This is a genomic window from Streptomyces sp. NPDC029526 (assembly GCF_040637405.1).
In the GTDB taxonomy this organism is placed as follows: Bacteria; Actinomycetota; Actinomycetes; order Streptomycetales; family Streptomycetaceae; genus Streptomyces.
This window is the reverse complement of record NZ_JBEZWE010000005.1, coordinates 210,960-268,630: the sequence shown is the minus strand read 5'-3', so window position 1 is coordinate 268,630 and position 57,671 is coordinate 210,960. Positions and strand designations below refer to the sequence as shown.

The 57,671-nt window shown below is 73.7% G+C and carries 46 protein-coding genes; 27 read left to right on the top strand and 19 right to left on the bottom strand.

The annotated features are described in order from the left end of the window. Window positions 1–399: 399 nt before the first annotated feature. From AB0F01_RS15755 to AB0F01_RS15740, 4 genes are all read left to right on the top strand, one after another. On the top strand, window positions 400–1,548 hold the full coding sequence (locus tag AB0F01_RS15755) for an ROK family glucokinase (RefSeq protein ID WP_362095006.1): 1,149 nt from the start codon (window positions 400–402) through the stop codon (window positions 1,546–1,548). After that, window positions 1,545–2,123: a sugar kinase gene (locus AB0F01_RS15750; RefSeq protein ID WP_362095003.1), complete on the top strand. Its 579-nt coding sequence runs from the start codon at window positions 1,545–1,547 to the stop codon at window positions 2,121–2,123. The genes AB0F01_RS15755 and AB0F01_RS15750 overlap by 4 nt, the downstream gene beginning before the upstream one ends. A gap of 255 nt (window positions 2,124–2,378) precedes the next feature. After that, complete coding sequence (locus tag AB0F01_RS15745) at window positions 2,379–5,396, top strand: DEAD/DEAH box helicase (RefSeq protein WP_362095000.1); 3,018 nt, start codon at window positions 2,379–2,381, stop codon at window positions 5,394–5,396. Between the two features lie 401 nt (window positions 5,397–5,797). Beyond that, complete coding sequence (locus tag AB0F01_RS15740) at window positions 5,798–8,185, top strand: SWIM zinc finger family protein (RefSeq protein WP_362095251.1); 2,388 nt, start codon at window positions 5,798–5,800, stop codon at window positions 8,183–8,185. Window positions 8,186–8,376: 191 nt separating this feature from the next. On the opposite strand, the gene icmF is transcribed toward AB0F01_RS15740, so the two are convergent. Further along, on the bottom strand, window positions 8,377–11,604 hold the full coding sequence (gene icmF, locus AB0F01_RS15735) for a fused isobutyryl-CoA mutase/GTPase IcmF (RefSeq protein ID WP_362094997.1): 3,228 nt from the start codon (window positions 11,602–11,604) through the stop codon (window positions 8,377–8,379). Between the two features lie 295 nt (window positions 11,605–11,899). Between icmF and AB0F01_RS15730 the strand changes: the two genes are divergently transcribed. Together AB0F01_RS15730 and AB0F01_RS15725 are read left to right on the top strand one after the other, a co-directional pair. After that, window positions 11,900–13,825 carry an ABC transporter ATP-binding protein gene (locus AB0F01_RS15730; RefSeq protein ID WP_362094994.1) on the top strand — a complete coding sequence of 642 codons (1,926 nt, stop codon included), beginning with the start codon at window positions 11,900–11,902 and terminating at the stop codon, window positions 13,823–13,825. A gap of 159 nt (window positions 13,826–13,984) precedes the next feature. Continuing rightward, complete coding sequence (locus tag AB0F01_RS15725; protein ID WP_362094991.1) at window positions 13,985–14,590, top strand: response regulator transcription factor; 606 nt, start codon at window positions 13,985–13,987, stop codon at window positions 14,588–14,590. Window positions 14,591–14,597: 7 nt separating this feature from the next. On the opposite strand, the gene AB0F01_RS15720 is transcribed toward AB0F01_RS15725, so the two are convergent. From AB0F01_RS15720 to AB0F01_RS15705, 4 genes are all read right to left on the bottom strand, one after another. Further along, a complete protein-coding gene (locus AB0F01_RS15720) occupies window positions 14,598–15,830 on the bottom strand; it encodes a histidine kinase (RefSeq protein WP_362094989.1) in 1,233 nt (410 codons plus the stop codon). Between the two features lie 92 nt (window positions 15,831–15,922). Beyond that, window positions 15,923–17,566, bottom strand: coding sequence for a SagB family peptide dehydrogenase (locus tag AB0F01_RS15715; protein ID WP_362094987.1), 1,644 nt, complete (start codon window positions 17,564–17,566; stop codon window positions 15,923–15,925). A gap of 23 nt (window positions 17,567–17,589) precedes the next feature. Continuing rightward, a complete protein-coding gene (locus AB0F01_RS15710) occupies window positions 17,590–19,896 on the bottom strand; it encodes a TOMM precursor leader peptide-binding protein (RefSeq protein WP_362094984.1) in 2,307 nt (768 codons plus the stop codon). 134 nt (window positions 19,897–20,030) lie between these two features. Then, the gene (locus AB0F01_RS15705) at window positions 20,031–20,180 is read right to left on the bottom strand and encodes a hypothetical protein (RefSeq protein WP_362094981.1); all 150 of its coding nucleotides are present in this window, start codon (window positions 20,178–20,180) and stop codon (window positions 20,031–20,033) included. Between the two features lie 211 nt (window positions 20,181–20,391). Between AB0F01_RS15705 and AB0F01_RS15700 the strand changes: the two genes are divergently transcribed. Both AB0F01_RS15700 and AB0F01_RS15695 read left to right on the top strand, forming a co-directional pair. After that, window positions 20,392–21,213, top strand: coding sequence for an AfsR/SARP family transcriptional regulator (locus tag AB0F01_RS15700; protein WP_362094978.1), 822 nt, complete (start codon window positions 20,392–20,394; stop codon window positions 21,211–21,213). Window positions 21,214–21,217: 4 nt separating this feature from the next. Continuing rightward, window positions 21,218–21,862, top strand: a complete 645-nt coding sequence (locus AB0F01_RS15695; protein WP_362094975.1) for a ScbR family autoregulator-binding transcription factor — start codon at window positions 21,218–21,220, stop codon at window positions 21,860–21,862. Between the two features lie 140 nt (window positions 21,863–22,002). On the opposite strand, the gene AB0F01_RS15690 is transcribed toward AB0F01_RS15695, so the two are convergent. The 4 genes from AB0F01_RS15690 to AB0F01_RS15675 all read right to left on the bottom strand — a co-directional run bounded on the left by AB0F01_RS15690 (window position 22,003) and on the right by AB0F01_RS15675 (window position 26,418). Then, window positions 22,003–23,538: an ATP-dependent DNA ligase gene (locus AB0F01_RS15690; protein ID WP_362094972.1), complete on the bottom strand. Its 1,536-nt coding sequence runs from the start codon at window positions 23,536–23,538 to the stop codon at window positions 22,003–22,005. Between the two features lie 13 nt (window positions 23,539–23,551). Further along, window positions 23,552–24,001 (bottom strand): hypothetical protein, encoded by a 450-nt coding sequence (locus AB0F01_RS15685; protein WP_362094970.1) that lies wholly within the window; start codon window positions 23,999–24,001, stop codon window positions 23,552–23,554. Between the two features lie 87 nt (window positions 24,002–24,088). Next, entirely contained in the window at window positions 24,089–25,330 is a 1,242-nt protein-coding gene (locus AB0F01_RS15680) for an MFS transporter (RefSeq protein ID WP_362094968.1), read from the bottom strand. Further along, the gene (locus AB0F01_RS15675; RefSeq protein ID WP_362094965.1) at window positions 25,327–26,418 is read right to left on the bottom strand and encodes an LLM class flavin-dependent oxidoreductase; all 1,092 of its coding nucleotides are present in this window, start codon (window positions 26,416–26,418) and stop codon (window positions 25,327–25,329) included. The genes AB0F01_RS15680 and AB0F01_RS15675 overlap by 4 nt, the downstream gene beginning before the upstream one ends. Before the next feature lie 241 nt (window positions 26,419–26,659). Here AB0F01_RS15675 and AB0F01_RS15670 point away from each other — a divergent pair, with 241 nt between their 5' ends. The 6 genes from AB0F01_RS15670 to AB0F01_RS15645 all read left to right on the top strand — a co-directional run bounded on the left by AB0F01_RS15670 (window position 26,660) and on the right by AB0F01_RS15645 (window position 32,044). Then, window positions 26,660–27,418, top strand: coding sequence for an SDR family oxidoreductase (locus AB0F01_RS15670; RefSeq protein ID WP_362094963.1), 759 nt, complete (start codon window positions 26,660–26,662; stop codon window positions 27,416–27,418). Between the two features lie 30 nt (window positions 27,419–27,448). Continuing rightward, the gene (locus AB0F01_RS15665; protein ID WP_362094961.1) at window positions 27,449–28,201 is read left to right on the top strand and encodes an SDR family NAD(P)-dependent oxidoreductase; all 753 of its coding nucleotides are present in this window, start codon (window positions 27,449–27,451) and stop codon (window positions 28,199–28,201) included. Window positions 28,202–28,271: 70 nt separating this feature from the next. Then, window positions 28,272–29,195 carry a zinc-binding dehydrogenase gene (locus AB0F01_RS15660; RefSeq protein WP_362094958.1) on the top strand — a complete coding sequence of 308 codons (924 nt, stop codon included), beginning with the start codon at window positions 28,272–28,274 and terminating at the stop codon, window positions 29,193–29,195. A gap of 73 nt (window positions 29,196–29,268) precedes the next feature. Further along, window positions 29,269–29,850: an adenylyl-sulfate kinase gene (gene cysC / locus AB0F01_RS15655; RefSeq protein WP_362094955.1), complete on the top strand. Its 582-nt coding sequence runs from the start codon at window positions 29,269–29,271 to the stop codon at window positions 29,848–29,850. Further along, window positions 29,847–30,803: a sulfate adenylyltransferase subunit CysD gene (gene cysD / locus AB0F01_RS15650; RefSeq protein ID WP_362094952.1), complete on the top strand. Its 957-nt coding sequence runs from the start codon at window positions 29,847–29,849 to the stop codon at window positions 30,801–30,803. Before cysC ends, cysD begins: the two co-directional genes overlap by 4 nt. Next, complete coding sequence (locus AB0F01_RS15645) at window positions 30,803–32,044, top strand: GTP-binding protein (protein WP_362094949.1); 1,242 nt, start codon at window positions 30,803–30,805, stop codon at window positions 32,042–32,044. The genes cysD and AB0F01_RS15645 overlap by 1 nt, the downstream gene beginning before the upstream one ends. A 14-nt stretch (window positions 32,045–32,058) precedes the next feature. Here AB0F01_RS15645 and AB0F01_RS15640 read toward each other — a convergent pair whose 3' ends face one another. From AB0F01_RS15640 to AB0F01_RS15625, 4 genes are all read right to left on the bottom strand, one after another. Further along, window positions 32,059–33,201 carry an LLM class flavin-dependent oxidoreductase gene (locus tag AB0F01_RS15640; protein WP_362094947.1) on the bottom strand — a complete coding sequence of 381 codons (1,143 nt, stop codon included), beginning with the start codon at window positions 33,199–33,201 and terminating at the stop codon, window positions 32,059–32,061. A gap of 15 nt (window positions 33,202–33,216) precedes the next feature. Continuing rightward, window positions 33,217–33,723: a flavin reductase family protein gene (locus tag AB0F01_RS15635; RefSeq protein WP_362094944.1), complete on the bottom strand. Its 507-nt coding sequence runs from the start codon at window positions 33,721–33,723 to the stop codon at window positions 33,217–33,219. A 61-nt stretch (window positions 33,724–33,784) separates the two neighbouring features. Beyond that, window positions 33,785–34,867, bottom strand: a complete 1,083-nt coding sequence (locus tag AB0F01_RS15630; protein WP_362094942.1) for a phosphotransferase family protein — start codon at window positions 34,865–34,867, stop codon at window positions 33,785–33,787. Between the two features lie 23 nt (window positions 34,868–34,890). Further along, a complete protein-coding gene (locus AB0F01_RS15625) occupies window positions 34,891–35,748 on the bottom strand; it encodes an AfsR/SARP family transcriptional regulator (RefSeq protein ID WP_362094940.1) in 858 nt (285 codons plus the stop codon). A 309-nt stretch (window positions 35,749–36,057) separates the two neighbouring features. On the opposite strand from AB0F01_RS15625, the gene AB0F01_RS15620 reads away from it, so the two are divergent. Both AB0F01_RS15620 and AB0F01_RS15615 read left to right on the top strand, forming a co-directional pair. Then, window positions 36,058–36,348: an antibiotic biosynthesis monooxygenase family protein gene (locus AB0F01_RS15620; protein WP_234352229.1), complete on the top strand. Its 291-nt coding sequence runs from the start codon at window positions 36,058–36,060 to the stop codon at window positions 36,346–36,348. Next, window positions 36,341–37,249, top strand: a complete 909-nt coding sequence (locus tag AB0F01_RS15615) for an MBL fold metallo-hydrolase (protein ID WP_362094937.1) — start codon at window positions 36,341–36,343, stop codon at window positions 37,247–37,249. The genes AB0F01_RS15620 and AB0F01_RS15615 overlap by 8 nt, the downstream gene beginning before the upstream one ends. Window positions 37,250–37,328: 79 nt before the next feature. On the opposite strand, the gene AB0F01_RS15610 is transcribed toward AB0F01_RS15615, so the two are convergent. The 4 genes from AB0F01_RS15610 to AB0F01_RS15595 are packed head-to-tail and all read right to left on the bottom strand — an operon-like array spanning window position 37,329 to window position 40,612. Then, window positions 37,329–37,805 carry a nuclear transport factor 2 family protein gene (locus tag AB0F01_RS15610; protein WP_362094935.1) on the bottom strand — a complete coding sequence of 159 codons (477 nt, stop codon included), beginning with the start codon at window positions 37,803–37,805 and terminating at the stop codon, window positions 37,329–37,331. Continuing rightward, complete coding sequence (locus AB0F01_RS15605) at window positions 37,802–38,782, bottom strand: aromatase/cyclase (RefSeq protein ID WP_362094932.1); 981 nt, start codon at window positions 38,780–38,782, stop codon at window positions 37,802–37,804. Before AB0F01_RS15605 ends, AB0F01_RS15610 begins: the two co-directional genes overlap by 4 nt. Before the next feature lie 31 nt (window positions 38,783–38,813). Continuing rightward, window positions 38,814–39,599 carry an SDR family NAD(P)-dependent oxidoreductase gene (locus AB0F01_RS15600; protein WP_362094929.1) on the bottom strand — a complete coding sequence of 262 codons (786 nt, stop codon included), beginning with the start codon at window positions 39,597–39,599 and terminating at the stop codon, window positions 38,814–38,816. A gap of 41 nt (window positions 39,600–39,640) precedes the next feature. Beyond that, window positions 39,641–40,612: a zinc-binding dehydrogenase gene (locus tag AB0F01_RS15595; protein WP_362094926.1), complete on the bottom strand. Its 972-nt coding sequence runs from the start codon at window positions 40,610–40,612 to the stop codon at window positions 39,641–39,643. A gap of 180 nt (window positions 40,613–40,792) precedes the next feature. Between AB0F01_RS15595 and AB0F01_RS15590 the strand changes: the two genes are divergently transcribed. From AB0F01_RS15590 to AB0F01_RS15580, 3 genes are read left to right on the top strand one after another with little or no spacing between them, the layout of a single operon-like run. After that, on the top strand, window positions 40,793–42,073 hold the full coding sequence (locus AB0F01_RS15590) for a beta-ketoacyl-[acyl-carrier-protein] synthase family protein (RefSeq protein WP_362094924.1): 1,281 nt from the start codon (window positions 40,793–40,795) through the stop codon (window positions 42,071–42,073). Then, window positions 42,070–43,317, top strand: coding sequence for a ketosynthase chain-length factor (locus AB0F01_RS15585; protein ID WP_362094921.1), 1,248 nt, complete (start codon window positions 42,070–42,072; stop codon window positions 43,315–43,317). Before AB0F01_RS15590 ends, AB0F01_RS15585 begins: the two co-directional genes overlap by 4 nt. Window positions 43,318–43,370: 53 nt before the next feature. After that, complete coding sequence (locus tag AB0F01_RS15580) at window positions 43,371–43,649, top strand: acyl carrier protein (RefSeq protein WP_362094918.1); 279 nt, start codon at window positions 43,371–43,373, stop codon at window positions 43,647–43,649. Between the two features lie 209 nt (window positions 43,650–43,858). Here the strand turns inward: AB0F01_RS15580 and AB0F01_RS15575 are convergent, their stop codons facing one another. Further along, window positions 43,859–45,070: a cytochrome P450 gene (locus AB0F01_RS15575; protein ID WP_362094915.1), complete on the bottom strand. Its 1,212-nt coding sequence runs from the start codon at window positions 45,068–45,070 to the stop codon at window positions 43,859–43,861. A 204-nt stretch (window positions 45,071–45,274) separates the two neighbouring features. Between AB0F01_RS15575 and AB0F01_RS15570 the strand changes: the two genes are divergently transcribed. From AB0F01_RS15570 to AB0F01_RS15540, 7 genes are all read left to right on the top strand, one after another. Continuing rightward, the gene (locus AB0F01_RS15570; RefSeq protein ID WP_362094912.1) at window positions 45,275–46,546 is read left to right on the top strand and encodes a DegT/DnrJ/EryC1/StrS family aminotransferase; all 1,272 of its coding nucleotides are present in this window, start codon (window positions 45,275–45,277) and stop codon (window positions 46,544–46,546) included. Next, the gene (locus AB0F01_RS15565) at window positions 46,543–47,715 is read left to right on the top strand and encodes an FAD-dependent oxidoreductase (protein WP_362094909.1); all 1,173 of its coding nucleotides are present in this window, start codon (window positions 46,543–46,545) and stop codon (window positions 47,713–47,715) included. Before AB0F01_RS15570 ends, AB0F01_RS15565 begins: the two co-directional genes overlap by 4 nt. Before the next feature lie 41 nt (window positions 47,716–47,756). Continuing rightward, entirely contained in the window at window positions 47,757–48,761 is a 1,005-nt protein-coding gene (locus AB0F01_RS15560; protein ID WP_362094906.1) for an ornithine cyclodeaminase family protein, read from the top strand. Window positions 48,762–48,808: 47 nt separating this feature from the next. After that, the gene (locus AB0F01_RS15555; protein ID WP_362094903.1) at window positions 48,809–49,021 is read left to right on the top strand and encodes an MbtH family NRPS accessory protein; all 213 of its coding nucleotides are present in this window, start codon (window positions 48,809–48,811) and stop codon (window positions 49,019–49,021) included. A gap of 241 nt (window positions 49,022–49,262) precedes the next feature. Further along, window positions 49,263–50,555, top strand: a complete 1,293-nt coding sequence (locus AB0F01_RS15550; RefSeq protein WP_362094900.1) for an MFS transporter — start codon at window positions 49,263–49,265, stop codon at window positions 50,553–50,555. 142 nt (window positions 50,556–50,697) lie between these two features. Continuing rightward, entirely contained in the window at window positions 50,698–54,075 is a 3,378-nt protein-coding gene (locus tag AB0F01_RS15545; protein ID WP_362094897.1) for a condensation domain-containing protein, read from the top strand. Next, the gene (locus AB0F01_RS15540; RefSeq protein WP_362094894.1) at window positions 54,072–55,691 is read left to right on the top strand and encodes an amino acid adenylation domain-containing protein; all 1,620 of its coding nucleotides are present in this window, start codon (window positions 54,072–54,074) and stop codon (window positions 55,689–55,691) included. Before AB0F01_RS15545 ends, AB0F01_RS15540 begins: the two co-directional genes overlap by 4 nt. A gap of 391 nt (window positions 55,692–56,082) precedes the next feature. Here AB0F01_RS15540 and AB0F01_RS15535 read toward each other — a convergent pair whose 3' ends face one another. After that, on the bottom strand, window positions 56,083–56,733 hold the full coding sequence (locus AB0F01_RS15535; protein ID WP_362094891.1) for a 4'-phosphopantetheinyl transferase superfamily protein: 651 nt from the start codon (window positions 56,731–56,733) through the stop codon (window positions 56,083–56,085). 77 nt (window positions 56,734–56,810) lie between these two features. Here AB0F01_RS15535 and AB0F01_RS15530 point away from each other — a divergent pair, with 77 nt between their 5' ends. Continuing rightward, window positions 56,811–57,566 (top strand): thioesterase domain-containing protein, encoded by a 756-nt coding sequence (locus tag AB0F01_RS15530; protein ID WP_362094888.1) that lies wholly within the window; start codon window positions 56,811–56,813, stop codon window positions 57,564–57,566. Window positions 57,567–57,671: the final 105 nt, after the last annotated feature.

The following is a 57,671-nucleotide window of genomic DNA, read 5'->3' as shown; positions in this document are numbered from 1 at the left end:
GTCCGTGAGTTCGAGGGCTGGTGGCTCGGGGACCTGCGGTCCTGCGGTCCTGCCGTCGTCGAACCCCTTGGGTACGCCGTCGTCGGCTCCCCGGGTCCGCCGTCGTCGGAGTCCCCGGATCCGCCGTCGTCGGGTCCCCGGGGCCGCCGTCGTGAGGTCCGGGAGCGCGGGCCCGGGACTCCGCGCCGTGCCGTTCCCGGAGGGCGGCCGTGCGGTGGTCACATTGTCCGGACAAGTGGACGTTCGAACCCGTGGCACCCAGTGGAGCGCCCTCCGGCGGCCTCTCGTGACGCTCCGTACCGCACCGGCCAACCGACGGTCCGCGGCGGAAAATGATCCACACCACCCTGACCTTGCGCGTACCGCAATCGGGCCACGCGTGCGGCAGAATCGCACCCGATGAGCACCTACCGCGACTTCACCGCCCCCATCGGCTCCCGCCGTGCCCCGGTCCTGCGAACCGTCGGCACCCGGGAGCGACGCTCACACCTGTCGGCCCCCCGGGTGCCGACCGTGGGCATCGACATCGGCGGTACGAAGGTCATGGCGGGTGTCGTCGACGCCGACGGCAACATCCTGGAGAAGCTGCGCACGGAGACGCCGGACAAGTCCAAGAGTCCCAAAGTGGTCGAGGACACCATCGTCGAACTGGTGCTGGACCTGTCCGACCGGCACGACGTGCACGCCGTCGGGATCGGCGCGGCCGGCTGGGTCGACGCCGACCGCAACCGCGTGCTGTTCGCCCCCCACCTGTCCTGGCGCAACGAGCCCCTGCGGGACCGTCTGGCGGGGCGCCTCGCCGTCCCGGTCCTGGTCGACAACGACGCGAACTCCGCCGCCTGGGCCGAGTGGCGCTTCGGGGCCGGCCGCGGTGAGGACCACCTCGTGATGATCACGCTGGGCACCGGCATCGGCGGCGCGATCCTGGAGGACGGCCAGGTCAAGCGGGGGAAGTACGGCGTCGCGGGCGAGTTCGGACACATGCAGGTCGTGCCCGGCGGCCACCGCTGCCCCTGCGGCAACCGCGGCTGCTGGGAGCAGTACAGCTCCGGCAACGCCCTGGTCCGCGAGGCACGGGAGCTGGCCGCCGCCGACTCGCCCGTCGCGTACGGGATCATCGAGCACGTCAAAGGGAACATCGCCGAGATCAGCGGCCCGATGATCACCGAGCTTGCCCGGGACGGCGACGCGATGTGCATCGAGCTGCTCCAGGACATCGGCCAGTGGCTCGGGGTGGGCATCGCCAACCTGGCCGCCGCCCTCGACCCCTCGTGCTTCGTCGTCGGCGGCGGTGTCTCGGCCGCCGACGACCTGCTCATCGGCCCGGCGCGCGACGCCTTCAAACGCCACCTCACCGGTCGCGGCTACCGTCCCGAGGCGCACATCGTCCGCGCCCAGCTCGGCCCCGAGGCCGGCATGGTCGGGGCCGCCGACCTCGCGCGCCTGGTCGCCCGCCGCTTCCGGCGCGCCAAGCGCCGCCGCGTGGAGCGGTACGAGCGCTACGAGCGGTACGTGGAGTCGCGCCGCACCGCGAAGGAGGCCATGTGACCGGCGACCTGTCCCAGCACAGCGGGCTGCCCGGGAGGCCCCGGCCGCCCGAGGACCGGCGGCACATGATCCGCCGCCGGGCCCTCACGCTGCTCATCATCGTGCTGCTGATCGGCATCCCCGCCGGCTACCTGGTGGTCTCCGGGGCCCAGAGCCGCGCCAGCGGCAAGGACAAGGCGGCCAAGTACGCGGCCACCGGCCTGACCGAGGGCTGGCCGTCGAAGGTGCAGCGGCGCATCTACCAGGTGCCCATCCCGCACCCGGCGTCGTGGGTGGCGTACTACGAGACCAACAACTGGAAGACCAGCCGCCTCTACGTCGAGTTCGAGACCACCGACGCGGGCCTGAACACCTTCCTCACCAGCCTCGGCACCACCGTGGACGACCTCGACGAGGGCAAGATCCCCATCAACGAGCGGGACCGCGGGATCACCGGCTGGCGGTTCGACGGCCCCGGCGCCTGGTCGGGCCTCACCCGCGAGCGGAAGAACCCGGCGCCCTCGCACGACATCGTGGTCAACCGGTCCAAGCCCGGCCTGCCCCGGGTGTACGTCGTCGCCGAGACGGTGCCCTGATCCGCCGCCGTTGACGCCGTCGCCGACGTCGGCGACGCCTGCGTCGTGGGGTGCGGAAGGGAGTCCGGACCGCGCGCCCGTTGCCCGGCGGTCGCGGGCGCTCGGCGTCGGAGCCTGTCAACGGGTTCCCGTTGCCGATCGCGTTGTCAGACCTCGCCCGTAGAGTCGAAGACAGGTGAAGGGGCGCGTCGGCCATCCGGTCGGCGTGGCCATGTCGAGGAGCGGGCACGCGCGGGCGGGAGGTGACCAGGAGCGATGAACGGCGACAGCGCACGGGTGGGCACCGGCGCGAGGACGGTGGCCGGGGCGACGGGCGGCCCGGGGGGCGGGACCCCGGTCCCGGTACGGCTCGCGGCCGTCTTCCTGCCCGCGCCGGTGCCGCGCGAGGGCCGCGTCGCCTTCTGGGACCCGCACGACACGGACGGGACAGACGGGTCGAACGGGACAGACGAGACAGACGGGACAGGCAGGTCGGACGGGTCGGACGACAGGGACCGGACGGACGGCCCGGAGCGCACCGACGGAACCGGCAGCACCCACGTCGCCGACGTCCCGGACCTCACCGACCTCACCGTGGTCCGCCCGCACGGCTCCGGTGTACGGCGTCGCACCGCACCCGCCCGCACCCTGCCCCTGGAGGAGGCCCTGCCGCTGCTGGTCGCCGCGCGCCACGACCTCGCCGTCCACCCCGCCACCGCCTGCTGGGGCGCCGCCGGACTGCTCGCACTGCGGCTCACGGCACGCGGGCGGCTCCTGCCCGGCCTCACCGCCGACGGCCACGACGCCTGGCGCGCGGGCCCCCTCGACCCGGACGAAGTGGCCCACCTGCGCGCGGTGGCCGCCGCCCTGCCCCCCGAGGGGCACGCCGTCCCGCTGCCCGGCCCCGGCCCGATCCGGCTGCCCACCCCGGAGGCCCTCGTCCGCGCCTTCCTGGACGCCGTGGCCGACCTCCTGCCGCGCACTCCGGCGGCGGCCCACGCCTGCGGACCGGCGTTCGCCGGACGTGCACCCCGGCGACTGCCCGGCGCCCGTGACTGGGCCGCCGAGGTCGCCGCCGGGATGGACGCGGGCGTCCGCATCTCGCTGCGGCTGGACCTGTCGGCGTACGACCTGTTCGACGGCTCCGGTGACACGGCGGGGGAGCAGCGGGAGCGCCGCCGTGCCTCCCGGCACGCGGGCGCGGCGGTCGTGCAGGTGCACAGCCTGGCCGACCCGACCCTGGTGGCGGACGCGGCGGCCCTGTGGGCGGGAGAGGCGGACAGCGCCTTCGGACCGCGGGCCCGGGTGGACGCCGCCCTCGCCGTCCGCCGCGCGGCCCGCGTCTGGCCGCCCCTGGACCGGTTGTCCGACCAGGAGGCGCCCGACGTACTGGCCCTGTCCGAGGACGAGTTGACCGACCTGCTCGGGGTCGCGGCGACCCGGCTCGCCGCGGCCGGAGTCGCCGTGCACTGGCCCCGGGACCTCGCACAGGACCTCAGCGCCACCGCCGTCGTCCGCCCGGCCCCCGGCTCCGCGACCGACGGGAGCGGCTTCCTGGAGAGCGAGCAGCTGCTGACCTTCGGCTGGCAGGTCGCGCTGCGCGGTGACCCGCTCACCGAGGCCGAGATGGACGTCCTGGCCGAGGCCCACCGCCCGGTGGTGCGGCTGCGCGACCAGTGGGTGCTCGTCGACCCCGCCCTCGTCCGCAAGGCCCGCAAACGGGATCTGGGCCTGCTCGACCCGGTCGACGCGCTGTCCGTCGCCCTCACCGGCAGCGCCGAGGTCGACGGCGAGACCGTCGAGGCCGTCCCGGCCGGCGCGCTCGCCGTCCTCCGCGACCGCCTGACCGCGGGCGTCCGCCCCGCCGCACCCCCGCCCGGCCTCGCCGCCACCCTGCGGGACTACCAACTGCGCGGCCTGGCCTGGCTGGAGCTCATGACCTCCCTCGGCCTCGGCGGCTGCCTCGCCGACGACATGGGCCTGGGCAAGACCGTCACCCTCATCGCCCTCCACCTGAAGCGGGCCCGCCCCGAGCCGACGCTGGTCGTCTGCCCGGCCTCCCTGCTCGGCAACTGGCAGCGGGAGATCACCCGCTTCGCGCCGGGCGTCCCCGTACGCCGTTTCCACGGCCCCGACCGCAGCCTGGACGGCCTGGCCGGCGGCTTCGTCCTCACCACCTACGGCACCATGCGCTCGGCCGCCCCCGTCCTGGCCGAGCGGAGCTGGGGCATGGTCGTCGCCGACGAGGCCCAGCACGTCAAGAACCCGCACTCGGCCACCGCCAAGGCCCTGCGCACCATCCCGGCACCCGCCCGCGTCGCCCTGACCGGCACCCCCGTCGAGAACAACCTCTCCGAACTGTGGGCCCTGCTCGACTGGACGACCCCCGGCCTCCTCGGCCCCCTGAAGTCCTTCCGCGCCCGGCACGCGCGCGCCGTGGAGAGCGGCGAGGACGACGAGGCCGCCCAGCGGCTGGCCCGCCTGGTGCGCCCCTTCCTGCTGCGGCGCAAGAAGTCCGACCCGGGCATCGTGCCCGAACTCCCGCCCAAGACCGAGACCGACCACCCCGTGCCCCTCACCCGCGAACAGGCCGCGCTGTACGAGGCGGTGGTGCGCGAGTCGATGCTCGCCATCGAGACCGCCCGGGGCATGGGGCGCCGCGGCCTGGTGCTGAAGCTGCTGACCTCGCTCAAGCAGATCTGCGACCACCCGGCCCTGTACCTCAAGGAGGACCACGCGGCGGCGGACGACGGCCGGCTCGCCCAGCGCTCGGGCAAACTGGCCCTGCTGGACGAGCTGTTGGACACCGTCCTCGCCGAGGACGGCTCGGCCCTGGTGTTCACCCAGTACGTCGGGATGGCCCGTCTGATCACCACGCACCTCACCGGGCGCGCGGTGCCCGTCGAACTCCTCCACGGCGGTACGCCGGTGGCCGAGCGCGAGCGGATGGTGGACCGCTTCCAGAGCGGAGCCACCCCCGTCCTCGTCCTCTCGCTGAAGGCGGCCGGCACCGGCCTGAACCTCACCCGCGCGGGCCACGTCGTCCACGTCGACCGCTGGTGGAACCCCGCGGTCGAGGAACAGGCCACCGACCGCGCCTACCGCATCGGCCAGACCCAGCCCGTCCAGGTGCACCGCCTGGTCACGGAGGGCACGGTGGAGGACCGCATCGCCGAGATGCTGGAGGCCAAGCGCGCCCTCGCCGACGCGATCCTCGGCTCCGGGGAGTCCGCGCTGACCGAACTGACCGACCGTGAGCTGACCGATCTGGTCTCCCTGAGGAGGCCGTCATGACCCCGCCCTCCGCAGCCGATGCCCCCCGCCCGTCGGACCGGGCCCGCGAGGCCCTCCGGGCGGCCCGCGCGGCGATGCGCGCACGCGAGGAGGCGGGCTCGGGCCCCGGCGCGGACGCCCCGGCCGGCGCGGCGGACGCGGCGGCGGAGACCGGCGCCGTGGACGTGCCCTCCCCGGAGCCGGCCGACCCCGCTCACCGGGCTGCGGAGACCGCCGACTCGGGAGCTTCGGCCTCGGCCGCGGACGCGGACGCCGGAACGCCGGGCGCGGGAGCACCGCGCGGGCGGGACGAGGACCGTCGGGAGCCCGGTCGTGCCACGGCCGCGCACCCTGCCGCGAGCGCCGCCGCGCCGGAGCCCGCCCGCGGGGACAGCCGGCCCGCGGACGTCGCCCGCGAGGCACTGCGGCGCGCCAGGAGCGCCCGGCGGACGGCCGGGTCGGACACGGGTCCCGAGCCGCTCCCCGAGGTCGCGGAACACGGCGCCACCGCCGCGTCGGCGGCCTCCAGCACCCGTGAGGCGACGGCGGACCGAACCGGCGCGGTGTCGTCCCGTCCGGGCACCGCGTCCGGCCCCGCCGACGGAACGCCCGGCACCGCCGGCACGGCATCCCGGGCTGCCGCCGAGACGCCCGGTGCTGCCGCCGAGGCGTCCGGGGCTGCCCCCCGGGCCTCCGGAGGCGGCCCCGCGTCCGAAGCCCCGCCGACGGCGCGGACCGGGGCCGGGCACCGGGCGGAGGGGGAGCAGCGGCCCCCCACACCCGCCCCCGGTCCCACCGCCCCCGGTACCGCCGACGCCCCTGCGCCCGGTACCGCCGACGCCCCTGCCCCCGGCGCCCCCGCGTCCCACGGCGCGCACCCCGGCCGGACCGCGTCAGGGCCCACCGCATCGGACGGCCCGGCAACTCCGCCTCCGTCCGTCCCCGACGCCGCCGAGGACGTGACCCCGGCCGGCCGCGCCGGCGAGGGCGCCCCGGAGCGCCGCCCCGGCGACATCGCGCGCGAGGCGTTGCGTTCGGCCCGTCAGGAGGCGCTGCACGCCCGCGCGGAGGCCGGGCGCCGAGGTGACCGCCCGGCGCCCCGTCGCACGGGAGCCGCACCCGCCCCGGCCCCCCGGCTGCCCCGCACCTCGCGCGGTGACCGTGTGGCCGACGCGCGGGCCCGCGCGGTGCGGGAGGCGCTCGCGGACGCCTTCCGCATGCCGTCGGATCCGGACGAAGCCCCGGTTCCGGACCAGCTCTCGGCCCCGGACGAAGCCCCGGCCCCGGACCAGCCCTCGGCCCCGGACGAAGCCCCGGCCCCGGACCAGCCCTCGGCTCCGGACGGGCCCTCGGTTCCGTACGAACCCTCGGCTGCGTACGAACCCCCGGCTCCCGAACCGCGCCCGGGGGACACGGACGCCGGAGCCGCCCGCGTCCCGCCGCCGGACGAGGGCGCCCACGACACGCGGGAGCCCACCGGGCGGCAGCCGTCCACCGGAGCGGCGGCCCCGATCGGTGCGTCCGCCCCGGGCCCGGAGCCCCGCACGCCCCGTTCCATGGCCGCCCCCGACCGCGACGGCGACCACCGCCGCACGTTCCCGGCGTTCCCGCCCCGTGAGGGCGGCGCGGACGGCATCGCCGACACCTGGTGGGGCAATGCCTGGGTGACCGCGCTGGAGGAGGGCGCGCTGGACGCCGCGCGGCTGGCGCGGGGACGGGCGTACGCACAGCGCGGACACGTCGACGCGATCACCGTGACGCCGGGCCTGGTCCTCGCGTACGTCCGGGGCAGCCGCCCGCGGCCGTACCGCGTGCAGGTGCGGCTGCGGACGTTCTCGGACACCGAGTGGGACAGGTTCCTGGACGCGGCGGCCGACCGGCCCGGTCATATCGCCGCCCTGCTGGACAAGGTGATGCCCCAGTCCCTCGCCGACTGCGGCGTCCCGCTGCTGCCGGGCCCAGGAGACCTCGCCCCGCGGTGCAGCTGCCCGGACTCCGGCCACCCCTGCAAGCACGCCGCCGCGCTCTGCTACGCCACCGCACGCCTCCTCGACGCCGACCCGTTCGTCCTGCTGCTGCTGCGCGGCAGGGGTGAACGCGAGGTGCTCGACGACCTGTCCCGGCGCAGCGCCGCACGGGCGGCCCGGGACACCCGGCCGGAACCCCTGCCCGGGATCCGCGCCACCGAGGTCCTCGCCCAGCGTGTCCGGCCGCCCCTCCCCGCGCCGCTGCCGCCGCCTCCGCACCCGGAGCAGCCGCCGGTGTACCCGGGGGTGCCGGGCGGGCCGGACGCGTTCGCGCTGGACCAGCTGGCCACCGACGCCGCCGCGCGCGCCCACGCCCTGCTGACCACCGGCCGCGACCCGGTCGGCGGTCTCACGCTGTGGCAGGACGCGGTGCGGCTCGCCGCGGCCCGCCCCGGATCGGGGCTCACGGCCGCCACCCGTTCCCTCTACGCCTCCCTCGCCACCGCCGCCGGGCGCACCCCCGCCGATCTGGCCCGCGCGGTCGCCGCCTGGCGCCAGGGCGGTCCGGCGGGACTCGACGCGCTGGAGGAGCCCTGGGACCCGCCGGCCGGACGCTTCGACCGGGCCCGCCCGCTGCTCCTGGCCGCCGACCTGCCCGCGTTCCGCCCGTGGCGCAACCGCCTCACCCACCCGCGCGGCCACGTCCAGCTCCGCCTCGGACGCGACCACCTCTGGTACGCCTACGAGTCCGAGCCCGGCCGCGACGACTGGTGGCCGCGCGGCACCCCCGACCCCGACCCGGTGGGAGCCCTGACGGGGATGGACACCCCGGGCCCGTTGTAGGCACCCCCGGCGGCGGCGAGCGGGAGCGGCGAGCCACCGGCCCGCGGCGGGACACGGCGAGCCACCCGGCCCGCGGCGGGACGCCGAGGACCCCCGGCCTGCCCGAGCTCCCCGGCGGCGGGTGCCGGGCCGGCACGGGGACGGCGTCCCCTGCGCCCGGCCCCCGCCCCCGCGTCCGCCCGGCCGTGCCGTCAGACGTTGCGCCGGTACTGCCCCCCGACCTCGAAGAACGCCTCGGTCACCTGCTGCAGCGAGCAGACCCGGGCGGCGTCCATGAGCACCTCGAAGACGTTGTCGCCGTTGATCGCGGCCTCCTTCAGCCGGGCGATCGCCCGCTCCGCCTCCGCGCCGTGCGTGGTCCGGAACTCGTGAACCCGCTTGAGCTGGGACTCCTTCTCCCGCTCGGTGGCGCGGGCCAGTTCGAGCTCCTGGGGTTCGGCGTCGCCGCCGGGCCGGCGGAAGGTGTTGACGCCGATGATGGGCAGCGAGCCGTCGTGCTTGCGCTGCTCGTAGAGCATCGACTCGTCCTGGATGCGGCCGCGCTGGTAGCCGGTCTCCATGGCGCCGAGCACACCGCCGCGCTCGTTGATCCGGTCGAACTCGGCGAGCACCGCGTCCTCGACCAGATCGGTGAGCTGGTCGATGATGAAGGAACCCTGCAGCGGGTTCTCGTTCATCGCCAGGCCCCACTCGCGGTTGATGATCAGCTGGATCGCCAGCGCACGGCGCACCGATTCCGCCGACGGGGTCGTGACGGCCTCGTCGTAGGCGTTGGTGTGCAGCGAGTTGGCGTTGTCGTAGATCGCGATCAGCGCCTGCAGCGTCGTACGGATGTCGTTGAAGTCCATCTCCTGGGCGTGCAGGGACCGTCCGGAGGTCTGGACGTGGTACTTCAGCTTCTGGCTGCGCTCGTTGGCGCCGTACTTCTCCTTCATCGCGACGGCCCAGATGCGGCGGGCGACCCGGCCGAGGACCGAGTACTCGGGGTCCATGCCGTTGGAGAAGAAGAACGACAGGTTCGGGGCGAAGTCGTCGATGTGCATGCCGCGCGCCAGGTACGCCTCGACGTAGGTGAACCCGTTGGCGAGGGTGAACGCGAGCTGGCTGATGGGGTTCGCGCCGGCCTCGGCGATGTGGTAGCCGGAGATCGACACCGAGTAGAAGTTGCGGACGCGCTGCCGGATGAACCACTCCTGGATGTCGGCCATCATCCGCAGGGAGAACTCGGTGGAGAACAGGCAGGTGTTCTGCCCCTGGTCCTCCTTGAGGATGTCGGCCTGCACGGTGCCGCGCACGGTGGCCAGGGCGTGCGCGCGCAGTTCCTCCGCCTCCGACGGGGAGGGGTCGCGGCCCTCGGCGGCGCGGAACCGCTCGATCTGCTGGTCGACGACCGCGTTGAGGAAGAAGGCCAGCACCGTCGGCGCCGGGCCGTTGATCGTCATCGACACCGAGGTGGTGGGCGCGACCAGGTCGAAGCCGTCGTACAGCGCCTTCATGTCGTCCAGCGTCGCGACGGAGACCCCGGAGGTGCCGACCTTGCCGTAGATGTCCGGGCGCGGGTCGGGGTCCCGCCCGTACAGCGTCACCGAGTCGAAGGCGGTGGACAGCCGGGTGGCGGGCTGGTCCTCGGACAGGAGCTTGAAGCGGCGGTTGGTGCGGAACGGGTCGCCCTCGCCGGCGAACATCCGGGCGGGGTCCTCGCCGTCGCGCTTGAAGGGGAACACCCCGGCGGTGAACGGGAAGTGGCCCGGCAGGTTCTCCCGCCGCCAGAACCGCACCAGTTCCCCGTGGTCGGTGAAGGCGGGCAGGGCGACCCGCGGCACCTTGTTGCCCGACAGGGACTCCCGGGTCAGCTTGGTGCGGATCTCCTTGTCCCGGATGGTCACGACCTGCTCGTCACCCGAGTAGGACTCCACGACGGCGGGCCAGTCGGCGATCTGCTGGGCGACCTCGTGCGGGAGCTGCCTGCGCGCGCCCTCCAGCAGCGACTCCACGTCCCCGCCGTCGGACCCGGCCCGGACCAGCTCGCCGTGCACGAGGTCCAGGCGCTGCACCCGCCGGGCCGCCTCGGCGAGCCGTTCCGTCTCGGCGTGGTAGGCGCGCACCGTCTCGGTGATCTCGGAGAGGTAGCGCACCCGCTCGGCGGGCACCACCTGCCGGATGCCGGAGGAGTGCCGCACGTCGACGGCCGGCAGGGTGCCCTCGGTCAGCGGGAGCCCCTTGTCGCCCAGGGCGTCCCGCAGGTGCTGGTAGAGGGCGGTCACGCCGTCGTCGTTGAAGGTGGCCGCCGCGGTGCCGAACACCGGCATGTCCTCGGGCCGCTTGTCGAACGCCTCCCGGTTGCGGACGAGTTGGCGGGCCACGTCGCGCAGGGCGTCCTTGGCGCCGCGCCGCTCGAACTTGTTGATCGCCACGACCTCGGCGAAGTCGAGCATGTCGATCTTCTCGAGCTGCGAGGCGGCACCGAACTCCGGCGTCATCACGTACATCGGGATGTCCACGAACGGCACGATCGCCGCGTCGCCCTGGCCGATGCCCGGCGTCTCCACGACCACCAGGTCGAACCCGGCGGCCTTGACGACGTCGATGACCTCCGACAGGTGCTCGGGCAGTTCGTGGCTGCCGCGGGTGGCGAGGCTGCGGAAGAAGATCCGGTCCCCGTCGAGGGAGTTCATCCGGATCCGGTCGCCGAGCAGCGCGCCGCCGCCGCGCCGGCGGGTCGGGTCGACGGCGATCACCGCGATCCGCAGCCGGTCCCGCTGGTCGACCCGGAACCGGCGCACCAGCTCGTCCGTCAGGGAGGACTTGCCGGAGCCGCCGGTCCCGGTGATCCCGAGGACGGGCACGACCCGTCCGGCCGCCGCGGCACGCAGCCGCCCGAGGAAGTCCGCGGGCAGCTTGCCGAGTTCGGCGCCCGTGATGGCCCGGGCGATTGCGAACCGGTCGCCGGCCAGGACGGCGTCGGCGTCGGCCGCCCCGCTGTCCCACAGGTCGGTGTCGCAGTCCCGGATCACGGAGTTGACCATTCCGGCCAGGCCCATCCGCTGGCCGTCCTCCGGGGAGAAGATGGTCACGCCGCTGCCGCGCAGCCGGTCGATCTCCTCGGGCACGATCACGCCCCCGCCGCCGCCGACCACCCGGATGTGGCCCGCGCCCCGCTCGCGCAGCGACTGCACGAGGTACTCGAAGTACTCGACGTGCCCGCCCTGGTACGACGAGACCGCCACACCGTGCACGTCCTCCTCCAGCGCGGCGTCCACGACCTCCCGCACCGACCGGTTGTGTCCGAGGTGGATCACCTCGGCGCCCTGGGACTGGAAGATCCGCCGCATGATGTTGATCGACGCGTCGTGCCCGTCGAACAGCGCCGAAGCGGTGACCAGTCGGACGGGGTGCACGGGGCGGTGCAGAGCGTTCATCGGTGCCTTCCCGGACAGGACGGGGGGAGTGGTGGCCGAAGAGATACTAGGACGTCCTAGTAAATTGCCGAAGGTGAGAGGGGTGTGACGGCGAGCACAGGCGTGCGGAGGCCGGCGCGTACGGGTGCCCGGACGACCCGGGTGTGCGCCCCCTTCGTGGGGTCACCACCTGATACTTCCCCTGCAATCCCCTGCGCTCCACTATGTCCATTTCTGGCCGGTCCTCCATAAATGCGTGGACCGTCACCTCGCCCCGAGGAGACACTGCCTCCTTTCACGAACCCCGGGGAGAGTGATGGCAACCACACAGACACCAGGGCCCGCGCCGGGCCGGAGCGCGGTCCTCCTGGCGCTGCGCCTCTACGGCCGGGAGCTGAACCGCTTACGCCGGTTCGCCCTGCCCGCGTTGCTGCTTCCGGCCGTGGGCAACATCGGCATGCGCTACGTCGCCCCGCTGGTCATCGCCAAACTGGCGGGGCAGGCCGCCACCGACGGCGGCCTCACCCTCGCCTCGGCGGCACCCTACGTGTTCGCCTTCGGCGTGACGCTGCTGCTCGCCGAGGTCCTCTGGCGGGTGGGCCTGCACTGCCTCAACCGGGTCGACGCGCTCGGCATGGAGCACCTCTACGTGCGGGGCATGGACGAACTGCTCGCCAAGGACGCGGCGTTCTTCCACGACAACTTCGCCGGCTCCCTCACCAAGCGGGTGCTGAGCTTCGGCAAGCGCTTCGAGGACTTCGTCGACACCCTCACCTTCCGGATCGTGGGCAGTCTCGTCCCGCTGCTGTTCGGCGGCGTCGTGCTGTGGAGGTACGAACCGCTGCTGGTCGTCGGCCTCCTGCTGATGATCACGATCACCGTCGTGGCCGTGCTCCCGTTGATCCGCCGGCGGCAGCGGCTCGTCGACAACCGCGAGGCCGCCATCGCGCGCGTTTCCGGCCATGTCGCCGACAGCCTCATGAACATGGAGACCATCCGGGCGTTCGCCGCCGAGCGCCGTGAGGCCGAGGAACACCGCAGCCGGGTCGCGGAGTCCCGGCGCCTCACGCTGCGGTCCTGGGACTACGGCAACCTGCGCGTCGACGTCCTGATCGCCCCCATGTCCCTGCTGACCAACGTGCTGGGTCTGCTGCTCGCCGTGGCCTTCGGCGGCTCCGGCCAGGGCGTGGAGGAGGTCGTGGTGGCGTTCACGTACTACTCCAACGCCACCCACATCATGTTCGAGTTCAACCAGATCTACCGGCGTCTGGAAAGCTCGATGACCGAGGCCGCCCAGTTCACCGAGCTGCTGCTGGATCCGCCCACGGTGCTCGACCCGCCGGACCCCGAGCCGCTCGCACCCCGCGACAGCTCCGTCCGCTTCGAGGCGGTCACCTTCGCCCACGAGGGAGCGCCCCCGATCTTCGAGAAGCTCGACCTGGACGTGCCCCCCGGTGCCCGGATCGGCCTGGTCGGCAGGTCCGGCGGCGGCAAGACCACCCTGACCCGGCTCCTGCTGCGGATGTCCGACCTGGACGGCGGGCGCATCCTCGTCGGCGGCCAGGACATCAGCCGCCTGCGCCAGTCCGACCTGCGCTCGCTGATCGCCTACGTCCCGCAGGAACCGGCCATGTTCCACCGCACCCTGCGCGACAACATCGCCTTCGCCCGGCCCGGCGCCACCGACGAGGAGATCCACGCGGCGGCAGCAGCCGCCCACGTCACGGAGTTCGCCGACCGTCTCCCCGACGGGTTCGCCACCCTGGTGGGGGAGCGGGGCGTCAAACTCTCCGGCGGCCAGCGCCAGCGCGTCGCCCTCGCCCGGGCCATCCTGCGCGACGCCCCGATCCTGCTCCTCGACGAGGCGACCAGCGCGCTGGACTCGGAGAGCGAGATCCTCGTCCAGGACGCCCTGTGGCGCCTGATGGAGGGCCGCACCGCCCTCGTCGTCGCCCACCGCCTGAGCACCGTCGCCGGCATGGACCGCCTCGTCGTCCTCGACCGCGGCACCGTCGTCGAACAGGGCAGCCACCACCAGCTCCTCGCGGCGGACGGCCCCTACGCCCGGCTCTGGAGCCACCAGTCGGGCGGCTTCCTCGGCGCGACCGAGGAGTGTCCCGTCGACGGGGCGGACGGCACCGGGCCGGGGCACCGGGAGCCGGGCGGTTCCGCGCCCCGGGCCGCGATGGTGCCGACCGGAGCCGGGCAGGACGGCGCCGGCCCGGCGGCCACCGGCCCGTGAACGGCCGGGCACGGTCCTGTGCACGACCTCGGAGTGCCGTCCCGGGGCGGACCGTGCCCGGCACCCTGCCGCACGGTCCTGCGGGGGAGTTCTCATCGCGCCACTAGGATCAGCCGACATCGAAGGGATCGCCCGCTTACGTGGCGTCATGGGGGGACAATGGTCAGAATCCTGCTTGCCGAGGACATGCTCATGCTGCGCAGAGCGCTGGTGGCCCTGCTGGAGCTGGAGCCCGACCTGGAAGTGGTGGCCGAGGTGGACGCGGGGGACAAGGTCGTTCCCGTGGCGCTCGACGTACGGCCCGACGTGGCGGTGCTCGACATCGACCTGCCGGGGATGGACGGGATACGCGCCGCCGGTCTCCTGCACGAGCGGCTGCCCGAGTGCCGGACCGTGATCCTGACCAGCCTGGGGCGGCCCGGCAACCTCATGCGGGCCCTCCAGGCGCACGCCTCGGGGTTCATGCTCAAGGACGCCGATCCGAACCAACTGGCCGCGGCCATACGGGCCGTGGTGGCCGGACAGCAGGTCATCGATCCGCAGCTGGCGGTCGCCGCGCTGCAGGCCGGCGACAATCCGCTGAGCGCACGGGAGACCGAGGTGCTGCGGCTCGCCGCGGAGGGGGAGAACGTGCCGGAGATCGCGCGGCGGCTGTTCCTGTCCGCCGGAACGGTGCGGAACTACCTGACGACCGTCGTCACCAAGCTCAACGCCCGCAACCGTATGGACGCGGTCCGCATCGCCCGCGACCTCGGCTGGCTCTGAGGGCGCCTCAGTGGTTCGGGAGCGCGGCCGCGGCCTGTCCGCCGTCCGGGGGTGCGCCGCCGCCGGGCCGCAGCGGTGCCTCCGCGGTGAGCTGGAACCAGCCGTCCTCCCGCACCCCGGCCGTGAGCCGGCCGCCCAGCGCCCCGACCCGGGTGATCAGATTGTTCAGGCCGCTGCCGCCGCCCCCCGGCCGGACCGGGTGCAGGATCGAACGCTGCGCTCCCACCCCGTCGTTGGCGACGGTGATCCGCACGCGGTCGTCGGTGGCGGTCGCCTCGATCACGCAGTGCTGGGCCTTGCTGTGCTGCAGCAGGTTGGTGATGCCCTCACGCAGGACCGTCGCCAGGGTGGTGTCCACGTTCCCCGCCGGCAGGTCGGCGTCGACGCGTATGTCGGTCCGGATGCCGACCGTCTGCAGCAGGGTCTCCGCGGAGGCGACCTCCCGGCGCAGGCTCATGTGCAGATAGCTGCTGGCCACGGCGCGGACATCGGCCAGTGCCTGGCGGGCCGTCCGGAGGATCTCCGTGATCTCGGTCTCCGCGCGCTTCGGGTCCAACGAGACCAGCCGATAGGTGAGTTCGCACTTCAGCGTGATGGTCGAAAGGCTGTAGCCGAGCAGGTCGTGCAGATCGCGGGCGAAGCGTAAACGTTCCTGCGTGATGGCCAGGCGGGCGAGCTCCTCACGCGCGGTCTGCACCTCCCGGATGAGGTCGGCCAGCCGGCTCAACCCGTAGACGACCAGACCGGTGAGGCTGGTGGCGACACAGTTGTACGCCAGTTCCCCCATGCCGAAGCCGACCGTGAACTGGATCAGTCCGGTGCTCGCCACGATGGCGCCGAAGGCGAGCCAGCCCAGTGCGGTGCGCAGCACGAGCAGCGAGGACGCCGCCAGAAACCCGGGCATGCCCAGCCAGGCGGCGCCGAAGACGGGGAACGGCGCGTACGTGAGCAGCGCCTGGGCGGCGAGGGTCCAGCGGCTGTGCCGGGCCACCGCCCGTGGCATCGACGAGGGGAAGGAGTGGCACAACTGCAGGCCCAGCAGCAGCAGTTGCAACGCGAAGCAGAGCACCAGGCTGAGCGTGGTGTGCGGAGCCTGCAGCACATAGGTGACGGCGACCGCGAAGAAGCCGCAGATGACCACGGTCGTGATGGCGACGGCGACCCGTGGCGCCATGTCGGCCCCGGGGGCCGGTCCTTCCTCCGGGGGAGTGCCACGGGAGACCGATGCCGTCCGACGCATGAAGGCTCCTCACCTGACGTGATGCGGGTGCGCACAGGATAAGGGCAGACCCGGACTCCCAGTGGCCGGAAGGAAGCGTTCCTCGGACGGCGTCAGTCGGTGCTGTGAGCCAGGGCGCGCCGCAGTTCCTCCGTGCAACGGACGTGCCAGTCGTGGCCGTTCACCTCCACGGCGTCCGTCGGCGGGTGGCCGGCGTCCGGCTGCGACGGCGGCGTGCCCAGGACGAACTCGCCCACGGCCGACTCCGTCCGCCAGTCCAGGCCGAGCGCGCGGGCGGACAGGTCGCTGTCGCCGAACGCCAGGGCGCACGGCCCCAGACCCATCGCCGTGCAGACCAGGTACAGGGTCTGCTGGAGCACGCCCACGTCCTTGAGCAGCCCGCTGTACGCGAGTCCGCTGTACCGCAGCGTCATGCGGCGGAACCGGGCCGTCATGGTGATCAGGACGTGCGGCTCGGCCCGCAGGCCGGCCGTCGACTGCGCCTCGGCGAGCAGTTCGTCCAGGCTCTCGGCGGCCACGTCCACCGGGACCAGGGCGTGCGCGACCGGGTCGTAGTGGTACGTGCCCCGCGCCAGCCCCGCGCAGTGGGTCACCGTGACGTACAACTCCAGCGCGTATGTGCCGCCCGTGCTCGGGTACGGGCGGCTGGTGGGCACCGGCGCGCCCTCGCCGCCCCCAGGGCCGCCCATGGACCGCACCCGGGCGCAGCGGTAGAGCAGCTCCCCCAACTGGGCGAGGTCCAGCGGTCGTCCGCCGTGGTCGCGCACCGAACGGCGCGCCTCCAGGGCGACCGTGAGGGGCGGATCGCGGTCGAGGACGTCGTCCAGGTCGGGGACGGGCAGCGGCACCCGGGCCGGCCCGTGCCGGTCCGGTGCGAACGGGGGCTCCGCGGCCAGCTCGCCCGAGAAGTCGTCCGTCGCACCCAACGGGCCGTCGTGGCGGCCCTGCCGGCTGCGGGCGTGCAGCATCAGGTCGTGGGGCGACCACGGCAGGAGCGCCGGATCCCGGTCCTCGGCGAAGGCGTACTTCTCCTTCGGCCCGCTCTCCTGCCCGCCCGCCGCGGGCGGAGTCCCCCGGACCAGCATGCCGGACGCCTCCAGATACGCCACGACCCGGCGCACGTCGTCCACCGGCATGCGCAGCCGCTTCGCGGCCTCCCGCGGCGTGGAGGGGCGGGCGAAACAGCTGACCAGCCAGGCGGAGCGGTGCTGGACCAGGACCACGCGCTGCCCGGAGAGCGGCGATTCCGCGCACAGCCCCTCCTCATGGGTGCGCAGGACGGTGAAGCGGGAGAGCCGCAGCACGGCGTCGGCGGGCGTGGCCGGGGGCCGGAAGCGGGCGTACCGGGAGATCGGGACCACCGACAGCAGCGTCCTGCCGTCCGTGGTGGCCAGCGAGCGTACGAGGACGTTCTCCAACGACCGCAGGAGGGGCGCCAGGGCCTCCCGCTCGGGGCTCCCCGGCCCGTCCGGCACGCTGATGCCGGCCACCACGTTGTCCAGCGACACCGGACCGTACGACAGACGCTCCAGCGCGCGGAGGACCACCGGGTCCGTGATCGGCAGCCGCGTCTCGCCCCAACGGGACGACAACAGCGCCGCCCCGTCGGGGGAACCGGCCGCCGCCGGGGCCGCGGTGGTCTCGTCCGGCAGTTCCAGCAGGGTGTCCTGACGCAGTGACCACAGCTCGACCAGACCGGCTTGCGGCCCGGTGAGGGACGAGGGAGGAGCGGGCACGGCACAGGACCTTTCTGACGATGTCAAAGAAACAGCGGAACCGGATTGAGGTCCTCGTAACGGGTGGGCGCGGGCAGCCGGCCGAGCCGTACCGGGACGTCGTAGAGCCGTCCGGGCCCGAACCGCGTCCAGAACGTCCGCAGCCCCGGCACGATCACCTTCACCACGGGCAGGGCGACATCGGGACGCGTCTGGTCGAGGACGAGCAGTTCCATGCCGTGCGCGGAGACGAGGTCCTCGATCGCCGCGACGTCCTCCCGCAGATCGCCGCGGCGGACCGGAACGTAGGAGCCGGGGACGGTGACCGGAAGCGCCGGACCGGGGAGCAGATAGGGCTGGTTCGCCGTGGTGGCGCCCTGCCACCAGGCCAGCGCGGCGGGGTCGTCGCAGGCGTATCCGCTGCCGTCGACCCGCACCCGGGCGACCGGCGGCAGCATCTGGTTCACTTCCGCCAGCGCCCGGCGCAGCGCCGTCCGCGGGTCGAAGTGCGCGCCGAACCCCAGGGTGATGTCCTGCGCCGGCTTGTCCGTGCGCCGTGAGAGGGCCGCGAAGACCGGGATCCCGAGATCGCTGGTGAGGTCCAGGACCCACAGCTCCCGGTGCAGGGCGGCGTGGCCCTCCCGCACCTCCCGCACCCACGGGTCGTCGAACGCGTCCAGGTCGACCGCCGCCTGACGGGTGCGGTTGTACCACCACAGACCGACGGCGTCCCGCTCGACCAGTTCGAGGAAGCCCTGGACGATGGCGTCCTCGACGCAGCTGCCGGCGGCCGAGCCGTTGGAGTTGGCCGAGCAGAAGCGGCTCCCCGGTGTGCGGGGTGCCTTGTAGTACAGCATCGAGGTCGGCAGCAGACGGTGGCGGCGAGCGGTCAGCGACCACGTCGGCGTCCAGTCCAGCGGCACCCCCTCGTCGAAGGGCTCGCAGATCCGGTGCGCCGGCCCGTGGGAGGCGTTCCACGCCTCGCGGTCCTCGAACTGCCGCGGGTGGAAGAGCTGCACCTCGTCCGGGTGCACGGCGCGGTCGGCGACCTCCCGGTAGCAGGCCCGCACCGTCGGCTCGTCGCCCTGGAAGAAGCCGCTGTGCCGCTCGACCGCCTCGCACAGCGCGCTGACCCGGGCGTTGAGCGCCGTGGTGCCCTTGCCGGAACTGGTGCTGCGCAGCCCTGCCCGCACGGAGGCCAGGCCGTCCGGCGAGTGCACCGGATTGTGCCCGGCGTGGAAGCAGTTGAGGAACTCCGGTCCACGGGTGTCGCGTCGCAGCTCCTTGACGACACCGGTCAGCGGATCCACCAGGTGACCGTACCGGCGGAGCGTCTCCCGGGGAGAGAGCCACCGGTCACCGCAGTCCGCCTCCGCCTCCGCCTTGCGGCGGCTGCGCACGACCAGCGGAGCGCCGACCCGGCGGGCGACGGCCCCGGGATCCCCGCACACGGGGCACTGCGGGCGGCGGCGCACGGGGTGATGGCGGCCGGTCAGGGTGAGCGGGTCGAGCCGCCAGATGGCGTCCTGGCCGGGATGACGGTGCCCTGCGACCCACTTGACGGCTTCCAGCGCCGCCAGATGCAGCCCGGCGGCACGGCCGGCGGCCAGGGACGACGCAGGGGTGAGGGCACGCCGGCCCAGTGCCCGGTCCAGATAGGTCTCGGCCGGACGGTTGCGCCGCAGCGCGTCCCTGAGACAGGTCCAGCAGGCACCCTCACCCGGCTGGAACACCGGCCCGATCCAGGGCTGGTCGCCCACGAACCGGGCCGGCAGCCACGGCACTCCCGACTCCCGGTGGGCGGCGTCGAGGTCGCCGAGCGCCGGGTCGGTGTAGTCGTCGCAGACGGCGAGGGTGAAGCCGGCGTGCTCGGCGGGCACCGCCGCGCCGGCGTCTCCGGCCGGCGGACGGTGCAGCCGCAGGCCGGCCGCCCGGAGCGCGTCGGACAGCTCCGCGACGCTCGAACGGCTCCTCTCCCCGACGCCGACGACCTCCACCGGGGTGTCGCGGACCCGCCGCATCGCGGTCGCACCGTCGATCCCGGCCAGTTCCCAGAACGCCAGGTCGGCGGAGTCCGCCGCCGACGGTGCCCGGTCGTCGACCAGGCCGGCCGCCCGCAGCCGGGACACGACCGCCTCCACCTGCCGGGCGGGGACGGTCCGCTCCGCGTCCGCGACCAGCCGGTCGAGGCTGCGGGAACCGTCGAGCAGGGGCGCGAGCGCGGTGACACCCGGCCCGCGCAGGGCCGTCACACCGCGTTCCGAGACGAGATAGACCCCTTCACCGGGGACGACCTCCGCTGTGAGATGGGGCTTGAAGGCGAGACCCGGTCTGCTCGGCTGTGCATCCATCACTGTCTCCCCCTGTGACGTGGACGGGACTTCGCTTCGGTGTGCGTGCCGCGCGCCCGGGCCGTCCGGCCGGCGGCTGCGGAACGGCCGGCGGGCGCGCGGCGGTGATGCGTCTGCGGGAGTGGACCCGGGCCTCAGTCGCTGTAGACGTCGATCCAGCAGATGCAGGTGCCCGGCTGGGCCTGCTCGGCGTTCTGCCAGACCAGCTCCTCGACGACCAGGTCCTCGCACCCGGCGGGAGCGGCGGCGGAGGCGACGGCGACGACTGCGTGCGTGAGGTTCATGCATCCCCCTTGGACGGATGGCCCGGCCGCACCTTGCGGCGGTGACCAGGAGTCTGACCCCGGCCACGGGGGTGTGGGCAGTGTCTGGCTCACAAGCCTCGTATGAAGTTCTCATGGTCGTTCCGGGTGTGCTTCATCCCTGCCTGAGGAGCCCTGCACTGGCCCTCGAGAACGCCTTTTGGAAGCCTCCATGGGGTGGAGAGGAGAAGCGATGGACCTGAAGGTTCTCGGCATGTTCGACGTGAGCGTGAACGGGGTTCCGGTGGCGCCGTCCGCGCCGAAACCGCGTCAGCTGCTGGCCACGCTGGCGGTGCACTCCGGCCAGGTCGTGCCCGTGGCGGCGCTGATCGGTGAGCTGTGGGGCGCGAAGCCGCCGCGGAGCGCGCAGGCCACGCTGCAGACGTACGTGATGCAGTTGCGGGGTGCCGTCGGCGCGGCACTTCAGGCCGACGGCCGGCCCGGCGGGGACGCGAAGCGAATCCTGGCGACGCGTGCCGGCGGGTACCTGCTCGACCGGGGTGAGGGCACCAGCGACGCCCAGGAGTTCGAACGGCTGTCCGGCCTGGCCTTCCAGGCGCTCGCCGACCACGACACGGACACGGCGGCGCGGACCCTGCGGGCGGCGCTCGCCCTGTGGAGGGGGCCCGCCTTCGGCGACGTCCAGGCCGGACCGCTCCTCGCTCTGGAGGCCAGGCGGCTGGAGGAGGCACGCCTGTGCGTGCAGGAGCACCGCATCGAACTGGACCTGCGGCAGGGGCGGCACCGTGAACTGATCGGGGAACTCAGCGTGCTGGTGCAGCAGCACCGCACGCACGAGAATCTGCACGCGCATCTGATGCTCGCCCTGTACCGGTCCAGCCGGCGCACCGAGGCGCTCGACGTGTACCAGCGGCTGCGGGGCACGCTGGTCCGCGAACTCGGTCTGGAACCCTCGGACCAGCTCCGTGAGCTGCAGCACGCGGTCCTCACCGCCTCGCCGAAGCTCCTCGACGGACCGGAGGCGGACGACCGACGGCTCGTGCGGGCGGGGTGAGGGCGTGCAGGAGCGATCCGAGCGCACCCGCACCCGTCTCGTCGAGGCGGCGGCGGAACTCTTCGACCGGTACGGATACGCCGAGACCAGTCTGGGGGCCATCAGCCGGGCCGCCGGAGTGACCAAGGGGGCCCTGTACTTCCACTTCGCCAGCAAGCGGGAACTGGCCGTCGCGGTCCAGGAGAGCGGCTGCCGACTCCTGGAGGACACGGTCCTGGCCCTCGGCCGCGGCGGACAGCCGGCCCTGCAGTCGCTGATCGACACCACCCACGCCCTGGCCGCGTGGGCGTCGGCGGACCCGGTCGTGCGGGCCAGTTTCCGCGTCGGACGCGAGCGGGCCGGCGGCGAACACCCGGTGCTGGACTTCCACCTGGTGTGCGTGGCCGCGACGGGGCGGCTGCTCGTGCGGGCCGCGGCCGAGGGTGCACTGCGACGCGGCGTGGCGGAGGACGCCGCGCGGGCGCTCGTCGCGGCAGTGGTCGCCGGTGTCGAGGCGGCCGCGTGGAGCGGGGCGCCGTACCCGGAGCTCGCCGCTCAACTGGGCAAGACCTGGGCACTGGTGCTCCGGGCGGTCGCGGAGGAGCATGCGGCGCGAGGGCTGCGGACCACGGCGCCCGCCGTCCGCCGCCCGGCACCGGTCGCCGGCTGAGGAGGGGCGCCCGGGGCGGTGGCCCTCACGGACGGGGCGGTCTGCGGGGAGGAGGACGGGCGGCCGGCCGGGGTGTGCGGTGGCCGGGCCGGCTCCCGTGCCGCCCCGGGACCCGGCCGGAGGCGGGGGCGCCGGGGCGGTCAGGGCAGCAGCGCCGTCACCGCGGTGACGGGGTCCGCGTCCGCCGGGTCCTTGTCCTCGCGGTGGCGGACCACGCGGGCGAAGCGCAGCGTGACGCCCGCCGGGTAGCGGGTGGAGCGCTGGACTCCGTCGAAGGCGACCTCGACGACGAGTCCGGGCCGTACGGTGACGCCCCAGGGCTCCTCGGTGACGACGAGTTCCCGCAGCCGTTCGGTCTGCCGGGTGAGCATGGCGTCGGTCAGGCCCTTGAACGTCTTGCCCAGCATGGCGAAGGAGCCGTCGGCGGCGCGAGCGCCCAGATGCAGGTTGGACAGCTTCCCGGTGCGCCGGCCGTGGCCCCATTCGGCCGCGAGGACCACCAGGTCCAGGGTGTGCACCGGCTTCACCTTCAGCCACGAGGTGCCGCGGCGCCCCGCGCTGTAGGCCGCGTCCAGGGCCTTGACGACCACACCCTCCTGCCCCCGTCGGAGCGCGTCGGCGGCGAAGGCCGTGGCGGCCGCGCGCCCCTGCGGATCCGCGGGGTCCGCCACCACCAGCCGGCGCACCCGGTGCGCTTCGGGCACCAGCCGGTCGAGCACCGCCCGCCGTTCGGCCGCCGGGGCGGCGAGCAGGTCCACACCGTCGGCGTGCAGCACGTCGAAGAAGACCGGCGACAGCGGCAGTGCCGTCCCGCCGGCCGCCACGTCGGGCGTCGATCCCGCCCGGCCCGACGTCTCCTGGAACGGCCGGGGCCGGCCCCGCTCGTCGAGGGCCAGCAGTTCCCCGTCCAGCACCACCTGACGGACGGGCAGCGCGCCGGTCAGTGCCACCACCTCCGGGAGCCGGCCGGTGATCTCGGCGAGGGTCCGGGTGAAGACCCGCACGACGTCACCGTCGCGGTGCACCTGGACACGGATGCCGTCGAGCTTCTCCTCCAGGGCGCACGGCCCCGTCCGGTCGAGGGCCTCGTCGACGTCCTTGGCCGTGCCGGCCAGCATCGGCAGGAGAGGCCGTCCCACCTCGAGACGGAATCCGGCGAGAGCGGCCGGGCCCTCGGAGAGCAGGACCCGGGCGACGGCGGCCGGCGAACCGCTCAGCATCACCGCCTGCCGCACCTCGGCGACGGGCGCGCCGGAGGCCGCGGCGACGGCCTCGACGGCCACGGCGTCGAGGGCGCCCTGGCGCAACTCGCCGCTGATGAGCCGGAAGAGGAACTGCTGCTCCTCCTCGGTGGCCGCGCCCATCAGTTCGTCCAGCAGCCTTCTCCGCTCGGCCCGGGCGCCCTTGCCGGACACGGCGGCGATCCGGGTGAGCGCCGCGTCGACCTCGGCCACCCGCAGGCGCGGCTCGGCGGCGGGCGGCCGCCGCTCGGTGAGCGTGCTCCAGCCGACGCCGATCCTGCGCTGCGGCAGCCGCCCGGCCAGATAGGTGATCACGACCGGCGCGTCCTCGGGCTCCGTCGTCCGGAGCAGGCCGGCGAGCAGGGCGGTCTTCTCCGTGCGCCCGGAGGCCGAGGCGATCTCCCGGGAGGTCCGTGCGAGGTCGGAGAGTCTCACGAGGAATGCCCTCTCAGTCGATGTGGCCCTGCTTGCGCAACCGGCCCACCCACGCCTGCGCAGTGTGCCGCGGCACACCGAACCGCTTGGCGACCGCCCCGACGCTTCCGCCGAGTTCCTGGTAGGCGGCCACCACGACCTCGGTGTCCGGCATCTTGCGGTAGGGGCGCGGCCGGTCCTCGCCGGGCGTCGCAGGGGTGACCGGGGCGAGGGGGACGGGGGCGGGAGCCACCGACTCCGGCTGCGGGGCGGACGGACCGGGACTGATGGCACGGACCAGCAGATCGAAGTCGATCAGCGGAAGCGCGCGGTTGTGCAGGCCCTTGCCGCCCGCCGCGCGCACGGTGAGTTCGACGATGCGCGGCCCGTCCGTGGTGTCGACCCGCACGGTGGTCTGAGGCCCGGTGGGATCCGGTTTCCCGTCACTGCCGGTGGGAGTGATGTCGATGACGTATTCGCTCACTTCGTGCCTCCTCGAGAGATCTTCAGTCTACTCTCGATGGAGACTGTGGTGGGTCCCGTCACTCCGCCGGGACCCACCGGGCGGACGTCAGTGCGGACCGCGCAGGCGCGGGGCGTCCACGAGCACGGCCACCAGAACGGACGCCGCGGCGATCAGCACTCCCGCTGTCACCGCCGCCGTCCGGGCGTCGAGCGCCAGCATCAGGGGGACCCCGACGGCTCCGCCGAGCTGGGTGGTGATGTTCACCATCCCGCCCGCCGTCGCCATGTCCCGGGGCTCGGTCCGCTGGGCGAGGGTGCCGTTCGCCGAGATCATGATCCAGGTGATGCCGAACCCCATCAGGATGACGGAGGGCAGCACACCCGCGGCGTACGGCGTGCCCGGTGCGGCCACGGCGAGCCACGCGGTGCCCGCCGCGACCAGCGCCGTTCCCGAGGCCAGCAGGGCCTTCGGAGTGAGCGTGCGGAGCAGGTGGGGGGCGGCGAGGACCGAGTTGGCCACGACCACCGCGGCCAGCGGCAGGATGGCCAGACCCGCTCCGGTGGGGTTCCAGCCGGCGCCCTCCTGCAGGGTGTAGCTGATCACGGTGAACCCGCCGAAGGTACCGATGTTGGCGGTGAACACGGCGAGGAGGACCCCGGCCCGGGTGCGGTCCCGCAGCACCCGCAGCGGCAGCAGCGGGCCCGTGGTGCGGTGTTCGGCCGGGGTGTCGGCGGGGATGGCGTACAGCGCCACGCCGACCGCGAACGCGGCGAGCGGCGCGAGCCCGTACATGCACCACCGCCAGCTCGCGTGGTCGGTCAGCAGGCCGCCGAACAGGACACCGAGCCCGCCCCCGCCGCCCGCGACCGCGGTGAACACCCCGATGGCGGTGCCCCGTTCGCGCGGATCCGGGAACGTCCTGGCCACCAGTGCCATGCTCGCGGGGGCCAGGGCCAGGGCTCCGAAGGCGCCCTGCACGGCGCGCAGGGCGAGCAGGTGGCCGGGCCCGTCCGCCGTGCCGGTCAGCAGGGAGGCGGCGCCGAAGCCGGCCAGGCCCACGACGAAGGCGCGGCGCCGGCCCAGGCGTTCCGAGAGGCGGCCGGCGGGCAGGAACAGCAGGCCGAAGGCCACGGTGTAGACGGAGACCACCAGCGCCCGCTCCGCGCCGGTCAGTCCGAGGTCCCGCTGGACCGAGGGGAGGGCCACCGGCACCAGGTTCATCTCCATCACGACGGTGAGCTGGGCGGCGGCCAGGGCGGCCAGGGCCCACCAGCGCAGGGGAGAGGCGGCCGGGGGCGTCCCGGGGGGCTGCGCCTGCGCGGCGGGGGCAGGACGGGCCGTGGTCATCGGTCCTCCCTGATCAGCCGGGCGAACGGCAGCCGGGGGGCGACGTCCTCGGCGAAGAGGGTGAGCGAGCGGGCGGATTCCTCGTAGGGAAGGTGCCCGGAGTGGGTGGTGAGCGTCAGGTCGACGTCCTCGCCGTACCACCCGGCGATCCGTTCGATCTGCGCGGCCACCTCGGCCGGGCTGCCGGCGAGCACCCGGCCCGCCTCGACCCGGTCGTCGAAGTCGGCGGAGCCGCGGGTGGCGGCGTCCGCGAGCTTCTCGTACCCCGGGTAGGCGGAGCTGTGGGTGTCCGCCCAGGACAGCGTGGCCGCGGAGATCTTCTCGCCGTACCGGCCCTCCACGAAGCGTCCCGTGGCACGGGCGGCGTCGCCGTCCTCGGCCACGTAGCAGGGGTAACTGAGCTCGATCCGGCCGGTGTCCGGCTCCAGGCCCGCCTCCACCCGGCCCTTGCGGTAGGCCGCGATCAGTCCCTGCACCCGCTCGGTGGGGGAGACCGCCGCGATGATCTGCAGTCCCCGGCCCGCGCGCCCGGCCGCGGCGCAGGACTCGACGCTGGTGGTCACCGCGGAGAACACCGGCGGGTGCGGCCGCTGGGCGGGGCGGGGCAGCAGGGTGACCGGGCCGAAGCGGTGGAAGCTGCCGTCGACGACGACGTCCTCCTCCGCCCACAGGCGGACGCAGGCCTCGACGCCCTCCTCGAACCGTTCGCGGCTCTCGTCCATGGGGATGCCGAAGGCGGCGAACTCGTCGGGGAGGAAACCGCGGCCGAAGCCCACGTCGAGCCGGCCGTGGGAGATGTTGTCCAGCATGGCCAGCTGACCCGCCAGCTTGACGGGGTGCGCGAAGGCCGGGATCACGGCACCGGTCCCGAGCCGGATGCGCGTGGTGCGCGCGGCCGCCGCGGCGAGGAACGTGGTGGGGGAGGGGCTGTAGCCGCCGTAGTCGAAGAAGTGGTGCTCCACCACCTTCAGCTGGAAGTAGCCGAGTTCCTCGGCGAGCCGGACCAGGCGCAGTCCCTCGTCGTAGTACTCGGCCGGGTTCTTCTCCCCGGGGCCTGTCGTCGGGAAGTACAGGATGCCGAACCTCATACCGCTCCTCGTTCCGTCCGCCGGTGTCGGGTCTGGTGTGTCGTCCCGAGGCTGCCAAGCCCCGCTGGACGGGAGGTCGACGCGGGAGCGGGGCGTGCTGGGGTCTCGCTGGAAACACTTCACGTATCTGGTGTTGTGTGTGCAGAGTTTGAGTGTAGCCTTTGGTGTGTTCTCGCGCTGGAGGACCGCTGGGGGACCGCGACTCGAGACTCGGAGGAGTGCACCTGTGGGAGGGACACCTGTGGGAGAGACCGGGAACGACCGCCGCTCGGTGGTGATCACCGGTGGGGGCACCGGCATCGGCCGGGCCGCCGCGCACGCCTTCGCCGACGAGGGCCACGACGTACTGATCGTCGGCCGGGACGGGACGGCCCTGAAGGAAGCCGCCCGCGGCCGGCCCGCCGTCCGCCACCTGGCGCTCGACATCACCGCACCGGGCGCTCCCGAGGAGATCGTGCGCACCGCCGTCGCCGAGTGCGGCGGCATCGACGTCCTCGTCAACAACGCGGCCGTGGTCCGACGACAGCCGCTGGAGGACATCGACCGGCGGATCGCCGAGGAACAGATCGCGACCAACCTGCTGGCCCCGCTGCTGCTCACCCAGGCCGCGCTGCCCCACCTGCGCACCAGCGGCGGCGTCGTCGTCAACGTCAGCGCCTCCGCGGCCGTCCGCGGCTGGGCGGGCAGTTCGGTGTACGGCGCCACGAAGGCCGGTCTGGACTTCCTCACCCGCACCTGGGCCGTCGAGCAGGCCCCGCACGGAGTCCGGGTCGTCTCGGTCTCCCCGGGCCCGGTGGAGACCGGCATCGCCAAGGCGTCCGGACTGGACGACGAGCAGATCGCCCGGCTGCGCGCGGCCCAGAAGGCCGGTGTGCCGATGGGCCGCATCGGCACACCCGAGGAGATCGCCTGGTGGATCGTCACCATGGCCCGCCCCGAGGGCGCCTTCGCGACCGGTGTGGTGCTGCCGGTCGACGGCGGGGCCGCGACCAAGCTCTGACCGGCTCACGACCTCGCTGAGGAGACAGGCATGAGATTCACCGGACCGCGCCTCGACGGCCGTGTCGCCGTCGTCACCGGCGCCGGCCGCGGCCTCGGACGGCGCATCGCCGAGGCGTTCACGGCCCAGGGCTGCCGGGTGGTGGCCTCCGCCCGCACCGTCGAGCAGCTGAAGGACTGGGTGGAGGCCCACCCCGGCCGGGCCGCGGCCGTGACCGCCGACGTCCGCGACCCCGAGGCGGTGGACGCCCTCATGCGGACCGCCCGCGAGCGCTTCGGCGGCCTGGACATCGTGGTGGCCAACGCCGGCGTCAGCAGGCCCGGGCCGGCGGCGGCGCTCGCCCCGGAGCACTGGGACGAGGTACTGGGCACCAACCTCGGCGGCGTCGTCAACTGCACCCGCGCCGCCGTGCCCCACCTGCGGGACTCACCCGCCGGCCGGATCATCAACCTCTCCTCCGTGCTCGCCTCCCGGCCCGTCGCGGGCGGAGCCGCCTACTGCGCCTCCAAGGCCGCGGTGGAGGCGTACACCAAGGTCTGCGCGCTCGAACTGGCCGGCCACGGCATCACGGCCAACTGCCTCGCCCCCGGCTTCATCGACGAGGGCATGGGCCGTGCCCTGCGCGCCAACGAGGACGTGTGGGCGCGCTACCGCGGCAAGCTCGCCGCCGGACGGATGGGAACGGGTGACGAGGTCGCCGGCGCCGCGGTGTTCCTCGCCGGCGGGGACAGCGGCTACGTCAACGGCCACGTCCTCGAAGTCAACGGAGGCCTGTCGTGGTAGCCGGGCCCCTCCCCACGGTCCCGCCCGGCCGTCCCGCGCTATGCCGCCCCGACCGTCAGGAGACCCCCCGATGAAGACACTGATCACCACCGGCGAGGGCCCGTTCGGCCTGCGGCACGCGCAGGCTCCGGACCCGGTACCGGCTCCGGACGAGGCGCTCGTCCGCGTCCGGGCCGTCTCCGTCAACCGCGGCGAACTGGCGCTCGCCGCGGTCTCCCCGGCCGGCACCCGGCTGGGGTGGGACGTCGCCGGTACGGTCGTCGAGGCCGCCGCCGACGGCTCCGGCCCGCCGCCCGGCACCCGGGTCGCCGGCCTCGCCGACGGCGGCGGCTGGGCGGAACATGTCGCCCTGCCGGTGTCCCGGCTGGCGGAGATACCCGGCACCGTCACCGACGAACAGGCCGCCGCCCTGCCCGTGGCCGCGCTCACCGCCTGGTACGGACTGCGCAAGGCGGGCCCTCTGCTCGGCCGCACCGTCCTGGTGACGGGGGCCGGCGGCGGTGTCGGCCGGATGGCCGTGCAGCTGGCCGCAGAGGCCGGCGCGCGGGTCGTCGCGTGGACCGGCTCCCCCGACCGGGGGCAGGGTCTCACCGGACTCGGGGCGGAGGTCGTCTCCACCTACGAGCAGGCGGAGGGCGGCGCCTCGGACGTGGTGTTCGACAGCGTCGGCGGAGAGGTGCTGACCCGCGCCTTCGTCACCCTCCGGCCCGGCGGGGCGGCCGTCGTGTACGGGAACACCACCCGCTCCGCACTGGTGCTGCCGGCCGACTGGGGGCGGGCCCGGCCGGGGGTCTGCCTGCACCACCTGTTCCTCTTCGACGAGATCGGACGCCAGGACCCCGCGGCCGACCTGGCGACCCTGCTCCGGCTCTGTGCGGACGGCCGGCTCGATCCGCAGGTCGCTCTCACGTCCTCCTGGGACGACCCGGCCGAGGCGCTGAAACGCCTGGAGGGCCGAGCCGTCAACGGGAAGGTCGTCCTCCTGCTGACCTGACCCCCCGCGTGACCCGAGTGACCCACGAGTCAGCGGCCCGCCCCGAGCGGCGGGCCGCCGAGGAGCTGAAGCCATGGTTGTGACGGCAGACCGTCCCGCCCCCGCCTGCACCTGCCCCCGGACCCGCGGAGCCACGATCTGGCTCACCGGTCTGCCGAGCGCCGGCAAGACGACGATCGCGCGCGAAGTGGCCGGCCGGCTGCGCGGAGAGGGGCACCGGGCCGAGGTGCTCGACGGCGACGAGATCCGGTCCTTCCTCTCGGCGGGACTGGGGTTCGGCCGCGAGGACCGCGACACCCACGTACGGCGGGTCGGCCTGGCCGCCGAGGTCCTGGCCCGCAACGGGGTGAAGGTCCTGGTGCCGGTCATCGCTCCCTACGCCGCTGGCCGTGCCGCCGTGCGTGGACGCCACTGCGCCGCCGGCGTCCCGTTCCTGGAGGTGCACGTCGCCGCCCCGGTGGAGGTGTGCTCCGTACGGGACGTGAAGGGCCTGTACGCCAAGCAGGCCGCGGGCGAACTCACCGGGCTGACCGGCGTGGACGACCCGTACGAGGAGCCTTCGGCGCCCGACCTGCGCATCGAGTCCCACCGCGAGAGCGTGCGGGAGTCCGCGGCGTCGCTCCACGCGCTTCTCGCCGAGAGGCGCCTGCTGTGACCGCCGCCGTCAGCACCGCCGAGCCCGCGTCCGCCGGCACCGTCCCCGCCCGGACGCCGTTCACGCTGTCGCACCTGGACACGCTCGAGTCCGAGGCCGTGCACATCATGCGTGAGGTGGCGGGGGAGTTCGAGCGGCCGGTGATCCTGTTCTCCGGCGGCAAGGACTCCGCCGTGATGCTGCACCTGGCGCTCAAGGCCTTCGCCCCGGCGCCGGTCCCCTTCCCCCTGCTGCACGTCGACACCGGGCACAACTTCCCCGAGGTCCTGGACTACCGCGACCGCACGGTCGCCCGGCACGGGCTGCGGCTGCACGTCGCGTCCGTGCAGGACTACATCGACGCCGGAAAGCTGCGGGAGCGACCCGACGGGACGCGCAACCCGCTGCAGACGCTGCCGCTGACCGACGCGATCCGCCGGCACCGGTTCGACGCCGTGTTCGGCGGCGGACGGCGCGACGAGGAGAAGGCCCGCGCGAAGGAGCGGGTGTTCAGTCTGCGGGACGAGTTCTCGCAGTGGGACCCGCGCCACCAGCGCCCCGAGCTGTGGCAGCTCTACAACGGCCGTCACGCGCCGGGCCAGCACGTCCGGGTGTTCCCGCTGTCGAACTGGACGGAGCTGGACGTCTGGCTGTACATCGCCCGGGAGGGCATCGGCCTGCCGGAGATCTACTTCGCCCACGAGCGCGAGGTGTTCGCCCGCGACGGCATGTGGCTGACGGCCGGCGCGTGGGGCGGACCGCGGGACGACGAACCGGTGGAGAAGCGGACCGTGCGGTACCGGACCGTGGGCGACATGTCCTGCACCGGCGCCGTCGACTCCGGCGCGGACACCATCGAGAAGGTGATCACCGAGATCACCGCCTCCCGGCTCACCGAGCGCGGCGCCACCCGCGCCGACGACAGGCTCTCCGAGGCCGCGATGGAAGACCGCAAGCGTGAAGGGTACTTCTGATGACTGTCGACACACTGCGTCTCGCGACCGCCGGCTCGGTGGACGACGGCAAGTCCACCCTGGTGGGCCGGCTGCTGCACGACTCCAAGTCGGTCCTCGCCGACCAGCTGGAGGCCGTGGAGCGGGCGTCGGCGAGCCGCGGGCAGGAGGCGCCCGACCTGGCGCTGCTCACCGACGGTCTGCGGGCCGAGCGGGAGCAGGGCATCACCATCGACGTGGCCCACCGCTACTTCGCCACGCCCCGCCGGCGGTTCATCCTCGCCGACACCCCGGGCCATGTGCAGTACACCCGCAACATGGTCACCGGCGCCTCCACCGCCGAGCTGACGGTGATCCTCGTCGACGCCCGCAACGGCGTGGTCGAGCAGACCCGGCGGCACGCGGCGATCGCCGCCCTGCTGCGGGTGTCGCACGTGGTGCTCGCCGTCAACAAGATGGACCTGGTCGGCTACCAGGAGTCCGTGTTCGCCGCCATCGCCGAGGAGTTCACGGCGTACGCGACCGAACTGGGCGTGCCCGAGGTCACCGCCATCCCGGTCTCGGCCCTCCGGGGCGACAACGTCGTGGAAGCGTCCGCCCGGATGGACTGGTACGGCGGACCCACCGTCCTGGCGCATCTCGAGAACGTCCCCGTGGGAGCCGATCCGTCCCTCGTCCCGGCCCGCCTGCCGGTGCAGTGCGTGATCCGTCCGCGGACGGCCGACCGGCCCGACTACCGGGGCTACGCCGGCCGGATCGCCGCCGGCGTCCTGCGGGTGGGCGACAGGGTCAGCGTGCTGCCCTCCGGCCGGACCACGCGCATCACCGGGATCGACCTGCTCGGCCGGGCCGTGGACACCGCGTGGGCACCCCAGTCCGTGACGGTGCTGCTCGCCGACGACATCGACGTCTCCCGCGGTGACCTGATCGCTCCCGCCGACGCCGCACCGGCCGTCACCCGGCACATCGAGGCCACCGTCTGCCACCTCCACGAACGGCCGCTCGGCCCCGGCGACCGGGTCCTGGTCAAGCACGGCACCCGGACCGTCCACGCCGTGGTCGAGGACCTGCCGCCCGGCACGGGCCCGGCCGGCCGGCCCGGCAGGCCGGACCGGCTCGGCGTCAACGACATCGGCCCGGTGGTGCTGCGCGCCTTCGAGCCGCTGCCGCTGGACCCGTACGCACGCTCCCGCGCCACCGGCGCCTTCCTGCTGATCGACCCGGCCGACGGCGCCACGCTCGCCGCCGGCATGGCCGGCTGAGCCGCAGGTACGGCTCAGCCGGTGAGCACCGTGCCGGACGCCGACGCCGGGGAGGCGGGGGCGGCCCCGGCGTCCGCGGCCTGCGCGGTGCCCGGCTCCGGTACGGTGAACCCGGGCATCACCTCACCCGCGAACAGCCGCATGGTGCGCGCCGACTCCTCGTACGGCATGTTGCCGGAGATCACCTGGAGGCTGACCGTGCAGTCGCCGTACCACTCCCGGACCTGCCGCAGCTGCGCCCGCACCTGCTCGGGCGAGCCGACCAGCGCCTTGCCCTCGTCGACCTGCTTGTCGAAGTTGGCGCTGTTCACCTTGGCCACGATGCGCTGGTAGCCGTCGTAGTCCCCGCTGCGGGTGTGGGCCCAGGCGGACACCGCCTCCACCATCTTGGCGTTGGTGTACGCCGAGTAGCGGCGGCCGCGTTCCCGGGCGGTGCCCGCGTCCTCGTGCAGGTAGCTGCTGTAGCTGAGGTGGACCTCCCCGGCGTCCGGGTCGTGGCCGGCCTCCGCGCGGGACCGCCGGTACAGATCGATCATCTCCCGGGTGCGCTCGGGCTTGTTGATCGAGGGCACCAGCATCAGCCCGCGGCCGGCCCGGCCGGCGGCCGCGCAGGACTCCGGGGTGATGGACGCGGCGACCAGCACCTTGGGGTACGGGCGCTGCGCCGGGCGCGGCAGGAGGGTGACCGGACCGAAACGGTGGAAGCGGCCGCTGAAGACGACGTCCTCGCCCGCCCAGAGGCGCTCGCAGGCCTCCACGCCCTCCTCGAAGCGCTCCCGGCTCTCGTCCATGGGTATCCCGAACGCGGCGAACTCGTCCGGCAGGAAGCCCCGGGCGAAGCCCACGTCGAGGCGGCCGTGCGAGAGGTTGTCCAGCATCGCCAACTGCCCGGCGAGCTTCACCGGATGGGTGAAGGCGGGGATCACCGCACCCGTGACCAGCCGGATGCGGCGGGTCCGGGCGGCGGCCGCGGCGAGGAAGGTCACCGGGTCGGGACTGTAGCCGCCGTAGTCGAAGAAGTAGTGCTCGACCGTCTTGACGTGGTGGAAGCCCAGTTCCTCGGCGAGGACCGCCAGGCGCAGCGCGTCGTCGAAGTGGTCGACCGCGCTCTTGTCGGCGGGCCCGATGGTGGGGAACAGGTTGATTCCGAACTTCATGGCGTCTCCGGGGCCTCAGGGAGTGGTGACGAGTCGGGGCGCGGACGGGGCGTCGTACGCCCGCCGGTAGTACGTCAGGGGGGCGGCGTCCGGTGTGTGCCGGCCGTGCTCGATGCTGCCGACGACGATCCAGTGGTCGCCCACGAGATCGGCGGAGCGCAGCCGGCACTCGGCGACCGCCACGGTGTCCCCGGTCAGGACCGGGGCGTCGCACGCGTGCGGTGAGGGCGTCCAGGCCGTCCCGGTGAACTTGTGCGCGTCGGACGACGCGAAGCGGTCGGCCAGGGCACCGCGGCCCGCGGCGAGGAAGTTCACCGCGAAGCCCTGGGAGGCGAGGATGGCGGGCAGGGTGCGGGAACCGCTGTCCGCGCACACCAGCAGCAGGGGCGGGTTCTTCGACACCGCGGTCACCGCGGTGCAGGTGAACCCCTTCGGGCCGTCGGCGCCCGCCGTGGTGATCACGGCGACGGAACTGGAGAGTGCTCCGAAGATCTTCCGGAACTGTTCGGCTTCGACAGGCATGGACGCTCGCCCCCAGTGGTGGCCTGAGATCTGGACAGGGTGACTGGACCCGTTCAGCGTGTCAGGGGCGGCTGGAGCGCAGGTCGAGGGCGGCTGGCCGTGATCCCGAGGAACCGGTGACCCTGGCCAGCGCACGTTCCAGCTGCGCCTTGGCGTTGGCGTGCAGGACGAGGGGCACACCCGGCGGCATCACGCGCGCCGCCAGCACGACCCGCTCCACCCGGCTGGTGACGAGAGCGAAGCGGAAGCCGGCCAGGATCTCGTAGAACGGCAGGGGGGCGAGGGGGCGGCCGAGGAGTTCACCGTGGCGCAGCGCGGTCTCCTCGTGCCCGGGCAGCCCGGCGAGCCGTTCCGCGCCGATGCCCTCGCTCAGGAACCGGTCCATCCACAGGAACCACCCGAGGTCCACCTCGGCCGGTCCGAATCCGGTCATCTCCCAGTCGAGCAGGGCCGCGGGACGCAGGTCCTGCCCGTAGACGATGTTGCCGAGCCGCGCGTCGCCCCACAGCAGTCCCGGCGGGCCGGGTTCCGCGGGCAGGTGGGCGCGCAGCCAGGCCAGCACCGACGTCAGCAGGGGGTCACCGGCGCAGCCGAAGAACTCCATGTGCCGCGCGTAGTGTTCGAGCTGTCGGCCGGTCGGGGACGGCCCGCCGTCCGGCGGTGCCGCGAGACGGGGGCCGAGCCGCCGGGTGTCGACCCGGTGCACCCGGCTCATCGCCTCCAGCGACGCCCACCACAGGCGCGCCCGGTCCTCGGCCGGCAACTCGGCGATCCAGCCCTGCCGGTGGTACGAGGGGAAGTCCGAGGGGACCCGGCCGGGAATCAGGTCCATGACGAAGAAGGGGCCGCCGAGCAGGCTCCCGGAGGGTTCGCAGTGGTGGACCGCCGGGACCGGGACACCGGTGTCCCGGCCCAGGACGCGCAGCAGTTCGTACTGTTCGGCGATCCGCGGCTCCGGGTAGACCCGGGTGTCCCGCGGCGCCCCCTTCACCACGAACCTCCGCTCGGTGCCGTCGGGTTCCTCGGCCGTCACGAACAGGGTCAGGCCGGCGAAGCCGGTGGCCGTGGGCCGCTCGGCGCCGGTGATGCGCAGGCGGTCGAAGGGAGGCACCCCGGCCAGTGCCCCGACGTACGCGGAGCCCATCGCGGCATGCTGTGCCCCGGCGGTCACCGCCGGACCGCTTCCAGGTGCCCCGGGGTCCCGTGCGGGTCGAGGAGGTCCAGGGAGAGGGCCGCGTCACGGGTGGTCTCCACGCTGAGCGCGGGGTGGGCGGCGAGCATCGCCGTCTGCAGGTGGCGCAACCGGGGCGAGGGCTCCAGGCCCAGCTCGTCGTTGAGCTTCTCGCGCAGCGTGTGGTAGACGTCCAGGGCCTGGGCCACCCGGCCCGAGCGGTACAGCGCGAGCATGTACTGGGCGTGCAGGTTCTCGTGCGTGGGGTGGTCGGCCGTCAGCGCGCGCAGCTCGCCGAGCAGCCCGTGGTGCAGGCCGAGGCGCAACTCCGCCTCGGCGCAGCGCTCGAACGTGGTCAGCCTGGTCTCCTCCAGGCCCGCGATCCGCGCCTCCAGGCGCGGCCCGGCCGGCACGTCGACCAGCGTCGGTCCCCGCCACACCGCGAGCGCCGCGCGCAGCGCGGTGGCCAGCCGCTGGTCGTCGCCGGACGCCTGGGCGGCGCGGGCGTCGCTCATGTGCCGCTCGTAGTGGTGCAGATCGAGGCTGCCCGGGGCGACGTCCATCAGGTAACCCTGGTGTCTGGTGACGAGGATCTGCTTGGGCTGTTCGGGAGTCATGACCGAGGGGCAGCCGGCCAGCGCCCGCCGGATGTGCAGCACGTAGGTGTGCAGTGTCTGGACCGCGCTGCGCGGCGCCCGCGTCCCCCACAGCTCCTCGATGCACACCGAGGCCGGTACGGGCGTATTCGCGTTGAGCAGCAGCAGGGCGAGGAGCTGGCGCGTCTTCGGCGCGGACGGAAGATGCGAAACTCCGCCGTCGTTCATGACGACAGGACCGAGAACTCCGAATTCCACGAGGTCTCCTCTGGAAGGTGTTGTCCGGTGCATCCGAGAACGACCGCGACGCTAGCAATCGGCTCGGACGGATGTCCACGGTCGAACTAATGCTTCGGGCAGGGCTTTTTCGCCCACGCCGACCTACCGGCCGGCCGGATTTGTCGCGGCTCTTGATGAAATCCCAGGTGAGGTGAGATGGAGGCGGACTGGCGCATGTGGAATGACCAGATCTTTTCCATGTGTTCTCACCTGGCCTTCCAGTGGCTTCTCCTAGCGTTTCCGGAGTCGGACACCCTCCGGATGGGAGTTACTTCTGTGGTTGTTTTCATGAACCGTCTCACGATGATCGGGGAGCCCTCGGAGTTCGAGAGGATCTACGCGGAGATCGGCAAAATAATGAGCGCCCGCCCGGGCCTCATCCGATTCCGGCTCGTGCGTTCCACCAAGGAGGCGGACGTCTACTTCAACATCGCGGAATGGGAGTCCGAGGAGGCGTTCCAGGACGCCCTCAGGACCCCCGAGTTCCGTGCCCAGTTCGAGCAGCTGCTGCCGATCATCAAGGGTGACCCGCACGTCTGCGAGGTCGTCCAGGAGGGTCTGCCGGCCGTTCATGCCTGACCTCGGCATGGAGCGGGTCGCCGACGGCGTGCACGCGTGGGTCCAGCCCGATGGCGGCTGGTGCCTGAACAACGCGGGTGTCGTCGTCGGCGACCGTTCCGTTCTCCTCGTCGACACGGCGGCCACCCGGGCCCGGGCCGAACGGCTCCGCGACAGCGTGCGCCGGCTGACCCGGCTCCCGGTACGGACCGTCGTCAACACCCACCACCACGGCGACCACACCCACGGGAACCTCGTGTTCTCCGACGGTGCGGTCGTCGTCTCGCATGAGCGGACCCGCGCCGAGATGGCGGAGCGCGGGCTGGCCCTGACCCACGTGTGGCCCGAGGCGGACTGGGGCGACCTCAGCGTCGTCCTGCCGGACCTCACCTACACCGGGTCCCTGTCCGTGCACCTCGGTGCGGGCCGGACCGCCGAGCTGCTGCACCCGGGCGTGGCCCACACCACCAACGACACCGCGGTGTGGCTGCCCGACACCCGGGTGCTGTTCGCCGGCGACCTGCTGATGTCGGACTGCACCCCGTTCGCCCTGATGGGCTCCGTGCGCGGGCTGGTGCGGGCCGTCGGCCGACTGCGCGCACTGGGGGCCCGCAGCATCGTCTGCGGTCACGGACCGGTGTGCGGGCCGGAGGTGTTCGAGCTGACCGAGGCGTATCTCGCCCGGGTCCTCGACCTCGCCGCGTACGGCGTGCGGCGGGGCAGGGACCCGCTGACCGTCGCCCGTGACGCGGGCTACGGCGAGTTCGCGGAACTCCGCGACCCCGAGCGCCTGGTGGCCAACCTGCACCGGGCCTACGCCGAACTGGAGGGGGCGCCCGAAGGGGCGTACCTCCCCTCGGCACCGGTGTTCCGCGAGATGGTGACGCTCAACGGCGGACGCCCCCTGACCTGCCTCGCCTGAGGCAGGCCGGGGGCGTCCCCCTGGCCACCGCCGCGCCGGAGCACCGTCGCTCCGCCGCCGCGTGTCACCGGGTCGTACGTCACACCGCGCCGTCGTGCTCCACCAGGCGGTGCCGGATCCGCAGCCGGCCGTCCTCCCCGCGGACCAGCAGGTCCTCACCGGGGGCGCTCAGGTGCGGCCGCGGATCGCCGCCGTCGGGGATCTCGAACACCAGGGCGTAGAACCGGCAGCGCCAGGTGCCGGGCTCCTCGCCCTCGTCGACGATCAGCATGCCGAGCCAGTGGCGACGGGTCACCGGGCGCGCCGCGAGCCGCTCCAGACCGGCTCGCATCCGGGCCACGATCTCCTGGCGGCCGCGCCAGGGTTCCGGCTTGACGTTCTGCTCGAAGACACCGTCCCGGGTGAAGGTCTCGGCCCACTCCTCGGCCCGGCCCTCGTCGAGCAGCCGCATCTGCCGGGCGTAGAAGTCCTGGACCTCCACCTGGATCTCCGGCGGCGCCGGCCGCCGGGACCCGGCGGCTCCCGCGGGCGCGTCCGTCCGCGCGGGCGCGCTCACGACGCGTCCACCAGGGCGGCGCGGGACTCGGCGTACGACTTGGCCAGGGCCAGCGTGGCCAGGCTGTTGGTGCCCAGCGCCTTGCGGACGTACGCCTTGGCGTCGGCGAGCGTGCGGTCCGCGCCGAGCACGGCCGTCACCGTCTCGGGCCGGACGGTCACCGTGTGCCGGGACGTCGCGACGACCCCGCCGTCGGTCTCGGTGAACGTCCACCGGCCGGTGTGCGCGGCCAGCATCCGGGGCAGGACCAGCTGCTTGTACACGATGCGGTCCGGCGCGAGGCTCAGCCGGACCGAGCGGGTGGTGTGGACCGAGCCGTCCGGAGCCCGGGTGTCCATCTCCAGGATCTGCACCCCGCCCGGCTGCTCGGTGAAGTCGACGCGGGCCACGTGCGGAAGGCGCTCGGACCAGGCGTCCGCCCGGTCCACGAAGGAGAACAGGTCGGCGACCGAGCCGGCCACCGTGACCGAGTCCTCGAACGAGAAGGTGACGGGCTCGCCGCCGGACACGGCGTTCTCCACGACGTCCTTGAGCCGGGCGAGCTCGGCGGTGCTGTTGTCCTCGACGGCACGCGCGATCCACCGCTGGTGCTCGGGGGAGTCGTCCACGGCACGGTAGTCGTGCGTCAGACGGACGAGCGTGCCACCGTCACCGGAGGGCTCGACGAACCAGTCACCGCCCATCGCCGCCACCGGATGGGCGCTGAGCCGCTGGCGGAAGCCGACCCGGAGGTTCTGCGGATCGAGGGTGCGGCGCGACGTCCAGTCCTTCACCTCGCCGTTGGCCTGCGCCCACAGGTGGATCAGTTCCTCGCTCGTCCCGTCGTCGTGCGCGGTGCTCTCCAGCACCTCCGCGTGCACGGTCGGGGTGAACGCCGCCGGCCACCGGGTCACATCGGCGATCACCGCGTAGACCTCGGACGGCGGCGCGTCGATCAGGACGGTGTGCTCGGTGTGATGCTCCACTGCTGCTGCCATCTGCTGCTTGTCCTCTCTCTCCTCGGCGCGGTCAGTAGTTGCCGAGTCCGCCGCAGACGTTGAGCGCCTGCGCGGTGATGGAGGCCGCGACGTCGCCGGCCAGGTAGCGGACCAGGCCCGCCACCTCCTCCGGCGTGGAGTAACGGCCCATGGGGATCTTGGCGTTGAAGCGTTCCTGCACGTCCTCGACCGTGGTGTCCCAGGCGGCGGCGTACCCCTGCCGGACCCGTTCGGCCATCGGGGTCTCGACATAGCCGGGGCACACGGCGTTCACGGTGATCCCGGTCTTCGCCAGCTCCAGACCCACCGCCTTGGTGAAGCCGACCACCCCGTGCTTCGACGCCGAGTACGGTGCGCCGAGCACCACGCCCTGCTTGCCCCCGGTGGACGCGATGTTGATGATCCGGCCGCGGCCGCTCTCCCGCATCCCGCCGGTGCCGAGCACCTCGCGGGTCGCCCAGAAGACGCTGTTGAGGTTGGTCGCCATGACGTCGAGCCACAGGTCGTCGGCGATGTCGGCGGTGACGCCGCCGCCGCTGCGCCCGGCGTTGTTGACCAGCACGCCGACGGGGCCGTGGCGTTCGGCGGCGGTACGGACGAAGGCGTGCACCGACGCGGGGTCCCGCACGTCCGCGGCGACGCCATCCGCGTCGATCCCCTCGTCGAGCAGTGTCTTGACGGTGGCGTCGACGTTCTCCTGGGTCCTGGCGCACAGGAACACCCGGTGGCCGTCCTGGCCGAGGCCGCGTGCGACCGCCAGTCCGATGCCGCTGGTGGCACCGGTGACCAGGGCGAGACGCTGAACCGTTTCGGGCATGATGGTCCTTCCGTTCGAGGTACGGACGTCGGCGGGCCGGGTCACGGCCGGAGCAGGATGCGGCCGAGCTGGGCGCGGTCCTCGATGATCCGGTGGGCCGCGGCGGCCTCGGTGAGCGGCAGTTCGGCGTGCACGTGCACCTTCAGCCGGCCTTCGGTGACATGGCCGATCAGCTCCTGCAGACCGGTCCGGATGTCGTCCGGGCGGTGCTGCCACCACTGGTCGAGGCCGCAGCCCACGACGTGCTTCATCGGGATGAGCCGCATGGCCGGCACCTGGGGCAGGGTGCCGCCGGCGGCGCCGTAGAAGACGAGCCGGCCGAACGGCTTGAGCACGTCCAGGCCGGCGAGCAGGATGTCGCCGCCGACACTGTCCAGGATGACGTCGGCGCCCTCGCCGTCGGTGGCCTTGAGGACGTCGTCGGTCCAGCCCCGCGTGCTGTAGTCCACGACGACGTCGGTTCCGTGCTCCCGCGCGAAGGCGGCCTTCGCGGGCGACCCGACCGTGCCGATCACCCGGCCCGCCCCGTAGTGGCGGACCAGCTGCGTCATCAGGTGCCCGATCGCCCCGGCCGCCGCGTGCACGAGCACGGTGTCGCCGGGCCGGATGCGCGCGGTCTTCAGGACGCACAGGGCGGTCTGCGCGGGGGAGGCCAGGATGCTGGCCTGAGCCGTGTCGATGCCGTCCGGCAGGGGGGCGAGGAACGTGGCGTCCGCCAGGACGAAGTCCGCGTAGGCGCCGCCCATCACCGGTGCCGCCACGCGGTCGCCGACGGCGACGGTGGTGACCTCGGCCCCCACCTGCTCGACCCGCCCGACGACATCACCGTTCGGGGTGGCCGGCAGCGGCGGCGGGAACGGGCCGGTGCCCCGGCGGCGCTGGGTCTCGACGAAGTTCACCCCGATCGCCTCGGACCTGATCAGGACCTGTCCGGGACCGGGGGACGGCACCGGGACCTCCTCGACGGTGAGGACGTCCGGGTTCCCGTAGTCGTGGTAGCGGATCGACCGCATGCTTGGCCTCCCTGGGTGGTCTGCGAGCTTCACCGGACCGTAGGCGGGCCTGCTGGAGGCTCGCTCGCCGTCCCATGGAGGACGGCGGGCGGCGACGACGTGCAGCCTCTCTCCAGTCCGGCTCCATGACCCGGTGCCACCGTCGAAGCACCAACGACGGGTACAACGGGAGGAGTACGGATGACTCGACGAGTCGTCATCACGGGGCTGGGGGTCGTCGCCCCAGGCGGAATCGGCGCCAAGGCGTACTGGGACGTGCTGGCGAACGGCCGTACCGCCACCCGCGCGATCAGCTCCTTCGACGCCTCCCGGTACCGGTCGAGGATCGCCGCCGAGTGCGACTTCCACCCGGAGGAGGCGGGCCTGACCCCGCAGGAGATCCGGCGGATGGACCGCTCCGCCCAGTTCGCGGCCGTCGCCGCGGACGAAGCCGTGGCCGACAGCGGTCTGCTCTTCGCGGAGCTGCCCCCGCACCGCACGGGCGTGTCCATCGGCACCGCGGTCGGCTGCACCACCAGCCTGGAGGAGGAGTACGTCGTCGTCAGCGACGGCGGCCGCCAGACCCTCACCGACCACCGCTACGGCGTGCCCCACCTCTACGACTACCTGGTGCCCAGCTCGGTCGCCGCCGAGGTCGCGTGGCGGGTGGGCGCGGAGGGACCGGTCGGCACCGTCTCCACCGGGTGCACCTCCGGTCTGGACGCCGTCGGCCACGCCGCGGCGCTGATCCGGGAGGGCTCGGCGGACGTCGTGGTGGGCGGCGCCACCGACGCCCCGATCTCGCCCATCACGGTGGCCTGCTTCGACGCGATCCGGGCGACCTCACCGCGCAACGACGACCCGGCCCACGCCTCTCGCCCGTTCGACCGGAGCCGCAACGGCTTCGTCCTCGGCGAGGGAGCGGCCGTCTTCGTCTTCGAGGAACTGGAGCACGCGATGCGCCGCGGCGCGCACATCCACGCCGAGGTCGCCGGCTTCGCGACCCGCAGCAACGCCTACCACATGACCGGTCTGCGCCCGGACGGCGCCGAACTGGCCCAGGCCGTCACCGCGGCACTCGCCCAGGCCCGGGTCGCACCCGGGGACCTCGACTACGTCAACGCGCACGGATCGGGCACCAAGCAGAACGACCTGCACGAGACGGCCGCCATCAAGGCCAGCCTCGGCGCGCACGCACGGACCACACCGGTCAGCTCGATCAAGTCGATGATCGGCCACTCGCTGGGCGCGATCGGTTCCCTGGAGGTGGCCGCCTGTCTGCTGGCCATGCGGCACGGCCTGGTACCGCCCACGGCCAACCTGCACGACCCCGACCCGAGCTGCGACCTGGACCACGTGCCGCTGACCGCGCGGGAGACGCCGGTCCGCTCGGTGCTCAGCACCGGAAGCGGTTTCGGAGGGTTCCAGAGCGCCGTGGTCCTGACCGGCAACGGCACCGAGAAGGGGGGACTCGCCCCGTGAGCGGAACCGCAGGCACGACGGTCGTCACCGGTCTCGGCGTGGTGGCCCCCAACGGCCTGGGCACCGAGGAGTACTGGGCGGCGACCCTGCGCGGCGCGAGCGGCATCCGCCGCCTCACCCGCTTCGACCCCGCTCAGTACCCCTCCCGACTGGCCGGCGAGATCACCGGCTTCGACCCGGCGGCACACCTGCCCGACCGCCTGCTGCCGCAGACCGACCACATGACCCGGCTCGCCCTGACCGCAGCGGACCTGGCGGTCCTCGACGCGGGGGCGGGCCCCGGGGAACTGCACACCCTGGAGGCGGGCGTGGTCACCGCGAGCGCCTCCGGAGGGTTCGAGTTCGGCCAGCGCGAGCTGGAGAACCTGTGGAGCAAGGGCAACGAGTACGTCAGCGCGTACCAGTCCTTCGCCTGGTTCTACGCCGTCAACACCGGTCAGATCTCCATCCGCAACGGGATGCGCGGCCCGAGCGGGGTGCTCGTCGCCGACCAGGCCGGCGGACTCGACGCGGTGGCGCACGCCCGCAGGCAACTGCGCGGCGGGGCCCGCCTGATGGTCACCGGGGGCGTGGACTCGGCGCTGTGCCCCTGGGGGTGGACCGCGCAGATCGCCACCGGGCTGCTCAGCACCTCGCAGGACCCGGCCCGCGCCTACACCCCCTTCGCCGACACCGCGAACGGCTACGTGGCGGGAGAGGGCGGGGCCATCCTCGTCCTCGAACCGGAGGAGTCGGCGCGCGCCCGGGGAGCACGCCCCTACGGGTCGGTCGCCGGACACGCCGCCACGTTCGATCCGCCCCCCGGCAGCTCCCGCGGGCCCGCCCTGCGGGCGGCGATCCTGGGGGCACTCGCCGATGCCGGGTGCACGCCCGGTGACATCGACGTGGTGTACGCCGACGCGGCCGGCCTTCCCGACAAGGACGCCGCCGAGGCCGCGGCGCTGTGCGCGGTCTTCGGACCCCACGGCGTCCCGGTCACGGCGCCCAAGACGATGACCGGGCGGCTGTACTCGGGCGGCGGGCCGCTCGACCTGGCCGCCGCGCTGCTCGGTTTCCGGGACGGCGTGATCCCGCCGACCGTCAACGTGGCCCTGCCCGACCCCGCCCACCGCATCGACCTCGTCACCGGCCGGCCGCGCGCCGTGCCCACCCGCACCGCGCTCGTCCTGGCCCGGGGACACGGCGGCTTCAACTCCGCGATGGTGCTGCGCGCCCCGGCCGCCCGCCGCACCCCGTCCCAGTGAACCTCCCTCCGCGCCGGAGGGGCCAGTTGCCACAACTCACCGGAGGAAATGCCATGGCAGTACAGGAGTCCATCACCCTTCAGGCCGTCGTCCGCGCCCTGCGCACCGCAGCGGGGGCGGGGGACGGAGTCGACCTGGACGGGGACATCGCGGACGTGACCTTCAGCGAGCTGGGGTACGACTCGATCGCGGTTCTGGAGACCGTCGGCGCGCTGGAGCGCGAGTACGGGTTCAGCCTGGGGGACGAGGCCGTCCATGAGGCGCAGACGCCGGGTCAGCTGCTCCGGCTCGTGGCCGAGGCCGCGGGAGAGGCCACCGGTCTGGCGGCCTGACCGCGGTGAGGGACGGTGGGCGGCCCGCACGACGTGGTGTCGTGCGGGCCGCCCCTGTTCCGCGCCCCCTGTTCCGCGCCCCCTGTTCCGCGCCCCGGCCGGGTCACGTGGGCGGGGCACGTGGACGGGTCACCCGGGCGGAGACACACGGAAGCCCGTGGCCCACGGGGGGTGTTCCCATGGGCCACGGGCCGGGCGGGGCGGGTGGGTCACCAGGTGACCGGTACCTCGGTGAACCCCTCCACGAGCACTCCGGTGTGACGGGTCAGCTCGTGCGCCGGGACCGTCAGCCGCAGGTCCGGGTAGCGCCGGAGCAGGGTGCCGATCGCCGTCTGGAGCTCCATCCGGGCCAGCGCCGAGCCGGCGCAGAAGTGCGGGCCGGCGCTGAACGACAGGTGCTTGTTGTCGTCGCGCTCCACCCGCAGCGCGTCGGGCTCCTTGAAGACCTCCTCGTCACGGTTGGCGGACTCCAGGGCGAGGAAGACGGCGGAGCCCGCCGGGATCGTCGTCCCGCCCACCTCGATCTCGGCGGAGGTGTACCGGACGGCGGCCAGCTGCGAGAAGAGCACCTGGTAGCGCAGGAGTTCCTCCACCGCCGCCGGCACCAGCGAGGGGTCCCGGCGCACCTTCGCCAGTTCCTCCGGGTGCGCGAGCAGGGTGACGACGGCGGCGGACAGGTGGTTGGCGGTGGACTCGTACCCGCCCATCAGCAGCCCCTGCACCCAGTACAGGAGTTCGTACTCGCTGAGCCGGCTCTCGTCCTCGTCCCGGACCGCGATGAGGGAGCTGATCAGGTCGTCCCCCGGCTGCTCGCGCTTGGCCGCGACCAGACGCTGGATGTAGCCGAACAGTTCACCGCGGTACCGGGCGACCTCCTCCGCGGTGTAGCGGTTGACCGACAGATAGGCGTCGGTCCACAGCCGGAAGTCCTTCTGGTCCTCCGGCGGGACCCCCAGCAGTCCGCACAGGGTGCGGATGCCGAGCGGGAAGGCCAGCGCCTCGGCGAGATCGGCGGTGGGCCCGGCGGCCTCCATCGCGTCGAGCAACTCGTCGACCAGCGCCTGCACATGCGGCCGCATCTTCTCGACCCGGGCGGCGCTCAGGGCCTTGGTGACCAGCCGGCGCATCCGCGGGTGCTCCGGCGGGTCCAGGCTCACGTTCGGATCCTGGAACATCGAGTTGTCCTTGGTGATCCGCGGCAGGTCCTCGCTGGTGCGGTCGCGGTGCAGCCGCGGGTCGGAGAGCAGGACGCGGATGTCCTCGTACCGCGTGACGACCCATCCGGGGTCCCCGCTGGGCAGGGTGACCCGGACGACGGGCCGTTCGCGCAGACCGCGCAGTTCCAGGGGGGCGTCGAGCACCGACGGGCGGTTGCCGAACGGGTAGGCCGGGGGACTCTCGTGCATCGGGCAGGTCGTCAAGGCGGCGTCCTCTCCTCAGGGTGAACCACACTGCCCGCAGGGTCGCAGCGGCCTCTGGAGAGACAACGGAACCACACTGGAGACTTTCTAGATTTCGGTGCTTTGCTTGAAGTCTCTCGTGTAGCGTGTTTGTTTAGTGGTTGCCATTGTGTTGTGTCGCCGGTCCAGAGGTCGACACAGGTCCATCAGACGATGCGGGGAATCATGGAAAGAGCACCATCCGCAGTCGTTCCGCTCGGCTCCCACACCAGACCGACCCGGGGGAGCATCCTCGGCGACGACGAGCTGGCCGTGATCGAAGAACTGTTGCGGTCCGGCAGCCCCCTCTCCGGGGGCGTCTGGCGGGAGCGCTTCGAGGAAGCGTTCCGCGACCACCTCGGCGCCACGCACGCGCTGTCGGTCACCAGCGGGACCACCGCCCTCCGGCTGGCCTTCCACCTGCTCGACCTGCGCCCCGGCGACGAGGTCATCGCCACCCCCCAGACCTATCTCGCCACCGTGCAGCCGCTGCTGGACTACGGCGTACGGGTCCGCTTCTGCGACGTGGAGCCCGACTCGCTCAACATCGACGCCTCGCGCATCGAGGAGTTGATCACCGAGCGCACCCGGGCCGTCGTCCTGGTCCACTACGGCGGCCGGGCCGCCGACATGCCGCGCATCATGGCGCTGGCCGACCGGTACGGCCTGACGGTCGTCGAGGACGCGGCGCACGCCATCGGCGGCTCGCTGCACGGCCGCCCGCTCGGCTCGTTCGGACACTTCGGGATCTTCAGCTTCCACTCGTCCAAGAACATCACCACCCTGGGCGAGGGCGGCATGCTCGTCGTGCGCGACGACGACCACGCCGCGCGGGCGGCCGCCCTGCGGGACAACGCGGTCGACGCCGTCTACGTCCCCTCCCGGCACACCTTCGCCGCCACCCGGCGCCCGCCCCCCGGAGCCATGTTCCCGGCCGGCTCCTACACCGCCGACTGCCTGATGCTCCGGGGAACGGGCATCAACGGGACGCTCGCCGAGCCGGCCGCCGCGGTCGGGTTCGTGCAGCTCGGCAGGCTGCCCGAACTGCAGGCCAGGCGCCGGGAGCTGGCCCGGCAGTACACCGAGCGCCTCGCCGACGTCCCCGGCGTGTACGTGCCGCCGGTGCCGGAGGGCACCGACCACCCGTACCACCTGTTCACCGCGTTCGTGGATCCCGGACTGATCGACCGGGACGCGGTGCTGAGCGCCATGGACGAGGCCGGCGCGCAACTGCCGCTGCGCTACTTCCCCCTGCACCTCATGCCGGAGTGGCGGGCCCACGGTCACCGCGAGGGCGAGTGCCCCGTGGCCGAGCGCCGCTGGTTCCGGGAAATGATCAACATCCCCTGCCAGCCCGGCATCGACGACGACCAGGCCGCCCAGCTGATGGACTTGCTGGAGCGCGCGATCAGCCGGTCGTGGCGACGCGGGCGGACCCCTCTCGGGAGGACCGCATGACCGCACCCCGCACCCCGCACCCCTCCTACGACCTGGTCGTGGTCGGCGGCGGCGCCGTCGGACTCAGCACCGCCTGGTACGCCGCGCGCCGCGGCGCCTCGGTCCTCGTCCTGGAGAGCACCGACGGGCCGGAGAACACCGGCAGCAGCGCCGGCGCCGAACGCCAGTGGCGCGTCCAGTACAGCCAGCGCGACCTCACCGAACTGACGGTGCGCGCCCTGCCCCTGTGGCGCGGCATCGAGGAGGCGTGCGGCCGACGGCTGGTGCACCACACCGGCAGCCTGTGGTTCGGCGAGACCAAGGAGTCCACCAACGAGGGTCAGATAGCCGCCGCGGCCCAGGTCCTCGACGACGCCGGCCTGCCCTACGAGTGGCTCACCGCGGCCGCCATCGAGGAGCGCTTCGGCTTCACCGGCCTGCCGGCCCACTACGAGGGCTTCCACCAGCCGGACGGCGGCGTGGTCGACGTCCGCGGCACCCTGTGGTCCCTGGCCCACCTCGCCCGCTCGGCAGGGGCGAGGATCCACACCGGCCGGCGCGTCCTCGCCCTGGAGCCGCACCCGGAGCGCGTCGAGGTCGTCACCGACGACGCCCGCATCACCGCCGGCAAGGTCGTCGTCACCGCCGGCCCCTGGACCAACGAGCTGACCGGCCCGCTCGGCGTCCGTCTCGACGTCGAGGTGTACGAGATGGCCACGGCGTACTTCCGGCTGCGCGACCCGGCCCGTGACCTGCCCACCTGGTTCGCCTTCCAGACCCCCACGGACACCGACTCCAACCTGTTCTACGGATTCGGCGTCAACCCCTGGAGCCCCGGCCGACTGGTGCGCGTCGCACCGGACTTCGAGAGCGACCCCGCCACCGAACCGCCCGCGTCGCGCCCCGGGCCCGACCCGCACCAGCTGCGCCGCACCGCGGACTTCGTCGCCCGGCACCTGCCGATGCTCGACCCGGAGCCCGTGCAGCCGGGGTCGTGCCTGATCGCCCTGCCCCGGGACCACGAGCGCCAGTTCTACCTCGGTGCGCTGCCGCCCGGCGGGGGCCGCGACCGGGTGCTCGTCCACGCGGCCGGGTGGGCCTTCAAGTTCGTCCCCGTCTTCGGCAGCGCCCTCGCCGGCCTCGCCCTCGACGGCAGCACCGAGTACCCCCTCGGGCGCTTCCGCCCGTGACCGGTCACCACCACCCGACACCGCCATCCGAGGAGAAGCCGGTGGGACACCTGCATGTGATCGACGCAGCCGCGGTACGCAAGCTGCTCACCTACGACGACGCGATCCCCGCCATGGAGGACACCATGGTCAGGGCGTCCCGGCGCGAGCTCTACGAGCACCCGCGGGTGACCGTCGAGCCGCCCGGTCACGGGGGCATGGTGCTGCTCATGCCCGCCGTCGGCGGCCCCGCCGAGGAGCCGGTGCTCGGCCTGAAGATGCTCAGCATGTTCCCGCGCGCCGTCGAACGGGAACTGCCCAGCGTCCAGGGGCTGGTCATCCTGGTCGACGCGGTCCACGGGCAGCCGCTCGCCCTGGTGGACGCCGGAGCCCTCACCGAGATCCGTACCGCGGCGGTCACCGCGGTGGCCACCCGCGCGCTGGCCCGTACCGACGCCCGTGAACTCACCGTCATCGGCGCCGGTGTGCAGGCGCGCGGCCATCTGGAGGCGCTGTCCCGGATACGCGAGTGGGACAGGGTGCGCATCCACAGCCGCACCCGCGCCACCGCCGAGGAACTGGCCCGCTGGGCCGAGGGGTTCTACCCGCGCGCCGAGGTGTGCGACTCCACCGCGCAGGCCCTGACCGGCTGCGACGTCCTGTGCACCGCCACGTCCGTGGCCGGCGACGAGCCGGTGTTCGACGCGGCGGAGCTGCCCGTCGGCCGCGGCGTCCACATCAACGCGATCGGCGCGTTCGGCCCCGGCTGCCGTGAGCTGCCGACCGAGACGGTCGCCTCCGCACGGCTGATCGTCGACAACCGCGAAGCGGCGCTGCGGGAGGCCGGGGACATCCTGCTGCCGATCGCGGAGGGGGCCCTCACCGAGGACGCCGTCGCCGCCGAGATCGGCGAGGTGCTGGCCGGCACCCGGTCCGGCCGCCTCGACGCCACCTCGACCACCGTCTTCGAGACCCTCGGCCTGCCCGTGCAGGACGCGGTCGCCGCCGCCCTCGTATACCGGCGTGCCCTGGAGCACGGCATCGGCGAGCGCATTTCCTTCCCCTGACCCCGGCCGACCGGCCCGGTGACCCGGACGACAAGGAGCTGACACCCATGAGCAACGACGATGGCCGCACCTACCTGGTCGTGGTCAACCACGAGGAGCAGTACTCGATCTGGGCCGAGGGCCGCGCCGTCCCGCTCGGCTGGACCGCGACCGGGTTCTCCGGCCCGAAGGACGCCTGCCTGGCCCACATAGCGGAGGTGTGGACCGACATGCGCCCGCTGAGCCTGCGACGCCGCCTCGCCGCGGCCGAGTCCCGCTGACCGGACCCGGCCACGCCGACCGGCAGACCGGCGAACCGACAGACCGGCAGACCGGCGAACCGACAGACCGGCAGACCGGCGAACCGACAGACCGGCAGGCCGGCGAACCGACAGACCGGCAGACCGACAGACCGACAGACCGACCGACCGAGCACGACACGGCCGCCCACGGACCGCTGCCGCCCCCGGTCCCCCGCACCACCCCGACCCCCGTCCCCTCACCGCAGAGAGGTACTACCTGATGACCACCCAGGAGCAGCCTGGAAGGGCGGCCGAAGCCCCGCGCAGGCCCGGGCTCACCCGCAACAGCGACTTCATGAAGCTGTGGACCGGCGAGTCCGTGAGCCTGCTGGGCAGCGAGGTCTCCCTGATCGCGCTGCCCTCCATGGCAGTCCTCGCATTCGGCGCGTCCGCCGGGTCCGTCGGTCTGCTGATCGCCCTGCAGTGGATCCCCTTCGTGGTCCTCGGCCCCGCGGTCGGCGTGCTCACCGACCGGATGCGGCGCCGGCCCCTGATGATCGTCGCCAACCTCGGCCGTGCCGTCGCCCTCGGATCGCTGCCACTGGTCGCGGTCCTGGGCTCGGTGAGCATGGCGCACCTGTACGTGGTGGCCGTGGTCAAGGGCGCCCTCGACGTGGTCTTCCAGCTCGCCTACCAGGCGCACTTCCCGGCGCTGATCGAGCGCGAGGACCTGGCCGAGGCCAACGCCAAGACGCAGATGAGCCGTTCGCTCGCCGCGGTCTTCGGCCGCAGCATCGGCGGCGTGCTCGTCGGCGCGCTCGGCGCGGCCAAGGCCGTGGCCGTCGACGCCCTGTCGTACGTGGTGTCGACCTTCACGATCTGGGCCATCCGCAAGCCGGAGCCCGCCCCGCAGCCCAACGGCAAGGGCGTCGGCGCGGCCGTCACCGACCTCAGGCACGGCTTCACCACGCTGGTCGGCAACCGGCTGCTGCGGAACCTGACCCTGATGGGCTTCTTCGGCAACCTGGCCGTCTCCATGACCATGGCCATGCTGGTCGTGTACGCCTACGACGACCTGGGCTTCAGCCCCGCACAACTCGGGTTCGTCATGAGCGCGGGTGGGGCCGCCTTCGTCATCGGCGCGATCTTCTCCCGCAAGGCCCTGCACCACCTGGGCATGGGACGGACGCTGATCGTCACGCACGCCCTGCTCGGTCTCGCCGTGCTCCTGATGGTGCCGGCCGGCAAGGGCACGGCGGGCGTCGTGGTGGTGGGACTCTCGCAGTTCCTCGCCTCCCTCACCACGCCGATCGCCAACGTCGGCATCATGACCATGGTGCAGAAGGCCACCCCGCTGCACCTCATGGGCCGGGTCGGCGGCGTCTCCCTCCCGCTGGTCTGGGGCGCCAACGCGCTCGGCCCCGTCCTCGGCGCCGCCGCGGCCTCCGTGTGGGGGAACGCCGCGGCGTTCGCCCTGGCCGCGGTGCTCGCCTGGGCCGCCATCGGCTGGCTGGTGGCCGGCTCGGTGCACGGCATCAAGGACGAGGTCCCGGCGGAACTGCAGGCCGCCTAGGACCCGGCCCCTCCGACCGCACGAGGTCCGGCCGCACCAACCCCCCCCGTCGGCCGGACCTCGTGCTTCCCCACGCATCACCGCGCTGTTCCAGAGCGCCCCACCCATTGGCCCGACGGCGACGAGGAAGACGGGTAGGCCCGTGACCGACCAGATATCGACCGATGCCCTGGAAGACAAGCGGCGCCGGCTGGCCAGGCTGCTCGCCGAGCGCGGCCGCGACGAGGAGACCCGGACGGGACCCGTCTCCTTCGCCCAGCGGCGGCTGTGGATCCTCGACCGGCTCGTCCCCGGCAGCTGCGCGTACAACATCCCCATCGTGCTGCGCACCCCCACGGCCCCCGACGGCCGGGCGCTGGCCCGCGCCCTCGCCCGGGTCGTGCGGCGCCACGAGGTGCTCAGGACCGTGTTCCCCGCACCCGACGGCATGCCGGTCCAGCAGGTGCAGCCGCCTTTCGAACCGGCGGTCGAGGCGGTCGACGTCTCCACCGCAGGCGATCCCGCGGCGGCCGCCGAGGACTGCGTCAGGCAGTGGTCGGGGCAGCCCTTCGACCTCGCGACCGGTCCCCTCCTGCGCGTCATGACCGTCCGGGTCTCCGCCGACGAGCACCTGATCGCGCTCTGCGTGCACCACATCGTCTGCGACGGCTGGTCGGTGGGCACCCTCTTCCGTGAACTCGACGCCTACTACCACGAGTTCACCGGAGGCCGGGCCGCCTCGCTGCCCGAGCTGCCGCAGCAGTACATCGACTACGCGATCTGGCAGCGCGGCCGCCTCACCGGCGAGCGCGAGAAGGAACTCACCGCGTACTGGCGCGAACGGCTCAGCGGCGCCCCGGGCATCCTCCAGCTGCCGATGGACCGTGCCAGGCCCACCGGCCACCGGGTCAACGGCGGCAACGAGGAGTTCGAGTTCTCCGAGGACCTGGCGCGTGCCGTCCACGACTTCGCCCTGCGGGAGCGGACCACCCCGTTCACCGTCCTGCTCACCTGCTTCTCCGCCCTGATGGGGCGCTACAGCGGCCAGGAGGACGTCCTTCTGGGCGTACCGGTCGCCGGACAGAGCCACCAGGAGCTGGAGGGACTGATCGGCTTCTTCGTCAACACCCTGGTGGTCCGGTCCGACCTGACCGGGGCGCCCACGCTGCGGGAGGCCGTGGGGCGCGCCAAGGACGCCGTGCTCGGCGCCTTCGCCCACCAGGACATGCCCTTCGAGAAGCTCGTCATCGACTTCCAGCCGGACCGCAACCCCACCGTCAGTCCCGTCTTCCAGGTGCTGTTCAACTACCAGACCGCGGGCGACGAACGGGTACGCCTGCCGCACCTCGGTGCGGACCTCGTGCCGTTCGACAGCGGCATCGTCCGCTTCGACCTCGAACTGAACCTGTACGCGCACGAACGGCGCCTCGGCGGCTCCTGGGTGTACAACGCGGAACTCTTCGACTCCGCCGTGATGCACCGCATGAGCCGGACGTTCGGACGCCTGCTGACCCGGGCGCTCGCCGAACCCGACCGGCCGCTCGGGGAGATCCCCCTGCTCGACGAGGCCGACCTGGCCGAAATCGCCCGGCTGGCCGCGCCCGCGACGGACGCCGTGGAGCCGGCGGTCCGCGCCGAGGAGGTCCTCGACGCGGGCGCCGACGTGCGTGCCGTGCTCGACGCGCTCGCCACCGACGCGCCCGGGGCCGGCGCGATCACCGAACTGCGCATCCGCCCGGGCCTGCTGCACCAGTTCGTCGCCGCGATCGAGAACGGCGCCGCCGTACGGGCCCCCCGGCGGATCGTCTGCTCCGGCGAACCCCTGCCGCTCACCCTGGAACGGCGCTGCCTGGCGGCCCTGCCGGCCACGGAGCTGCACACCCGCTACACCAGCCCCGCGGCCGGTGAGATCGCCGGCCGCCGCTGCGCCGGTGACGTGCCGGCCGGCCACGACATCGCGGGCCGCCCGCTGGCCGGACGCCGCGTCCGGGTGCTCGACGACCACGGCAACCCGGTGCCCGTCGGCGTGCCCGGCCGCGTCCACGTCTCCGGGCCGGCCACCGACGGCGGCCCGGAGATTGACACCGGCGACCTCGGGCGCTTCCGCGAGGACGGCGCCCTGGAGATCCTCGGCCGCCGCGACGAGCAGGTCCACCTCAAGCAGGTCAGGGTGCCGCGCGCCGAGATCGAGGCCGTGCTCCTCACCCACGAGGGCGTCGGCGACGCCCGGGTCGACGCCCGCCTCGACGACACCGGGAACCTGGTGCTGGTGGCGTACCTCGTCCCGCACCGTCCGCACCGCCCCGGCTCCGAGGAGACCGGCCGGCTGTGCGAGGAGCTGCGCGCCCACTGCCAGCGCCTGCTGCCCGAGGTCCTGCTGCCCACCTCCTACGTCGTCCTCGAGGCGTTCCCGCTCACCCCCGACGGCCGGGTGGACCGCGCCGCCCTGCCCGCCCCCGCCGCGGAGCGGCCCGGCGCCGCACCCGTGCACACCGAGCCGTCCACCCCGCTGGAGGAGACCCTCGCCGGGATCTGGCGCTCCGTCCTCGGTCTGCCGTCGGTGGGCGTGCACGACAACTTCTTCCTGCTCGGCGGCCATTCGCTGCTCGCCGTGCAGGTGATGTCCCGGCTGCGCCGCGCGACCGGTGTGGACCTGCCGGTCAGCGTCCTGTTCCGCTACCGCACCATCGCCGATCTGGCGGTGCGGATCGGCTCACTGGGCGCGGGCGCCCAGGAGCGGCCCGGGGCCCTGGCCCGCATCCAGTCCGGCACCGCCGCGCCCGCGCTGGCCCTGGTGCACCCGGCGGGCGGCAGCGTCTTCTGCTACGCCTCCCTGGCCACGGCGCTCACCAACCGCACCGTCTACGCCTTCGAGGGAGGACAGGAGGCACCCTCGCACGAGGCCCGCGCCGCCGCGTACCTGGCCGAACTGGAGGCCGCCGACCCGGGACCGTACCTGCTGGGCGGCTGGTCGCTGGGCGGCACCCTCGCCTTCGAGATGGCGCGCCGGCTGCACGCGCGGGGCCAGGATCCCGGACCGGTCGTCCTCATCGACTCCTTCCTGTACGACGGCGACCCCGACAGCCCGGACACCCACGCCTACCTGCTGCACAGCTTCCTGCGGGACCTCACCGCCGACCTCGGCATGCCGGTCCCGGCCCTCCCACCGGGCAGCGAACTGCTCACCGTACGGCGCCTGTTCGCCGACGTCCTGGACGGCTGGGGCGACGCGGTGCCCGCCGGACTGGACCTCGACGAGGTGGTGCGGCGGTACGGCATCTACCGGGACAACATGCTCGGCCTCGCCGCCTACCGGCCGACCGGCCCCCGCTACCCGGGTGAGGTGCACCTGGTGCAGGCGGAGCGGTCCCCGGAGGCGGTCGAGGGCTGGCGGGCGGTCGCCGAGAACATCGTGGTCCACCGGGTGCCCGGCGACCACTACAGCATCATGCGCAATCCCGAACTGACCCGCGTGGCCCGGATACTGGACGGCGTGCTGGGCGCCGCCGGCCGCATGACGGAGGAGGCGCACCGCCGATGAGCATCGACATCCGACTTCCCGCCGCACCCGCGCCGGCCGCCGGGCGGACCCGCGCCGGCGGCGCGCCGAGCGTGCTGCACCTGGTGGCCGACGCGGTGGCCCGCCACTCCGACGCCCCCGCCCTCGCCGGACACGGCGCCACCGTCACCTACCGGGACATGTGGCTGCGGGCGGGCGCGGTCGCCGCCCGCCTGCGGGCGGAGGGCATCGGGCAAGGTGACGTGGTGGGGCTGGCCGCGCTGCGGTCCACCGAGCTGATCGTCGCCCTGATCGGAGTGCTGCGCTCGGGCGCGGCGTTCCTGCCGCTGGACTCCGGCTACCCCCGGGCCAGGCTGGAGCACATGCTCGACGACGCGCGGGTGGGCGTGGTCCTCGGCCATCGGGAGACGGCGGAGCGGTTCGCCACCGCGGACCGCACGGTGCTGCTGCTCGACGAGGATCCCGCCGCGCGCACCCGGACCCCGGCCCGGGGCGCCGCCGGAACCGCCGCGCAGCACCTGCTCCCCGAGCTGCCGGCCGCGGGGGACCTGGCGTATGTCCTGTACACCTCGGGCACCACCGGAGCCCCCAAGGGCATCGCCATGCCGCACGGCGCGCTCGCCAACATCGTGGAGTGGCAGACCGGTGCCTCCGAGGCGTCCGTCGGCAGCCGCACCCTGCAGTTCTCGGCGATCTCCTTCGACGTCGCGTTCCAGGAGATCTTCGCCTCGCTCGCGGTCGGCGGCACCGTGGTGTGCGTGAGCGACGAGGAACGGCGGGACCCGCTGCGCCTGTGGGAGGCGGCGGCACGCGAGCGGGTGGACCGGCTGTTCCTCCCGTACGTGGCGCTCCAGGCGCTGGTCCTGGTGGCCGAACCGGGGGCGCCCGGCGCGCCGCCGCTGCGCGAGATCGTCACCGCCGGCGAGCAGTTGCAGTGCTCCCGGGCCCTGCGCGCCCTGCTGGCCGCACTGCCGGGCTGCCGCCTGATCAACCAGTACGGGCCCTCGGAGGCCCACGTGGTCACCTGGCACTCCCTGGAGGGCGACCCGGACGGCTGGCCCGCCCTGCCGCCGATCGGTCTGCCGGTGCCCGGCAACCGGGTGTACGTCCTCGACCCGATGGGCGAGGAGGTGCCGCCCGGCGGCATCGGCGACATCCACGTCGGGGGAGTGCAGGTCGCGTACGGCTACTGGAACCGCCCGGACCTGACGGCGGACCGCTTCCTCCCCGAGCCGGGGCACCGGGGGAGCCGCATGTACCGCACCGGAGACCTGGCCCGGCGGCGGCCCGACGGCTTGCTGGACTACCTCGGCCGGGCCGACGACCAGGTGAAGATCCGCGGCTTCCGGCTCGAGATTCCCGAGGTGGAACGGGTGCTGGGTGATCTGCCGGGGGTCTCCTCGTGCGCGGTGGCGGTGCGGGGCGAGGACGGCATCGAGAAGTCGCTGGTCGCCTTCGTCGTGCTGGAACCGGGGCTGGGCCCGTCCGCCCTCGCCTCCCTGCGCGCGGACCTCGCGGACCTGCTGCCGGACTACATGGTCCCGGGCCGGTTCCGCGCGGTGACCGACCTCCCCGCCATGCCGAACGGAAAACTGGACCGTCCGCGCCTGCGGGCGATGGCGGAGAACGCGGAGTGAGAACCCCGGTGCGCGGCGGCGCCCACCGCGCGGGCCGTCCGCCCGTGGCATCGCGGGGCGGCCGGGGCGCCGTGGCGCCCCGGGGCTCCGCGGACGTCCGGTGCGTCGGGCGGCCCCCGGTCCCGGGCCGCGCGGCTCCGGCCGGCTCCCTCCGCGACCGGCTCCGGCCGCTCCCTCCGGGGGGCGGCCGGGACCAGGAGGTGAGGTGCGTGCACGGTCTCCGGCCGGGAGGCGTCCGCCGCTGCTGTGGACGGCCCTGCGCGCGCACACCGGGCGGCGGGGCGGCGGCTCGGCGTTCCCGGGGCCGCGGAACGTGCCGCGGCGCGCGTACGCCGGCGGGGCGGGCAGCCCGGTCCGCCGCCCGCCCCGCCGGCGTCACCGCGCCGGACGCTCAGGGCGCCGTGACGACCACCACCGTGCGGACCAGGCCGGGGGAGACCGCGAACCGGCCGTGCAGCACCTGTGGTGCCGGGCCCGGGCGGCCGCGGGCGCCCAGGACGCGGGCGGTGAAGGTGCCGTCGCGCGGATCGGGTTCGACGCGGACGTCGTGGAAGCCGAGCCGGCCGCCGGCCAGGGGGAACCAGGCCTTGTACACGGACTCCTTGGCGCTGAAGAAGACGGTCGGCCAGTGGGGGGCACCGCCCCCCGGACCGTGCCACCAGTCCTCTTCCTCCGGGCGGCAGACCAGGCGCCGGGTGGACGCGTCCAGGCACATGCTGTCCTCGGCGTCGATGCCGATGGACCGGAAGCGGTCCGCACGGGCCGTCGCCGCCGCGCAGTAGTTCCCGGTGTGCGAGATGCTGCCGACCACCCGCGGCGGCCAGACCGGTGCCCGGTCCCGGCCCGCGGGTACGGGCACCGCGGGCAGGCCCAGGGCCGCCAGGGCGCGACGCGCACACGCACGGCCGGCCCCGAACTCCCGCCGCCGGGCGGGGACCGCTCGCTCACCGAGCGTCGCGGCCTCCTCGGGCAGCGGCTCCTCGGCCCAGTCCGAGGCGTCCGCCACCGCCACGGCCACGGCTCCGGGAAGCAGGTCACGCATGCACATCACCCCGGCATTCCACTGTGCCTACGGTTGACTTCTCCACAGTCTCTATAGTGCTTATGTAGTATGTGGTCATGAATACTGCAAAGTCAACGTCGTCCCCCTGGTTCCTCACCCCGCCCTCCGAGGACGCGGAGGTGCGGCTGTTCTGCTTCCCCTACTCCGGCTGCGGCGCCTCCATGTTCCGCAACTGGCCCACCCGCATCGGCCCGGCCGAGGTGGTCCCGCTGCAGCTCCCCGGCCGGGAGAACCGCACCCGGGAACCGCACTTCGGCACCTACGAGGAGCTCGCCGACCACCTCGTGGCCGGCATCGCCGGGCACCTGGACCGCCCCTACGCGGTGTTCGGGCACTGCGGAGGCGCGCTGCCGGCCTTCGAGAGCGTCGTACGGATCGTGGAGCGCGGACTGCGGCCGCCCGAGCGGGTCTTCGTCTCCTCCCAGGTCGCCCCGCAGGACGGCCCCTACGGGCGGTTCCTGGGACTGGACGAGAAGGGGCTGCGCGCGGAGCTCGTCGCCCTGCTCCGCGCCCTCGGGGCGGCCGAGCCGCCGGAGGAGATCCTCGACCTGTACCTGGAGGTCCTCGTCGCGGATGTCGAGGCCAACAGGAAGTACCGCAAGGACGCGGCCGGTTCGCTGCCGTGTGCCGTCACCGGGATCGGCTGGGACGCCGACGTCGAGGTCCCGCACACCCTGATGGGCGGCTGGGCCGACTGGGTCCCCGAGGGCGCGGCCCGCAAGGAGGTCCTCGGCGGCACGCACTACACCTTCCTGGACGCCCCCGCCGACCTGGTGGCCTGTCTGGCCCGGGACCTGACCGCCATGGCCTGACGTCCCGCGGCCCGGGTACGGACGAGGCCCCGCCGGCGCCCGGCGGGGCCTCGTCCGTAACCCGGGCCCCACCGGGCCCCGGGGCGCCATCCACCCGCCAACCCC

Excerpts from the sequence above, each read along its gene's own strand:
- AB0F01_RS15700 (WP_362094978.1), top strand. The coding sequence starts at position 20,392 with ATGGACCTGAAGGTTCTCGGCATGTTCGACGTGAGCGTGAACGGGGTT.
- AB0F01_RS15725 (WP_362094991.1), top strand. The coding sequence starts at position 13,985 with ATGGTCAGAATCCTGCTTGCCGAGGACATGCTCATGCTGCGCAGAGCG.
- AB0F01_RS15535 (WP_362094891.1), bottom strand. The coding sequence starts at position 56,733 with ATGCGTGACCTGCTTCCCGGAGCCGTGGCCGTGGCGGTGGCGGACGCC.
- AB0F01_RS15570 (WP_362094912.1), top strand. The coding sequence starts at position 45,275 with ATGGAAAGAGCACCATCCGCAGTCGTTCCGCTCGGCTCCCACACCAGA.
- AB0F01_RS15590 (WP_362094924.1), top strand. The coding sequence starts at position 40,793 with ATGACTCGACGAGTCGTCATCACGGGGCTGGGGGTCGTCGCCCCAGGC.
- AB0F01_RS15660 (WP_362094958.1), top strand. The coding sequence starts at position 28,272 with ATGAAGACACTGATCACCACCGGCGAGGGCCCGTTCGGCCTGCGGCAC.
- AB0F01_RS15665 (WP_362094961.1), top strand. The coding sequence starts at position 27,449 with ATGAGATTCACCGGACCGCGCCTCGACGGCCGTGTCGCCGTCGTCACC.
- AB0F01_RS15720 (WP_362094989.1), bottom strand. The coding sequence starts at position 15,830 with ATGCGTCGGACGGCATCGGTCTCCCGTGGCACTCCCCCGGAGGAAGGA.
- AB0F01_RS15595 (WP_362094926.1), bottom strand. The coding sequence starts at position 40,612 with ATGCGGTCGATCCGCTACCACGACTACGGGAACCCGGACGTCCTCACC.
- AB0F01_RS15580 (WP_362094918.1), top strand. The coding sequence starts at position 43,371 with ATGGCAGTACAGGAGTCCATCACCCTTCAGGCCGTCGTCCGCGCCCTG.
- AB0F01_RS15745 (WP_362095000.1), top strand. The coding sequence starts at position 2,379 with ATGAACGGCGACAGCGCACGGGTGGGCACCGGCGCGAGGACGGTGGCC.
- AB0F01_RS15555 (WP_362094903.1), top strand. The coding sequence starts at position 48,809 with ATGAGCAACGACGATGGCCGCACCTACCTGGTCGTGGTCAACCACGAG.
- AB0F01_RS15710 (WP_362094984.1), bottom strand. The coding sequence starts at position 19,896 with ATGGATGCACAGCCGAGCAGACCGGGTCTCGCCTTCAAGCCCCATCTC.
- AB0F01_RS15565 (WP_362094909.1), top strand. The coding sequence starts at position 46,543 with ATGACCGCACCCCGCACCCCGCACCCCTCCTACGACCTGGTCGTGGTC.
- AB0F01_RS15705 (WP_362094981.1), bottom strand. The coding sequence starts at position 20,180 with ATGAACCTCACGCACGCAGTCGTCGCCGTCGCCTCCGCCGCCGCTCCC.
- AB0F01_RS15540 (WP_362094894.1), top strand. The coding sequence starts at position 54,072 with ATGAGCATCGACATCCGACTTCCCGCCGCACCCGCGCCGGCCGCCGGG.
- AB0F01_RS15630 (WP_362094942.1), bottom strand. The coding sequence starts at position 34,867 with ATGGGCTCCGCGTACGTCGGGGCACTGGCCGGGGTGCCTCCCTTCGAC.
- AB0F01_RS15675 (WP_362094965.1), bottom strand. The coding sequence starts at position 26,418 with ATGAGGTTCGGCATCCTGTACTTCCCGACGACAGGCCCCGGGGAGAAG.
- AB0F01_RS15640 (WP_362094947.1), bottom strand. The coding sequence starts at position 33,201 with ATGAAGTTCGGAATCAACCTGTTCCCCACCATCGGGCCCGCCGACAAG.
- AB0F01_RS15600 (WP_362094929.1), bottom strand. The coding sequence starts at position 39,599 with ATGCCCGAAACGGTTCAGCGTCTCGCCCTGGTCACCGGTGCCACCAGC.
- AB0F01_RS15755 (WP_362095006.1), top strand. The coding sequence starts at position 400 with ATGAGCACCTACCGCGACTTCACCGCCCCCATCGGCTCCCGCCGTGCC.
- AB0F01_RS15635 (WP_362094944.1), bottom strand. The coding sequence starts at position 33,723 with ATGCCTGTCGAAGCCGAACAGTTCCGGAAGATCTTCGGAGCACTCTCC.
- AB0F01_RS15605 (WP_362094932.1), bottom strand. The coding sequence starts at position 38,782 with ATGGCAGCAGCAGTGGAGCATCACACCGAGCACACCGTCCTGATCGAC.
- AB0F01_RS15730 (WP_362094994.1), top strand. The coding sequence starts at position 11,900 with ATGGCAACCACACAGACACCAGGGCCCGCGCCGGGCCGGAGCGCGGTC.
- AB0F01_RS15615 (WP_362094937.1), top strand. The coding sequence starts at position 36,341 with ATGCCTGACCTCGGCATGGAGCGGGTCGCCGACGGCGTGCACGCGTGG.
- AB0F01_RS15680 (WP_362094968.1), bottom strand. The coding sequence starts at position 25,330 with ATGACCACGGCCCGTCCTGCCCCCGCCGCGCAGGCGCAGCCCCCCGGG.
- AB0F01_RS15550 (WP_362094900.1), top strand. The coding sequence starts at position 49,263 with ATGACCACCCAGGAGCAGCCTGGAAGGGCGGCCGAAGCCCCGCGCAGG.
- AB0F01_RS15645 (WP_362094949.1), top strand. The coding sequence starts at position 30,803 with ATGACTGTCGACACACTGCGTCTCGCGACCGCCGGCTCGGTGGACGAC.
- AB0F01_RS15620 (WP_234352229.1), top strand. The coding sequence starts at position 36,058 with ATGAACCGTCTCACGATGATCGGGGAGCCCTCGGAGTTCGAGAGGATC.
- cysC (WP_362094955.1), top strand. The coding sequence starts at position 29,269 with ATGGTTGTGACGGCAGACCGTCCCGCCCCCGCCTGCACCTGCCCCCGG.
- AB0F01_RS15530 (WP_362094888.1), top strand. The coding sequence starts at position 56,811 with ATGAATACTGCAAAGTCAACGTCGTCCCCCTGGTTCCTCACCCCGCCC.
- icmF (WP_362094997.1), bottom strand. The coding sequence starts at position 11,604 with ATGAACGCTCTGCACCGCCCCGTGCACCCCGTCCGACTGGTCACCGCT.